Source organism: Streptomyces sp. NPDC005706, from assembly GCF_040631045.1.
Taxonomy (GTDB): Bacteria; Actinomycetota; Actinomycetes; order Streptomycetales; family Streptomycetaceae; genus Streptomyces.
This window is the reverse complement of record NZ_JBEXYS010000033.1, coordinates 1-56,947: the sequence shown is the minus strand read 5'-3', so window position 1 is coordinate 56,947 and position 56,947 is coordinate 1. Positions and strand designations below refer to the sequence as shown.

At 73.6% G+C, this 56,947-nt stretch carries 47 protein-coding genes, 1 tRNA gene and 3 pseudogenes (1 of these 51 cut by a window edge); 22 read left to right on the top strand and 29 right to left on the bottom strand.

The window, feature by feature from the left end:
• Positions 1–355: the 3' portion of an NrfD/PsrC family molybdoenzyme membrane anchor subunit gene (gene nrfD, locus ABZ478_RS33245; RefSeq protein ID WP_359555370.1), read on the top strand. 677 nt of this gene lie to the left of the window's left edge; the window shows 355 of its 1,032 coding nt (coding positions 678–1,032); its start codon lies beyond the left edge, outside the window; the stop codon is at positions 353–355.
• A 144-nt stretch (positions 356–499) separates the two neighbouring features.
• The gene (fdh, locus tag ABZ478_RS33240; RefSeq protein WP_359555369.1) at positions 500–3,781 is read left to right on the top strand and encodes a formate dehydrogenase; all 3,282 of its coding nucleotides are present in this window, start codon (positions 500–502) and stop codon (positions 3,779–3,781) included.
• 54 nt (positions 3,782–3,835) lie between these two features.
• On the opposite strand, the gene selD is transcribed toward fdh, so the two are convergent.
• A complete protein-coding gene (gene selD, locus ABZ478_RS33235; RefSeq protein WP_359555366.1) occupies positions 3,836–4,846 on the bottom strand; it encodes a selenide, water dikinase SelD in 1,011 nt (336 codons plus the stop codon).
• 35 nt (positions 4,847–4,881) lie between these two features.
• Here selD and ABZ478_RS33230 point away from each other — a divergent pair.
• Positions 4,882–4,974: transfer RNA gene (locus ABZ478_RS33230), tRNA-Sec, on the top strand.
• A gap of 35 nt (positions 4,975–5,009) precedes the next feature.
• On the opposite strand, the pseudogene selB reads toward ABZ478_RS33230, so the two are convergent.
• The 7 genes and pseudogenes from selB to ABZ478_RS33195 form a co-directional block, all read right to left on the bottom strand.
• Positions 5,010–6,749 (bottom strand): annotated as a pseudogene (selB, locus tag ABZ478_RS33225) (selenocysteine-specific translation elongation factor); the annotation flags it as partial.
• Between the two features lie 5 nt (positions 6,750–6,754).
• A complete protein-coding gene (gene selA / locus ABZ478_RS33220) occupies positions 6,755–8,239 on the bottom strand; it encodes an L-seryl-tRNA(Sec) selenium transferase (protein WP_359555364.1) in 1,485 nt (494 codons plus the stop codon).
• A 103-nt stretch (positions 8,240–8,342) separates the two neighbouring features.
• Positions 8,343–9,359: an MASE1 domain-containing protein gene (locus ABZ478_RS33215; protein WP_359555361.1), complete on the bottom strand. Its 1,017-nt coding sequence runs from the start codon at positions 9,357–9,359 to the stop codon at positions 8,343–8,345.
• Positions 9,360–9,409: 50 nt separating this feature from the next.
• Positions 9,410–10,288, bottom strand: coding sequence for a PP2C family protein-serine/threonine phosphatase (locus ABZ478_RS33210; protein ID WP_359555358.1), 879 nt, complete (start codon positions 10,286–10,288; stop codon positions 9,410–9,412).
• Between the two features lie 118 nt (positions 10,289–10,406).
• Positions 10,407–10,727 carry a hypothetical protein gene (locus ABZ478_RS33205; protein ID WP_359555357.1) on the bottom strand — a complete coding sequence of 107 codons (321 nt, stop codon included), beginning with the start codon at positions 10,725–10,727 and terminating at the stop codon, positions 10,407–10,409.
• A gap of 84 nt (positions 10,728–10,811) precedes the next feature.
• Complete coding sequence (locus ABZ478_RS33200; protein ID WP_359555354.1) at positions 10,812–11,504, bottom strand: alpha/beta hydrolase; 693 nt, start codon at positions 11,502–11,504, stop codon at positions 10,812–10,814.
• 127 nt (positions 11,505–11,631) lie between these two features.
• Positions 11,632–12,840: a hypothetical protein gene (locus tag ABZ478_RS33195; RefSeq protein WP_359555352.1), complete on the bottom strand. Its 1,209-nt coding sequence runs from the start codon at positions 12,838–12,840 to the stop codon at positions 11,632–11,634.
• 169 nt (positions 12,841–13,009) lie between these two features.
• Here ABZ478_RS33195 and ABZ478_RS33190 point away from each other — a divergent pair, with 169 nt between their 5' ends.
• Positions 13,010–14,464, top strand: a complete 1,455-nt coding sequence (locus tag ABZ478_RS33190) for a glyceraldehyde-3-phosphate dehydrogenase (protein ID WP_358932771.1) — start codon at positions 13,010–13,012, stop codon at positions 14,462–14,464.
• 73 nt (positions 14,465–14,537) lie between these two features.
• Here ABZ478_RS33190 and ABZ478_RS33185 read toward each other — a convergent pair whose 3' ends face one another.
• Complete coding sequence (locus tag ABZ478_RS33185; protein WP_359555349.1) at positions 14,538–16,463, bottom strand: collagenase; 1,926 nt, start codon at positions 16,461–16,463, stop codon at positions 14,538–14,540.
• A gap of 151 nt (positions 16,464–16,614) precedes the next feature.
• A complete protein-coding gene (locus tag ABZ478_RS33180) occupies positions 16,615–17,568 on the bottom strand; it encodes a LysR family transcriptional regulator (RefSeq protein ID WP_359555346.1) in 954 nt (317 codons plus the stop codon).
• A gap of 207 nt (positions 17,569–17,775) precedes the next feature.
• Here ABZ478_RS33180 and ABZ478_RS33175 point away from each other — a divergent pair, with 207 nt between their 5' ends.
• Both ABZ478_RS33175 and ABZ478_RS33170 read left to right on the top strand, forming a co-directional pair.
• Complete coding sequence (locus ABZ478_RS33175) at positions 17,776–18,345, top strand: WHG domain-containing protein (RefSeq protein WP_359555344.1); 570 nt, start codon at positions 17,776–17,778, stop codon at positions 18,343–18,345.
• 34 nt (positions 18,346–18,379) lie between these two features.
• The gene (locus ABZ478_RS33170; RefSeq protein WP_359555343.1) at positions 18,380–19,567 is read left to right on the top strand and encodes a GDSL-type esterase/lipase family protein; all 1,188 of its coding nucleotides are present in this window, start codon (positions 18,380–18,382) and stop codon (positions 19,565–19,567) included.
• A 22-nt stretch (positions 19,568–19,589) separates the two neighbouring features.
• On the opposite strand, the gene ABZ478_RS33165 is transcribed toward ABZ478_RS33170, so the two are convergent.
• Together ABZ478_RS33165 and ABZ478_RS33160 are read right to left on the bottom strand one after the other, a co-directional pair.
• Positions 19,590–20,321 (bottom strand): class F sortase, encoded by a 732-nt coding sequence (locus ABZ478_RS33165; RefSeq protein WP_359555340.1) that lies wholly within the window; start codon positions 20,319–20,321, stop codon positions 19,590–19,592.
• Between the two features lie 114 nt (positions 20,322–20,435).
• Complete coding sequence (locus ABZ478_RS33160) at positions 20,436–21,116, bottom strand: hypothetical protein (RefSeq protein WP_359555337.1); 681 nt, start codon at positions 21,114–21,116, stop codon at positions 20,436–20,438.
• Positions 21,117–21,460: 344 nt separating this feature from the next.
• Between ABZ478_RS33160 and ABZ478_RS33155 the strand changes: the two genes are divergently transcribed.
• The 7 genes from ABZ478_RS33155 (at position 21,461) to ABZ478_RS33125 (ending at position 27,954) form a co-directional block, all read left to right on the top strand.
• Positions 21,461–22,510 carry a hypothetical protein gene (locus ABZ478_RS33155; protein ID WP_359555335.1) on the top strand — a complete coding sequence of 350 codons (1,050 nt, stop codon included), beginning with the start codon at positions 21,461–21,463 and terminating at the stop codon, positions 22,508–22,510.
• Between the two features lie 86 nt (positions 22,511–22,596).
• A complete protein-coding gene (locus ABZ478_RS33150) occupies positions 22,597–23,472 on the top strand; it encodes a hypothetical protein (RefSeq protein WP_359555334.1) in 876 nt (291 codons plus the stop codon).
• A 95-nt stretch (positions 23,473–23,567) separates the two neighbouring features.
• Positions 23,568–24,434 carry a fructosamine kinase family protein gene (locus ABZ478_RS33145; RefSeq protein ID WP_359555331.1) on the top strand — a complete coding sequence of 289 codons (867 nt, stop codon included), beginning with the start codon at positions 23,568–23,570 and terminating at the stop codon, positions 24,432–24,434.
• 156 nt (positions 24,435–24,590) lie between these two features.
• Positions 24,591–24,782 carry a putative ATP-grasp-modified RiPP gene (gene tgmA, locus ABZ478_RS33140; RefSeq protein WP_020938095.1) on the top strand — a complete coding sequence of 64 codons (192 nt, stop codon included), beginning with the start codon at positions 24,591–24,593 and terminating at the stop codon, positions 24,780–24,782.
• Positions 24,783–24,799: 17 nt separating this feature from the next.
• A complete protein-coding gene (gene tgmB / locus ABZ478_RS33135; RefSeq protein ID WP_359555330.1) occupies positions 24,800–25,783 on the top strand; it encodes an ATP-grasp ribosomal peptide maturase in 984 nt (327 codons plus the stop codon).
• A gap of 35 nt (positions 25,784–25,818) precedes the next feature.
• Entirely contained in the window at positions 25,819–26,709 is an 891-nt protein-coding gene (locus tag ABZ478_RS33130) for a Gfo/Idh/MocA family oxidoreductase (protein WP_359555327.1), read from the top strand.
• A gap of 144 nt (positions 26,710–26,853) precedes the next feature.
• Entirely contained in the window at positions 26,854–27,954 is a 1,101-nt protein-coding gene (locus ABZ478_RS33125) for a PP2C family protein-serine/threonine phosphatase (RefSeq protein ID WP_359555324.1), read from the top strand.
• A gap of 36 nt (positions 27,955–27,990) precedes the next feature.
• On the opposite strand, the gene ABZ478_RS33120 is transcribed toward ABZ478_RS33125, so the two are convergent.
• Both ABZ478_RS33120 and ABZ478_RS33115 read right to left on the bottom strand, forming a co-directional pair.
• Positions 27,991–28,431: an Lrp/AsnC family transcriptional regulator gene (locus tag ABZ478_RS33120; RefSeq protein ID WP_359555321.1), complete on the bottom strand. Its 441-nt coding sequence runs from the start codon at positions 28,429–28,431 to the stop codon at positions 27,991–27,993.
• A 17-nt stretch (positions 28,432–28,448) separates the two neighbouring features.
• A complete protein-coding gene (locus ABZ478_RS33115; protein WP_359555319.1) occupies positions 28,449–29,798 on the bottom strand; it encodes a transaminase in 1,350 nt (449 codons plus the stop codon).
• A 297-nt stretch (positions 29,799–30,095) separates the two neighbouring features.
• Here ABZ478_RS33115 and ABZ478_RS33110 point away from each other — a divergent pair, with 297 nt between their 5' ends.
• Together ABZ478_RS33110 and ABZ478_RS33105 are read left to right on the top strand one after the other, a co-directional pair.
• Positions 30,096–30,563 (top strand): hypothetical protein, encoded by a 468-nt coding sequence (locus ABZ478_RS33110; RefSeq protein WP_359555316.1) that lies wholly within the window; start codon positions 30,096–30,098, stop codon positions 30,561–30,563.
• 189 nt (positions 30,564–30,752) lie between these two features.
• Positions 30,753–32,006: a serine hydrolase domain-containing protein gene (locus ABZ478_RS33105; protein WP_359555315.1), complete on the top strand. Its 1,254-nt coding sequence runs from the start codon at positions 30,753–30,755 to the stop codon at positions 32,004–32,006.
• A gap of 132 nt (positions 32,007–32,138) precedes the next feature.
• On the opposite strand, the gene ABZ478_RS33100 is transcribed toward ABZ478_RS33105, so the two are convergent.
• From ABZ478_RS33100 to ABZ478_RS33090, 3 genes are all read right to left on the bottom strand, one after another.
• Positions 32,139–33,668, bottom strand: coding sequence for a helix-turn-helix domain-containing protein (locus ABZ478_RS33100; RefSeq protein WP_359555313.1), 1,530 nt, complete (start codon positions 33,666–33,668; stop codon positions 32,139–32,141).
• Positions 33,669–33,916: 248 nt separating this feature from the next.
• Complete coding sequence (locus ABZ478_RS33095) at positions 33,917–35,527, bottom strand: MFS transporter (protein ID WP_359555311.1); 1,611 nt, start codon at positions 35,525–35,527, stop codon at positions 33,917–33,919.
• Positions 35,528–35,700: 173 nt separating this feature from the next.
• Positions 35,701–36,174 (bottom strand): MarR family winged helix-turn-helix transcriptional regulator, encoded by a 474-nt coding sequence (locus ABZ478_RS33090; protein WP_359555308.1) that lies wholly within the window; start codon positions 36,172–36,174, stop codon positions 35,701–35,703.
• 120 nt (positions 36,175–36,294) lie between these two features.
• Here ABZ478_RS33090 and ABZ478_RS33085 point away from each other — a divergent pair, with 120 nt between their 5' ends.
• The 3 genes from ABZ478_RS33085 to ABZ478_RS33075 all read left to right on the top strand — a co-directional run bounded on the left by ABZ478_RS33085 (position 36,295) and on the right by ABZ478_RS33075 (position 39,133).
• Positions 36,295–36,915: an L-threonylcarbamoyladenylate synthase gene (locus ABZ478_RS33085; protein WP_359555305.1), complete on the top strand. Its 621-nt coding sequence runs from the start codon at positions 36,295–36,297 to the stop codon at positions 36,913–36,915.
• A gap of 112 nt (positions 36,916–37,027) precedes the next feature.
• The gene (locus ABZ478_RS33080; RefSeq protein ID WP_359555302.1) at positions 37,028–37,783 is read left to right on the top strand and encodes a dienelactone hydrolase family protein; all 756 of its coding nucleotides are present in this window, start codon (positions 37,028–37,030) and stop codon (positions 37,781–37,783) included.
• 150 nt (positions 37,784–37,933) lie between these two features.
• On the top strand, positions 37,934–39,133 hold the full coding sequence (locus tag ABZ478_RS33075; RefSeq protein WP_359555300.1) for a glycoside hydrolase family 64 protein: 1,200 nt from the start codon (positions 37,934–37,936) through the stop codon (positions 39,131–39,133).
• Between the two features lie 61 nt (positions 39,134–39,194).
• On the opposite strand, the gene ABZ478_RS33070 is transcribed toward ABZ478_RS33075, so the two are convergent.
• Positions 39,195–41,558, bottom strand: coding sequence for a M4 family metallopeptidase (locus ABZ478_RS33070; protein ID WP_359555298.1), 2,364 nt, complete (start codon positions 41,556–41,558; stop codon positions 39,195–39,197).
• Positions 41,559–41,966: 408 nt separating this feature from the next.
• Here ABZ478_RS33070 and ABZ478_RS33065 point away from each other — a divergent pair, with 408 nt between their 5' ends.
• A complete protein-coding gene (locus ABZ478_RS33065) occupies positions 41,967–43,469 on the top strand; it encodes a metallophosphoesterase (RefSeq protein ID WP_359555296.1) in 1,503 nt (500 codons plus the stop codon).
• Positions 43,470–43,511: 42 nt separating this feature from the next.
• Here ABZ478_RS33065 and ABZ478_RS33060 read toward each other — a convergent pair whose 3' ends face one another.
• The gene (locus ABZ478_RS33060; protein ID WP_359555294.1) at positions 43,512–44,495 is read right to left on the bottom strand and encodes a TauD/TfdA family dioxygenase; all 984 of its coding nucleotides are present in this window, start codon (positions 44,493–44,495) and stop codon (positions 43,512–43,514) included.
• Between the two features lie 351 nt (positions 44,496–44,846).
• On the opposite strand from ABZ478_RS33060, the gene ABZ478_RS33055 reads away from it, so the two are divergent.
• A complete protein-coding gene (locus ABZ478_RS33055; protein ID WP_359555291.1) occupies positions 44,847–45,281 on the top strand; it encodes a cupin domain-containing protein in 435 nt (144 codons plus the stop codon).
• Here ABZ478_RS33055 and ABZ478_RS33050 read toward each other — a convergent pair whose 3' ends face one another.
• From ABZ478_RS33050 to ABZ478_RS33005, 10 genes and pseudogenes are all read right to left on the bottom strand, one after another.
• Positions 45,282–47,612 (bottom strand): SpoIIE family protein phosphatase, encoded by a 2,331-nt coding sequence (locus tag ABZ478_RS33050; RefSeq protein ID WP_359555289.1) that lies wholly within the window; start codon positions 47,610–47,612, stop codon positions 45,282–45,284.
• Positions 47,613–47,666: 54 nt separating this feature from the next.
• On the bottom strand, positions 47,667–48,134 hold the full coding sequence (locus tag ABZ478_RS33045) for a peroxiredoxin (RefSeq protein WP_359555287.1): 468 nt from the start codon (positions 48,132–48,134) through the stop codon (positions 47,667–47,669).
• Positions 48,131–48,511, bottom strand: coding sequence for a hypothetical protein (locus tag ABZ478_RS33040; RefSeq protein WP_359555285.1), 381 nt, complete (start codon positions 48,509–48,511; stop codon positions 48,131–48,133). Before ABZ478_RS33040 ends, ABZ478_RS33045 begins: the two co-directional genes overlap by 4 nt.
• A gap of 145 nt (positions 48,512–48,656) precedes the next feature.
• Entirely contained in the window at positions 48,657–49,985 is a 1,329-nt protein-coding gene (locus ABZ478_RS33035; RefSeq protein WP_359555283.1) for an aromatic acid/H+ symport family MFS transporter, read from the bottom strand.
• A gap of 287 nt (positions 49,986–50,272) precedes the next feature.
• Positions 50,273–51,223, bottom strand: coding sequence for a VOC family protein (locus ABZ478_RS33030; RefSeq protein WP_359555281.1), 951 nt, complete (start codon positions 51,221–51,223; stop codon positions 50,273–50,275).
• Positions 51,204–52,319: a 4-oxalomesaconate tautomerase gene (locus ABZ478_RS33025; RefSeq protein WP_359555279.1), complete on the bottom strand. Its 1,116-nt coding sequence runs from the start codon at positions 52,317–52,319 to the stop codon at positions 51,204–51,206. The genes ABZ478_RS33030 and ABZ478_RS33025 overlap by 20 nt, the downstream gene beginning before the upstream one ends.
• The gene (locus ABZ478_RS33020) at positions 52,316–53,026 is read right to left on the bottom strand and encodes a 4-carboxy-4-hydroxy-2-oxoadipate aldolase/oxaloacetate decarboxylase (RefSeq protein ID WP_359555276.1); all 711 of its coding nucleotides are present in this window, start codon (positions 53,024–53,026) and stop codon (positions 52,316–52,318) included. The genes ABZ478_RS33025 and ABZ478_RS33020 overlap by 4 nt, the downstream gene beginning before the upstream one ends.
• Positions 53,023–53,775, bottom strand: a complete 753-nt coding sequence (locus ABZ478_RS33015) for a PIG-L deacetylase family protein (protein WP_359555273.1) — start codon at positions 53,773–53,775, stop codon at positions 53,023–53,025. Before ABZ478_RS33015 ends, ABZ478_RS33020 begins: the two co-directional genes overlap by 4 nt.
• Positions 53,776–53,881: 106 nt before the next feature.
• Positions 53,882–54,532 (bottom strand): GntR family transcriptional regulator, encoded by a 651-nt coding sequence (locus ABZ478_RS33010; protein WP_358932845.1) that lies wholly within the window; start codon positions 54,530–54,532, stop codon positions 53,882–53,884.
• A 115-nt stretch (positions 54,533–54,647) separates the two neighbouring features.
• Positions 54,648–54,791: pseudogene (locus ABZ478_RS33005) on the bottom strand (TetR/AcrR family transcriptional regulator); the annotation flags it as partial.
• A gap of 3 nt (positions 54,792–54,794) precedes the next feature.
• Between ABZ478_RS33005 and ABZ478_RS33000 the strand changes: the two are divergent.
• Both ABZ478_RS33000 and ABZ478_RS32995 read left to right on the top strand, forming a co-directional pair.
• A pseudogene (locus tag ABZ478_RS33000) lies at positions 54,795–55,781 on the top strand (MFS transporter); the annotation flags it as partial.
• Positions 55,782–55,878: 97 nt separating this feature from the next.
• A complete protein-coding gene (locus ABZ478_RS32995) occupies positions 55,879–56,856 on the top strand; it encodes an ATP-dependent DNA ligase (RefSeq protein WP_359555409.1) in 978 nt (325 codons plus the stop codon).
• Positions 56,857–56,947 lie beyond the last annotated feature (91 nt).

Genomic DNA, 56,947 nt, shown 5'->3' with positions numbered 1-56,947 from the left:
CCCGGCCGGCGAGGCGGGCCCGGCCCGCCGGATGGCGGTCTTGGGCGCCGCGCTGGAGCTGGGCGCCTTCCGGCTGATGAAGGGGCGTCTGGGACTTGCCGCCGAGCCCTACGAGCAGGGCCGGCCGCACCGGTTGCTGCGCGCCGCCGAGGCGCTGACGGCGGGCGGGGCCGCCCTGGCGCTGCTGTCCGGACGCGTGCGCGACCGGCGGCTGGCCCTGGCGGCCGGTGCCGCGCTGCTCTCCGGCTCGGCGGCACTGCGCTTCGGCGTGTTCCAGGCCGGGGTGGACTCCGCCGAGGACCCGAAGTACACGGTCGTGCCGCAGCGCGAGCGGCTGGCGGCGCGCGGCCGGTGAGCCGGTCCCCCGGGCGTGCGCGGCCCGGCGGTGACGCCGGTTTGGCCGTTCGGGGCCGGGGGTACCCCGCCGCACACCGGGGCCGGGGTGCCGCGGTCGCGCGGTTGCGTGAGAATCGAGGAACGCCGACGGGAGGAGCGAGTCGTGGGCGTACGCACCTGGATCGACTCCTGGCCGGTCTACCGCCAGCTCACGGGTACGGACCCGCTGGGCCGGGGGGCCGCCGCCAAGAGCGGCCGCAGCGCGCGGCTGGAGCCCCGGGTGGCCTCGGCGGACCGGGTGGTGAAGTCCGTCTGCCCGTACTGCGCGGTGGGCTGCGGGCAGAACGTGTACGTCCAGGACGGGAAGGTCACCCAGATCGAGGGCGACCCGGACTCCCCCATCTCGCGCGGGCGGCTCTGCCCCAAGGGCTCCGCCAGTCTGCAGCTGACCACCGGGAGCGCGCGCGAGCACCACGTGCTGTACCGGCGGCCGCACGGCACCGAGTGGGAGCGGCTGGACCTGGACACCGCGATGGACATGATCGCCGACCGGGTCGTCGAGGCGCGGCGGGCCGGCTGGCAGTGGGAGGCCGACGGGCAGCGCACCCGGCGCACCCTCGGCATCGCGAGCCTCGGCGGAGCGACTCTCGACAACGAAGAGAACTACCTGATCAAGAAGCTGTTCACCGCGCTGGGAGCGATCCAGATCGAGAACCAGGCGCGTGTTTGACACTCCTCCACCGTTCCCAGTCTGGGAACCTCGTTCGGACGCGGCGGCGCGACCACCTTCCAGCAGGACCTGCAGAACTCTGACTGCATCGTCATCCAGGGCTCGAACATGGCCGAGTGCCATCCGGTCGGGTTCCAGTGGGTGATGGAGGCGAAGGCGCGCGGCGCGAAGGTGATCCACGTCGATCCGCGGTTCACCCGGACCAGCGCGCTGGCCGATGTGCACGTGCCGCTGCGCGCGGGCTCGGACATCGCGTTCCTCGGCGGGATCATCAACCACGTCCTGCGCGAGGAGAAGTACTTCCGGGACTACGTGCTGGCGTACAGCAACGCCTCGGTGCTCCTGCGGGAGGACTTCCGGGACACCGAGGATCTGGACGGCGTCTTCTCGGGTCTGGACACCGACAGCCGCTCCTACGACAACACCAGCTGGCAGTACGAGGGCGCCGAGGTGCAGGCGGCCTCGGGCCAGCGCGACCAGGAGTACGACAAGCGCACCGGCGGCAAGGGCTCAGGCCAGAACTCCGTCACCGAGGCGGCGAGCGGTGAGGCCCACGGCGCCGGCGGGGCGGTGATCCCCGAGGGCGAGCCCGAGCGGGACGAGACGCTCACCCATCCGCGCTGTGTCCTGCAGGTGCTCAAGCGGCACTACGCCCGCTACACGCCGGAGCTGGTCGAGGAGGTCTGCGGGGTGCCGCGGGACCTGTTCCGGCAGGTGTGCGAGCTGGTCACGGAGAACTCCGGACGGGACCGCACCACGGCGTTCGCCTACGCGGTCGGCTGGACCCAGCACACGGTCGGCGTGCAGTACATCCGGGCGGCCGCCGTGCTGCAGACGCTGCTCGGCAACATCGGACGCCCGGGCGGCGGCATCCTCGCGCTGCGCGGACACGCCTCCATCCAGGGCTCCACGGACATCCCGACCCTGTACAACCTGCTGCCCGGCTACATCCCGATGCCGCACGCCCACGAGAACCAGGACCTGGACACGTTCGCGGAGGCCGAGGCGGCGCACAAGGGCTACTGGGCCAACATGCGGTCCTACCTGGTGAGCCTGCTCAAGTCCTACTGGGGCGACGCGGCGACGCGGGAGAACGACTTCTGCTTCGACTACCTGCCGCGGCTGACCGGCGACCACTCCGCCTACCAGACGGCCATGGCGCAGATCGACGGTGTGTGCAAGGGCTACTTCCTGGTCGGGGAGAACCCGGCGGTCGGCAACGCCAACGCCAAGGTGATGCGCATGGGCATGGCCAACCTGGACTGGCTGGTGGTGCGGGACTTCTCCCTCATCGAGTCGGCCACCTGGTGGAAGGACGGCCCGGAGATCGAGACCGGGGAACTGCGCACCGAGGACATCGGCACCGAGGTGTTCTTCCTGCCGGCCGCCGCGCACACCGAGAAGGCGGGCAGCTTCACCAACACCCAGCGGCTGCTGCAGTGGCACCACCTGGCCGTGGAGCCGCCCGGCGAGGCGCGCAGCGACCTGTGGTTCACGTACCACCTGGGGCGGCTCGTCCGGCAGAAGCTGGCCGGGTCCACCGACGAGATGGACCGGCCCGTGCTCGACCTGGCCTGGGACTACCCGACGAAGGGCCCCGTCGCCGAGCCGGACGCGGAGACCGTGCTGGCCGAGATCAACGGCTTCGACGCCGACGGAGATCCGCTCTCCTCCTACGAGCAGCTGAAGGACGACGGCTCCACCTCCTGCGGCTGCTGGATCTACTGCGGGGTGTACGCCGACGGCGTCAACCAGGCCGCGCGCCGCAAGCCGGGCCGGGAGCAGGACTGGGTGGCGGCCGAGTGGGCGTGGGCCTGGCCGGCCAACCGGCGCATCCTGTACAACCGCGCCTCGGCGGACCCGGAGGGCAGGCCGTGGAGCGAGCGGAAGGCGCTGGTGTGGTGGGACCCGGACAAGGGTGAGGGAGGCGAGTGGTCCGGCCACGACGTCCCCGACTTCAAGAAGGACAAGGCACCCGATCACGTGCCGCCCGAGGGCGCGACCGGACCCGAGGCGCTGTCCGGCCAGGACGCGTTCATCATGCAGGCCGACGGCAAGGCGTGGCTGTACGTGCCGTCGGGGCTCACCGACGGCCCCCTGCCCGCGCACTACGAGCCGCAGGACTCCCCGTTCCCGAACCTGCTGTACGGACAGCAGCGCAATCCGGTGCGGCAGTTGATGCCGACGCTGCCGGACAACCGCTACCAGCCGAGCGGCACCGAGCCGGGCTCGCAGGTGTTCCCGTACGTGGCCACCACCTACCGGCTCACCGAGCACCACACCGCGGGCGGCATGTCACGCTGGCAGCCGTATCTCGCGGAACTCCAGCCGGAGTTCTTCTGCGAGGTGTCCCCGGAGCTGGCCGCCGAGCGGGGTCTCGGGCACACCGGCTGGGCGACGATCGTCAGCGCGCGCGGGGTGATCGAGGCCCGGGTGCTGGTGACCGACCGGATGGCGCCGCTGCGGGTGCAGGGCCGGACCCTGCACCAGGTGGGCCTGCCCTACCACTGGGGCCCGAACGGCTACAGCACCGGGGACGCGGCCAACGAGCTGCTGCACCTGTCCCTGGACCCGAACACGCACATCCAGGAGGCGAAGGCGTTCGCCGTGGACATCCGTCCGGGGCGCCGTCCGCGGGGTCCGGCGTCGCTGGAGCTGGTGCGGTCCTACCGGGCCCGGGCGGGGATCGACGAGCACACCGGAACGGAGCCGTAGCGGCGGCTCACCCGGGGCCGCGGAAGCGGCTCGGCCGGGGCCGCGGAAGGCGGCTCACCGGAGCACGATCGAGTGGTCCCCGCGGGGCACCAGCTCCCCCACGACCGGGGCTCCGGGCACCTCGCCGGCGACGAGCAGCCCGCCCGAGGTCTGCGCGTCCGCCAGCAGCAGCCGGGTGTCCGCGTCCGTGGCACCGAAGTCGGTGTACGGCGCGACCCAGTCCAGGTTGCGCCGGGTGCCGCCGCTGACGTAGCCGTCCCGGACGGCCTCCCGGGCGCCGTCCAGGTACGGCACCGCGGCGGTGTCGAGCACGGCGGTGACGTCCGAGGCCCGGGCGAGCTTGTGCAGATGGCCGAGGAGCCCGAAGCCGGTGACGTCGGTGGCGCAGGTGGCGCCGGCGGCCAGGGCGGCGGCGGAGGCGTCCCGGTTGAGGGCCGTCATCGTGGCGATCGCCTGCTCGAACCGCTCCCCCGTGGCCTTGTGCCGGTTGTTCAGCACGCCAAGGCCGAGCGGCTTGGTGAGCGACAGCGGCAGGCCGGGGCGGCCCGCGTCGTTGCGGAGCAGCCGCGCGGGGTCGGCGAGTCCGGTGACGGCCATGCCGTACTTGGGTTCCGGGTCGTCCACGCTGTGCCCGCCGCCGATGTGGCAGCCCGCCTCGGTGGCGATGTCCAGGCCGCCGCGCAGCACCTCGCGGGCCAGCTCGAAGGGGAGCCGGTCGCGGGGCCAGGCGAGCAGGTTGACGGCGAGGACGGGCCGGCCGCCCATGGCGTAGACGTCGGACAGCGCGTTGGCGGCGGCGATGCGCCCCCAGTCGTAGGGGTCGTCGACGACCGGGGTGAAGAAGTCGGCGGTGCACACCATGGCGGTGTCCTGCCCGGGAAGCGTGACGACGGCCGCGTCGTCCCCGGTGGCGAGGCCGACCAGCAGCGGGCTGTCGCCGCCGGTCAGCGGTGCGCCGAGGCCGCTGACCACCTCCTCCAGCTCGCCGGGCGGGATCTTGCAGGCGCAGCCGCCGCCGTGGGCGAACTGCGTGAGGCGTACGGACGCTTGGCGGGTCGGTGTCATGCGTGTCTCCCGGGGCACTAGCCTGGCCGAGCGGTGGAGGCGTGTGGGTGCCTGGTGGCCCTCCCGGTCTTCAAAACCGAGGTGCCCGAGGATCTCGGGCAGGCGGGTTCGATTCCCGTCCGCCTCCGCTCCCCGGCCCGGGCCGGCAGCGCCGTCGCTGGTCGTCGACGCGTTCCGTGTACCCCTGGGCGTCCAGGTACTCCAGCAGCGGCACGGCCACCCGGCGCGTGGTGTCCAGGGCCCGCCGGGCCTCGCTCAGCGTGAACGGCTGCGGCAGCCGGTGCAGTACGGCCGCGGCCTCGGTGTCCGCGCCGGGCAGTAGCACGATGCCCTCGGCGATCCGCAGCAGGGCGCCCGCGGCCGCGGCGGCGGCCAACGGCTTTCCGGTCAGGCCGAGTCGGGCCAGCCGGTCGGCCTCGGGCGCGCGGAAGGGCGCCCGGTTCAGATCCCCGCGCACGGCGTCCACGGCCGCCCGTACGGGCGGCGGCAGGGCGGGCCGGGCGGCGTCGACGTCGTACAACCGGCCCTGCCGGTCCTGGAGCCGGGGTGCGGCCCGGACGAGGGCGTCCACCAGGGCGCGGTCGGGCAGGCCCAGCAGCCGGCGGGCAGCCTCGGCGGGGAGGCCGGGTTCCAGCGGGTGCGCCTCGGCGTACCGGCCGACCTCGGCGGCCAGCCGCTCCCCGAGGTCCGTCCAGTACGCCTCGTCGGCCAGCCAGTCCCCGGCCACGGGTCCGGCCGGCGGCGGGGCGCCCATGGCGAGCAGGTCGGGGCGCCGGATCAGACCCCGGCGGCGCAGTTCCGCGGCGCCGTCCGGCTGCCCGGTCATGCCGGCGAGTTCGGCGGCGCGGGTACGGCCGGCGCCGCGCCGGGTCAGCCGTGGCGGGCGTATGTCGAGGACGGTGACGCCGCAGGGGGTGCGGCTGCCGCCGGGTTCGCGGAGCACCGCCCGGTCGCCGATCCGCAGGGGCAGTTCACGGTGCAGGGTGAGCCGGGCGGTGTCCTCGCCCAGGGGGCGGACGGTCACCGGGACGGCGGCCGTGCCGATGTGCAGGGTGACCGTCCGGGGCAGGTCGCGGACGGGCTCGCCGGTGACCCGGACGTCGGCGGTGCCGGTCGTCAGCCAGCGGTCCGGGGTCAGCAGCGTCCGGCCGCGCCGCAGTGCGCCGGCCGCCGGGCCGTGCACGTTGACGGCGACCCGGGCCACCGCCCCGGCCTCCGTCCGCTCCTGGTGCAGGGTCTGCAGGCCGCGCACCCGCAGAACGTGACCGTCCCCGGTGACGAGCCGGTCGCCGACGCGCAGGGTGCCCGCGCCGAGCGTGCCGGTGACCACGGTGCCGTGGCCGCGCACGGTGAACGCCCGGTCCAGCCACAGGCGTACGTCGGCCCCGGTGTCGGGCACGGGCAACCTTGCGGTCAGCCGGCCGAGTTCGGCGCGCAGATCGTCCAGTCCGGCGCCGGTGACCGCGCTGACCGCCACGGACGGCACCTTGCCGAGGGAGGTGGCGGCGAGCCGTTCGACGGCGTCCGCGCGCACCGGTTCGGGGTCGGCGAGGTCGCAGCGGGTCACCGCGAGGACCGCGTGCCGGACGCCGAGCGCGTCGAGGATCGCCAGGTGCTCCTGCGACTGGGGCTGCCAGCCCTGGTCGGCGGCGACGACGAACAGCACGGCGGGCACCGGGCCGGCACCGGCGAGCATGGTCGCGACGAAGCGCTCGTGCCCGGGTACGTCGACGAAGGCGAGGTGCTCCCCGTCCGGTTCGAGCCGCGTCCACACGAAGCCGAGGTCGAGGGTCAGGCCCCGGCGGCGCTCCTCCTCGTAGCGGTCCGGTTCCATGCCGGTGAGCGCCCGCAGCAGGGTGGACTTGCCGTGGTCGACGTGGCCGGCGGTGGCGAGGACGTGCATGCCGCCTACCTCTGCGCGGCCGGACGGGCCGCCCGTACGGCCCCGGCCAGCCGGTCGTCGTCCTCCGGCGGCACGGCCCGCAGGTCGAGCAGGCAGCGCCCGGCCTCCAGCCGGCCGACCACCGGGACGCGGCCGGTGCGCAGTGCCACGGCGTACGGCTCGGGCAGCGACAGCGCGGCGCTGGGCAGGGTGACGCCGGGCGCCCCTCCCCCGCCGACGGTGGCGGCGCCGGCGACGGCCCGGGCGTCGATCCCGTCGGCGCCCAGGGCCGCGGCGAGCCGGTCGGCGCGGTCCCGCAGGCCGGCCGGGTCGACGGTGAGGGCGGTGGCGGTCGGGGTGGGCGGTCCGGTGAGCGTGGCCTCCAGGGCGGCCAGGGTGAGCTTGTCGACCCGCAGGGCACGGGCCAGCGGGTGCCTGGCCAGGGTGCGCACGAGGTCGGCCCGGCCCAGCAGCAGCCCGCACTGGGGGCCGCCGAGCAGCTTGTCGCCGCTGGCGGTGACGAGGGCGGCTCCGGCGCGCAGGGCCGTGGCGGCGTCCGGTTCCTCGGGCAGGTCCGGGTGCGGGGCGAGCAGTCCGGAGCCGATGTCGACGACGACGGGCGCCTTGAGCGCGGCCAGTTCACCGATCTCCGCGCCACGGGTGAACCCGGTGATGCGGAAGTTGGAGGGGTGCACCTTGAGGATGAAGCCGGTCCCGGGTCCGACGGCGGCGGCGTAGTCGGCGGCGGTGGTGCGGTTGGTGGTGCCGACCTCGCGGAGCCGGGCACCGGTGGAGACGAGCAGGTCGGGCAGGCGGAAGCCGTCGCCGATCTCCACCATCTCGCCCCGGCTGATGACGATCTCCCGGCCGGCCGCGAGGGCGGTGGCGGCCAGCACGAGCGCGGCGGCCCCGTTGTTGACGACATGCACGCCGCCGGCGGCGGGGACGCGGGCGGCGAGCGCGGCCAGGGCGGAGCGGCCGCGCCGGGCCCGTACCCCCGTCGCCAGGTCGAGTTCGACGTCCGTGGGCCCGGCGGCCGCCGCCACCGCCTGCCGGGCCGCCGCCGACAGCGGTGCCCGGCCGAGGTTGGTGTGCAGCAGGACTCCGGTCGCGTTGATCACCGGCCGGAGCCCGCCGGCCGTGCCGGGGAGCAGGGCGACGGCGGTGTCACGGACCTGTTCCGGGGTGATGCCGCCCGCACGCGCCCGGTCCTGCGCCCGCCGGACCGCCCCCTTGACCACGTCCTCCCCGAGCCGCCGCGCGGCCTCGGCCAGCCGGGGGTCGCGCAGCAGCGCGTCGGTCCGGGGAATCCGGCGCCGCGCGTCACCGCCGTCGTCGCCGCCGTCGCTGGGACGTGTGGCCGCCGGCTCCGACGGCCCGGGGGCGCCTGCCGTGTCCGGAGGGCTGCCCGGAGTACCGGAGCCTGGTCCGGGGCCCGCCGTGCCGCCGGGGCCGTCTCCGGTGGTTCCCGGGTTCCGGTCGTCCCTGCCGGGTGCCACCCGCTGTTCCATGCCGCCCCTGTTCCTCCGGCCCTGTCGTGCCCGCGCGGGCATCGCTCATCGTCTCTCAGTGCCCTGGCCCGGCCGTTCGACACGCCGGGCGCGACCGGCCCTGTCACGGGCCGCCGCCGGGTTCCCGCGGCCGGTCGCCGGATCGCGGGGGCGGCCGGGGCGGGGGTGCCTCGCCCGCGGTGAGGTGCGCCAGCACCTCCACCAGTTCCTTGCAGGCCTGTTCGACGGAGCGCCGGGTGTTGCGCTGCTCGGTGATCACGGCGGACAGCAGCAGCGCGGTGAGCGCCATCGCCCCGTTGAAGGCCTGGAGTTTCGCCATGACCTCGATCCGGTTCAGCCCGGCGAAGGCGCCGACGGCGTCCGTCGCCGCGACCGTGGCCAGCACGGAGGTCAGCAGAGCGCAGAGCATGCTGCCCGCGAGCTGGAAGCGCAGCGCGGCCCAGATGATCAGTGGATAGACGAGGAAGAGCAGGCTGATCGAGCTGTAGGCGGCCAGCGGCACGATGGCGCAGGCGACGACGGCCAGCGCGGTGGCCTCCTTCCAGCGTCTCAGCGGCGGGGGCCAGCGAGTGCGGCGCAGCAACAGCAGGACCGGGGTGACGAGCAGGACGCCCATGGCGTCGCCCACCCACCAGGCCAGCCAGACGGTCCAGAAGGAGTGCGGCGCCAGTTTGTCGGTGAGGACGAGGACGCCGACACCGAAGGTCGCGCTGATCGTCGTGGCGGCCAGCGCGCCGAGGAACACCAGGGCGAGCCCGTCGCGCAGCCGGCTGATGTCGGGGCGGAAGCCGGACCGGCGCAGCAGCAGTACCGCGACCACCGGTGCCACCGTCTGCCCGAAGAGGATGCCGACCACGTCGGGGCCGGGGGTGCCGAGGGACCAGGTGGCGAGCAGCGCGCCGACCGTGATGGCGGGCCAGCAGGCGAGGCCGAAGAACATCAGGGCGGCCACGGCCACTCCGGTGGGCGGCCAGATCGGTGTGACGACGGCGCCCTCGACGGCCAGTTCGCGCATGAGTCCGAGGCGCGCCGCCCCGTAGTAGCAGGCGGCGACGGCCACAAGCTGGACGGCGTAGCCGCCCGGCCGGCGCAGATCCTGGTAAGGCACCACAGCAGCCATCTCACACCGGTGGCCCTCCGTGTGCGAGGCGAGAGGCGTCCGGTCCCGCTCTATGGCTGAACGCCGGGCCGCTGCCGGGACCCCCCGGCCACCGCGTCCCGCCAGTGCGGGCCGGGCCCGTCGAGGCCCACGACCAGTACGGCGGCGTCGTCCTCGTGCCCCACGCTCTCGGCACCCTTGATCACCGCGGCGGCCAGCGCGTACGCCTCCAGGCCGGCGACGGCGGCGATGCCGGCGAGCCGGACCACCTGGTCGAGGCCGTCCTCGATGTTCAGTGAGGGTCCTTCCACCACGCCGTCGGTGAGCAGTACGAACACGCCGCCGGTGGTGAGCCGGTGCGTGGTCACGGGGTACGTCGCGCCCTGCTGGATGCCGAGCGGCGGGCCTCCCTCGTCGTCCGCGACGCCGGATTTGCCGTCCGCGGTGGCCCAGACGAAGGGTATGTGCCCGGCCCGTGCGCTCTCCATGGCTCCCGTGGCGGGGTCGAGCCGCATGAAGGTGCAGGTGGCGAACAGTTCGATGCCCAGCGAGAGCAGCAGCTCGTTGGTCCGGGCGAGGACCTCGCGCGGCTCGGTGCTGACGGAGGCGAGCGCCCGCAGCGCGGTCCGCACCTGGCCCATGAAGGCGGCGGCCTCGATGTTGTGGCCCTGCACGTCCCCGATGGACATCCCGATGCGGCCGTCGGGCAGGGTGAAGGCGTCGTACCAGTCGCCGCCCACGTTGAGGCCGTGGCAGGCGGGTGTGTAGCGCACCGCCAGGTGCAGGCCGGGCGCGGTGGGGAGGTCCGGCGGGAGCATGCCGCGCTGCAGGGCGATGGCCAGTTCGACCTGGGCGCGCTGCAGCTCGGCGCGCTCGCGTGCCTGGGCGGTGAGCATCCCGAGCCGGACCAGCAGCTCGTCGCCATCGTCCGTGGTGCGCTTGCGGGGCATCGATCACATCCGGCTGGGCGGAAGCCTTTCAGGCTAAACGCCTAGATTTTACCCATTCGCAGCGATTCTCCACAGCACAAGGGCCGCACGATCCGTGCGTCCCCCGCGATCCGCGCGGTCAGCGGACCTCCGAGTCGATACCCGTCACGAAGGCGGGGCCCAGCGGCGCCGTCCGCTCGTCCAGCCCGGCGTCGCGCAGCGCGGAGTCCGCGAGCCGGCGGGCCTCCTCCTCGGCGTGCGGGCCGGTGTCCGCCTCGACGGTCAGACGGAGGGTGAAGGTGTTGTCCTCGTTGACGTTGAGGACGTCCAGGTCCTCGGTGCTGCCCATCCGCGTGATGTGCGGATCGGCGGGCCGCAGCGCCCGGCTCAGCCGCGCACGGGCCTCGCCCCCGACTCCCGTCGTGAAGGTACCGGGCACGGTGATGACGTAGGTCGTCATGACGATCCTTTCCTCGGGCTTTCCCCGCCTACCCCGTTTACCGGCCTTCGCACGGGCGCGCCACGGCACCCCCGCCGTTCCGGGTCAGACCCATCCGTCCAGCGCGGTCATGAACCCCTCGAAGTCGTCCCGGTAGAGGGTGTGACCGGCGTCCGGCACCCTGCGCACCTCGAAGCCCCGCCGCGCCAGCTCGTCGGCCATGGCGGGTGGCACGAGACTGTTCGCGCCGGGCAGCACCACCAGTGACGGCACCACCGGGCGCGCCGGGGTCCGGCTGACCGCGTAGGTGTCGGCGAGGGCCAGGGCGGTCGCCGCGTCCCAGTCGGCGATGGTCGCCAGCTCCACGTCCACGTCGGCCTCCTCCCAGCGCGGGTTGAAGCCCCGGATCACGGTGCGGGTGACGTGCTTGAAGTCGGCGAAGCCGGCGGCGGCCGACACCGCGCGCCCGGGCAGCTCCCACGCCGGGTCGCAGTAGACGGCCCGCTTCGGCGCCAGCCGCTCCACGGCGAGGGCGAGGGCCATGCCGCCGAGCGAGTGGCCGATCGCCAGCTCGGGGCCGTCCGGCACGCTCTCCACGAGATCGTCCGCCCAGCTGTCGGCACCGTACTCGCCCCGGCCGCTCGCGCCGTGGCCGCGCAGGTCGACGCCGATGACCCGGTAGCCCCGGTCGGCGAGCACCGGCGCGACCCGGCGCCAGGTCCGGTGGTCGGACATGATCCCGTGGATCAGCACCGCGACCCGCTCTCCGGTCCCCCACTCTCGGGTGTGCAGCTTCATCGGCTCGCCTTCCTCGTCCGGGCGCCGAAGAATCCTGCCACCGAACCGGCGGCCGATCCACCGGGAATCCACCGGTCCACGGGGCACCGGGGCATCCATCGGGTGCGGCCGGTGCGGCCGGTACGGCTCACAGCGGGGAGTGCGCCACCACCGTCACGTAGGCGCCGTAGAGCAGGGACACGACGGCCAGGGCACCACCGACGAGCAGGGCCTGGGCCGGCCGCACCCGCCAGGTGCGGGCGAGTGCGCGGGCCGGCGGGATCAGCAGCGGGAAGACCGGCAGCAGGAAGCGGGGCTTGGACGAGAAGGATCCCGAGCCGCCCAGCACCAGCAGCACCAGCACCCCCGCGAACACCACCAGGGCCAGCGGGGCGCGGTCCAGGCAGAGCAGCCCGAACAGGACCACGCCGACCAGGACGAGCAGCAGCGCGGCGGGGTAGACGACTCCACCGCCGTACAGGAACAGCAGCCGGAGGAAGCGCACGGCGCCGGCGCCGAAGTCGAAGCGCGACTCCCAGGCGCTCTGGACCGTGAAGTAGCCCCGGAACAGGTCACCGGTCCGGGCGCCCACCCACAGCACATAGCCGAGCCAGCCCAATGGGGCCAGGAGGACACCGGCCCATAGGGCGGCGGGCGCCCGGCCGCGCCGGCGCAGCAGCTCGTGCGCGGCGGCCACCCCGAGGGCCGCGGCCACGGCGAACCCGGTCGGCCGGGACAGCCCGGCCAGCGCGGCGAGCGAACCGGCCCACAGCCAGCGGCCCTTGAGCAGGCAGTACAGGGACCAGACCGCGAGCGCGGCGAACAGGGACTCGGTGTAGGCGATGGTCAGCTCGACGGAGTGCGGCAGGACGGCCCACAGGGCGACCAGGGCGGTGGCGGCGGCCCGGCCGTACAGGTGGTGGCCGATGAGGTAGAGGCCGTACGCGGCCACGCCCGCGGCGGCCCAGGCGACCAGCAGCCCGGCCTGCCCGGGAGTGCACGGGAGCACCGTCAGCACGACCCGGACGAGCCCGGGATACAGGGGGAAGAAGGCCCAGTCGGTCTGCACCGCGCCGGACGGGGTGATCCAGATGAGGTGCCCGTAGCCGTGGGTGGCGATGTGCAGGTACCAGCGGGAGTCCCAGGAGTGGGCGAGGCTCCTGGTCAGGGCGTGCCCGGCGAGGTGATCGGCGGTGACCGCGACGAGGATCCCGGCGAGCCGGACCGCCGCGAACAGCGCGAGGGCCGCCAGGGCGCCCTCGGGCATCCGGTGCCGGGCCACCAGGGGCGTTCCCGGACGGCGCAGGGGACCGGACGGGGCGGCCGGATCGGGCCGGGGTACGGAAGACGTGCTCACGCCGTCGACCTTGGCCACAGCGGTGCGGGCGTGCAATGCGCGACCCGCGTGTCCCGGCCTCTTCCACCCTGATTCAGGAACGGAGGGGGGCCCTGCCGAGGGACCCCCGAAAAGATCAAAGTAGGGTGTGGTTACCATATGAGCGCTGCCTAGCTCGAAAGATAGATCTGTGACTGTCAACGACGACTCGTTCACCAACTGGATGCACCGCGAGGAAACCGCGGAGTCCATGATCCCGATCATCGGAAAGCTGCACCGCGAGCGGGACGTGACCGTCCTGCTGCACAGCCGCTCCCTGGTGAACAAGTCGGTGGTCAGCATCCTGAAGACGCACCGCTTCGCCCGGCAGATCGCCGGTGAGGAGCTGTCGGTCACCGAGACCATGCCGTTCCTCCAGGCCCTGACCACCCTCGACCTCGGGCCCTCCCAGATCGACCTCGGCATGCTGGCCGCCACCTACAAGGCCGACGACCGCGGTCTGAGCGTGGCGGAGTTCACCGCGGAGGCCGTCGCCGGCGCCACCGGCGCCAACAAGATCGAGCGCCGCGAGCCGCGCGACGTCGTCCTGTACGGCTTCGGCCGCATCGGCCGCCTCGTCGCCCGGCTGCTGATCGAGAAGGCAGGCTCGGGCAACGGCCTGCGGCTGCGCGCCGTCGTCGTCCGCGGCGGCGGGGGCCGTGCCGCCGAGGACCTCGTCAAGCGCGCCTCGCTGCTGCGCCGCGACTCCATCCACGGCCAGTTCCAGGGCACCATCACGGTGGACGAGGACAGCAGCACGATCGTGGCCAACGGCAACGCGATCAAGGTCATCTACGCCGACGACCCGTCGCAGATCGACTACACCGAGTACGGCATCCGGGACGCCATCCTCATCGACAACACCGGCAAGTGGCGCGACCGCGAGGGCCTGTCCGAGCACCTGCGCCCCGGCATCGACAAGGTCGTGCTGACCGCGCCCGGCAAGGGCGACGTCCCGAACATCGTGCACGGCGTCAACCACGACACGATCAAGCCCGACGAGCGGATCCTGTCCTGCGCGTCCTGCACCACCAACGCGATCGTCCCGCCGCTGAAGGCCATGGACGACGAGTACGGCGTGCTGCGCGGCCACGTGGAGACCGTCCACTCGTTCACCAACGACCAGAACCTGCTGGACAACTACCACAAGGCCGAGCGCCGCGGCCGCTCCGCGCCGCTCAACATGGTGATCACCGAGACCGGTGCCGCCTCGGCCGTGGCGAAGGCGCTGCCCGACCTCAAGGCGCCGATCACCGGCAGCTCGATCCGCGTTCCGGTGCCGGACGTCTCGATCGCGATCCTCAACCTCCAGCTGGCCCGCGAGACCACCCGCGAGGACGTCCACGACTACCTGCGGAACGTGTCGCTGACCTCGCCGCTCAAGCGCCAGATCGACTTCACCACGGCGCCCGACGCGGTCTCCAGCGACTTCATCGGCTCGCGCCACGCCTCGATCGTGGACGCCGGCGCCCTCAAGGTGGAGGGGGACAACGCGATCCTCTACCTCTGGTACGACAACGAGTTCGGCTACTCCTGCCAGGTCGTCCGGGTCGTCCAGCACGTCTCGGGCGTGGAGTACCCGACGTACCCGGCGACGGCGGTCTGACGCCGGCGCGCCTTGCGCATGAAGGCCGCCGACCGGGTTCCCGGTCGGCGGCCTTCATGCTCGAAGCTCCCGGTCAGGCCTTCGGCGGCCGGGCGCAGGCGCCCGCGGCGCACGCGGTGAGCCACTGGTCGAAGTCGGCGTCGTAGCGGGTGCCGATGCCGTCGTGGTAGACGGCGTATCCGCCGGCGTAGTCACCGGCGCGGAAGCGGGCGAGCACGCGCTGGACGTCGTCCGGGTGCCGCTCGGCCATGTAGCGCACGGCGAGGTAGCCCCACGGGTAGGTGCGGGTCACGTCACTGTTGCCGTAGGTGCTCTCGAAGAGAGTGCTCAGGCGGTACGTGTGCTTCGCCGCCTCCTGGACCGCCTGGCCGTAGTCCAGTCCCCGGTAGCCGTAGGAGACGTACTCGGCGAGGCCCTCGATCCACCACACGTCCGGCACCGAGATCTGCTCGCCGAAGTCGCCCGGCATGTCGTCGCGGGCGTCGAGGAAGTGCGTGTACTCGTGGTTGAGGTTCCAGACGCGGGCGGCGAAGCCGTCGTCCACGTCCTTCTGGTACATGATCGAGGTCGGCCGGTTGGCCGGGTCGGACGGGTCTCCGCCGAGGGTGATGCCGCCGTTGTCGGTGCTGACGCCGTAGATCGCGCCCGCGTACGTCCGGTAGTCGGCGCGGCTCGCGAACACGACGAGCTGGATGGTCGACGCGTACTGGCCGGGTATCGGGCCGTCGGCCTTGACGATGCCGCGGAAGTAGGCGCCCTGGTTCAGCACGCTCGCGCACACGGCGTCCAGCTCTCGTGCGGTGAGGGCCTGGGCGCGGACGGTGTGGGCCGCGTCGCAGCTGTGGGTGACCGGCAGGGCGGCCTCGGTCAGCCTGCCGGGCAGGTCGCAGACGCCGTAGTAGGAACAGCCCGCGCCGTCGTAGGAGCCGGCCTGTGTGGCGACGGCCACCCAGAGCCCGGCCGTCGGGCCGGTGATCCGCGACCGGTCGAGCAGGTCCCTGGTCAACGGCCGCACAGTGGACCGCAGTTCCGGGTGCTCGACGTAACGGGCCAGGTTCATCCCGGCGTTGGTGTCCAGGAAGGCCAGATCGGTGCCGAGCAGGTCCATGTGGCCCAGCGCGAAGTCGTGCAGGGCACCGGTGACGCGCGGGTCGGCGGCGACCGCGGTCACGTACCGGGGGTTCCAGTTGCCGCGCCACAGCGGTGTGTGGACGTCGTTGACGGCCCTGACCATGCTGTCGACCGCGTCGTACGAGCCGTCGTAGGCGTCCAGCAGCCGCCGGTACACGTACAGATAGCGGTCCTGCTGATCGGCGCTGTCGGTGAGGATCACACTCTCGCCGAGGATGTCGCCGTTGACCGCCGTGACGTCCCGCGAGTGGCGGCGCGCGAAGAAGGCGTCCAGGCCCGCGGTGGCGGCGGCGGTGAGGCGGGACGTGTACGGGCCCACGTCACCGGGGTGGTTGAACTGCACGTAGTAGCCGGCACGCAGGAAGAGGACGAGCTGCAGCAGACCCGCGGAGTTGTCGCCCTGGTACCGCCCCGCCGCGCGCGTGAAGGCCCGGGCGACGCTCAGCATCTGCGGCTGGCGGAAGACGTCGCGGGCGTCGGCGCCGGTGACGGAGAACAGGGTGTTGACGCAGTCCGCGGAGGAGGCCGTCACGAACGCGACGAGTGCCGCGCCGGTGCGGCCGCCGAAGTCGCCGGGCGCGCAGGAGGCGGCCTTTGCCCCTGGGTGCGGGAGGGATTCCGCTTCGCGGGTGATAGGCGTTGCCTGCGGCGGCAGTTGGGCCGGGCTGAGCGGCCGCGCCCGGCCGGGAGCGGGACGTTCGGTGGCGCCGGGGGCCGGTCCGGTGGGCGGCGGCGCGGTGACGTGTCCGGCGGGCGCGGCCGGGGGTCCGGGTAAGGCCTGGGCCGGGGCCGAAAGCAGGCCGGCCACGGTGGCGCAGACGGCGGCGGCACAGGCCAGCCGTCCGGGCAGCGCGAAGCGAGGGCGCATCGGGATTCCTCCACGAAGGGGTGCGCCTCTGTGGGGTGTCGAGGCGTGGGAGGAATGTCTCAGCGCACCGCCCCGGTAACAATGGCGTGTGACATAGCACATGGCACCACGCGCTCATAACATCCCGGTGCCGCCCGACGACAGCGGCCCACTACGTCCCGGCGATGCTCCAGGTCCGCGCGGCCCACGCCCTCAAGTGCGGTGCTCCGGCGACCAGTTCGCGGTAGGCGCCGGTGGCCGACTGCATCAGCGCCTCCACGAGGTCGTCGCCGACCGCGTCGGGCCGCCAGGCCAGCACATAGCGGCACCACAGCGGTGATCCGGCCAGGGGCTTCACCGCGACGTGCGGGATCGGGCGCAGGGTGGGCTGGACCAGGGACACCCCGAGCCCGTCGGCGATCATGCTCTGGAGCTGCGCCTGGTCGCCGAGGAACTCGTGCACGGTGACGGGGGTGAACCCGGCGGCGGCGCAGGCGTCGTAGAACACCCCGGGCCAGCCGGCCCCGTCGTCCGGCGTGACGAACCACGGGTCCCCGGCCAGGTCGGCGAGCTGCACCTGGGCGCTCTGGCGCAGGCGGTGGCGGGCGGGCAGGGCGACGAACGTCGGCTCGGTGACGATGCCGCGGTGGCGCACGGCGGGCGAGTGCACCAGTTCCCGGCCCGGGTAGTCGGCGGCTATGGCCGCGTCCACCGCCCCCTCCTCCAGCAGTTCCACGATCCTCGAGGAGGCGTAGACGCTGGTCACGGCGACGGACAGGTCCGGCAGCCGGGTACGGGCACGGGACACCGTGCCCGAGAGCATCGGTGAGTTGGTCGCGGCCACGCGCAGGGTGCGGGCCGGGCGGGCGGCGGGCGGCCGGTGGCCGATGGCGTCGGCGCGGGCCAGCACGTCCCGGGCCTGGGCGACGACCTCGGCGCCGTACGGGGTGGGCCGCACTCCGCTCGCACCGCGCTCGAAGAGCGGTTCGCCCAGGTGCCGCTCGATGCGCCGGAGCTGGGTGCTGACGGCGGGCTGCGAGTAGCCGAGCTGCGTGGCGGCGCGGCCCACGCCTCCGGCGTCCGCGATCGCGCACAGCACCCGCAGGTGCCGAAGCTCCAGCTCCATCGATCCGCTCCCCGTCCCGGCCGTCCGCGTCCACAGTCGGCGCCGGTCCACGGCCGGCCCCGCTCGATTGTCCACCCTCGGAACACGGGCGCTCACCGCCTCCACCGGCGCCTGTTCGAGAGCCGTCGCCCCGTCTACAGCACCTTTCTGTTTGCCTATAGCTATTAGGCAGGCGCATAATGGCTTCAGGCCAAGAGGAGGAAACTGATGGCGCGCGCAGGTCTGACCACGGAACGTCTGGTCCGGGCGGGGGCGGAGCTGGCCGACGAGGCCGGCTTCGAGCAGGTGACGGTGTCGGCGCTGGCCCGGCGCTTCGACGTCAAGGTGGCCAGCCTGTACTCGCACCTGAAGAGCTCCCAGGACCTGAAGACCCGTATCGCCCTGCTCGCGCTGGAGGAGCTCGCCGACCGCGCCGCCGAGGCGCTGGCCGGCCGGGCCGGCGAGGACGCCCTCCGCGCCTTCGCGGACGCCTACCGCGACTACGCCCGGGAGCACCCCGGCCGTTACCAGGCGGCGCGGTTCCGGCTCGACCCGGAGACGGCCGCCGCGAGCGCCGGCGGCCGGCACGCGCAGATGACCCGGGCGATCCTGCGCGGCTACGACCTGGCCGAGCCCGACCAGACCCACGCCGTCCGGCTGCTCGGCAGCGTGTTCCACGGCTACGTCGATCTGGAGGCGGCCGGCGGCTTCAGCCACAGCGCCCCCGACTCCCAGGAGTCATGGACCCGGATCCTGGACGCCCTCGACGCGCTGCTGCGCGAGTGGCCGGCCCCCTGAACCCCCGAACTCCCCGGCAAGACAGGCGCATACGATGACTTCCACCCCGTCCGACTGGATCACCACCCCGCTGACCGCCGGCCTCGTGCGCGGCGCCCTCGACCTGGAGCGCACCGAGCACGGACTGCTGCCGCACCGGCTGCCCGCCCGGGCCCGGGCCCAGTGCGCCGATCCGCAGCTGCGGATGGCGGAGTCCCAGCCCTCCGGCGTGCGGCTGGCGCTGCGCACCCGCGCCACCGTCGTCGAGCTCGACACCCTGCCCACCAAACGCGTCTACACCGGCGCGCCGGCGCGCCCGGACGGCGTGTACGACCTGCTCGTGGACGGGCGCCCGGCGGGCCGCGCCATCGCCGCCGGCGGGAACACCCTGACGATCGACATGACGGCCGGCACCGCCGAGCAGCGGCCCGGCCCGGTCGCCACCGTGCGTTTCACCGGCCTTCCGGAGCGGGTGAAGGACGTCGAGATCTGGCTGCCGCACAACGAGACCACCGAGCTGGTCGCGCTGCGCACCGACGCGCCCGTCGAACCGGCGCCCGGCCGGGGCCGCCCGGTGTGGCTGCATCACGGCAGCTCGATCAGCCACGGCTCCGACGCCGCGAGCCCCACCACCACCTGGCCGGCGCTGGCCGCCTCGCTCGGCGGGGTGGAGCTGACCAACCTGGGCCTCGGCGGCAGCGCCCTGCTCGATCCCTTCACCGCACGCGCACTGCGCGACACGCCCGCCGACCTGATCAGCGTCAAGCTCGGCATCAACCTGGTCAACACGGACCTGATGCGGCTGCGCGCGTTCGGGCCGGCCGTCCACGGTTTCCTCGACACCGTTCGTGAGGGTCACCCCGGCACACCGCTGCTCGTGGTCTCGCCGGTCCTGTGCCCCATCCACGAGGACACGCCGGGGCCGAGCGTGCCGGACCTTTCCGCCCTGAGCTCCGGGCGGCTGCGGTTCCGGGCCGCCGGGGACCCGGCGGAGGTCGCGCAGGGCAAACTCACCCTGCGCGTCGTCCGGGAGGAGCTGGCCCGGATCGTGCGGGAGCGGGCCGCCGAGGACCCGTGGCTGCACCACCTCGACGGCCGTGAGCTCTACGGAGAGGCCGACTTCGCCGAACTGCCGCTGCCCGACGGTCTCCACCCGGACGCCGCCGCGCACCGCCGGATCGGCGAACGCTTCGCCTCGCTCGCCCTCGCCCCGGGCGGCCCGCTCGGGCGCCGGGACCGCTGACCGGCGCCGCCGGGCCGCTGCCTCACACCAGGTGGGCGAAGACGACCAGGTTGTCGGTGTAGTCCCGCACCGTGTGGTCGTAGTCCCCCGCGCAGGTGATGAGCCGGACCTCGGGGCGGTCGGTGTCGGCGTACACGCGGTCGCTGGGGAAGGCGTCCTTGGCGAAGGTCTCCGTGTCGTCCACGACGAACTCCGCCTTCCGCCCGTCGGCGCGGTCCACGGTGAACCGGTCGCCGCGCCCGAGTTCGTAGAGGTTGGCGAAGACGGCCGCCGACGTCACCGTGTCCACGTGGCCGGCGATGATCGCGGTGCCCTTCTCGCCGGGTGTGACGCCGTCGACGTACCAGCCGACGAGGTTGGTGTCGGCCGCCGGCGGCGGCTGGAGCTGCCCGGTGGAGGCGAGGGAGAGGGGGGTGAAGGGGGCGTCCACGGAGATCTTCGGGATGACCAGACGGGTCGGCGTGGCCCGGGGCAGCGACCGCTCGGCCTGATCCGTGCCGGGCGGTTCCGCACCGGGCTGTTCGGTGCCGGCCGGTGTGCCGGCGCTCACCGTCGTGCCGCCGGGGGCCTGCGGGACGTCGCCGTCACCGCGGTGGCCGCCGAACACGCTGACGGCGATGAAGACGATCGCCACGCCCCACAGGGTCAGCCGCCCGCCGCGGCCGGCGTTCTGCGTCGCCCCGTCCCGCTCCGTGGAGGCCGGTGCCGAGGGGTCGGGCGGGGAGGGGTCCGGGGAAGAGGGGTCTGCTGCCATCGGACATCACCTCACTCGGGCACGGCAGCACAGGCGTCGGGCTCCTCCGGGGCGCGGGCCGCCGGCGCGGGGGCGCCGGCGGCGTACGCGGGCCCTGAGAGGAGAGGGGGCCGGTCAGGACGCCGGCTCGCCGGCCTTCTTGCGGCGCAGCGCGTACATGCCGGTGGCGCCTACGGCGAGCACGGCCAGACCGCCCGCGGTGACACCGGGAGAGGCGAGGGCGCCGCCTCCGGTGTGCATGCCGCCGCGCGGCTTGTCGCGGTCGCCGCCGCCCCAGTCGTCCTTGCCTCCTCCGCTGTCCTTGCCGCCCCAGTCGTCCTTGCCGCCGCCGTCCTCCTTGCCGCCGTCCTCCTTGCCGCCGCCGTCCTCCTTGCCGCCGTCCTCCTTGCCGCCGCCTTCCTTGCCGCCGCCCTTGCCCTTGTCCCGGTAGGTCTCGGGGTCGAACCTGCTGTCGTCGCCGGAGCCCCAGTCGTCGCCACCGCGGACCGTGGCGAGCGCACCGCCGCCCGTGTGCATTCCGCCGCGCGGCCCGTCGTGGCTGCGGCCGCCGTCGTCCTCGCTGCTGTAGTCGTTGTCGTGGTCCTTGCCGGAACCCTTGCCGGATCCCCTGTCGTGGTCCCGGCCGGAACCCTTGTCATAACCGCTGTCGGAGTCGCTGTCGTGCTCCTTGCTGTACGAGGAGTCGTCCCGGCCTCCGCCGTCCGCGGCCGGGGTGGCGAAAGCCGCACCGGGCGTGGCGAAGGCCAGGGCGGCGGAGGCGGCCGCCGTGGCGAGAAGAATGCGGGCAGAGCGCATATCGGTGTCCTTCCGCCGTGGCCGGGCAGCGGATACGTCATCAGCTGTATGGACCCGGTCTCGACATGAACCACCGTCAGCCAGGGCGTGACGGCGCACCATCCGGGCGGCCCAGCCGGGTCATCGCGCCACCCGTCTGTCCCAGCGACACGCCGGAGCACCCCCCGTCCGGGGCACCTCTCGTCACCCGGCCGCGCGCCGGCCGGCCCGCGGCACCGCCACGGGGTCCCCCGTACGGGCCGATCCGGCCGCGGTGCGGCGGTGGCATGCATGACGGGAATCCGACGACGCATCACATGACGGCGGCGCACCCGTTCCCCGGCCCGCCGAGAAGGGGGCGCGCCATGCCCCGCGCCACGCCGACCGGAGGGCGCCCGGTCCGCCGTCTCCTCGCGGCCTCGCTGAGCGCGCTGATCGGGGCCGTCGCGGCACCGGCCCGGGCGGACGTGGGCGATGTGACGGTGCATCCGATCACCACCACGGCCGGCACGCTTCCCGCCGGCATCACCACCGGGCCCGACGGGGCACTGTGGTTCGCGGGGCCGGGCGCCGGCCGCATCGGGCGGATCAGCGCCGCGGGCGACGTCACCGACTTCCCCACCTCCGGACCCGACAGCCTCCCCCTCGACATCACGGCCGGCCCCGACCGGGCGCTGTGGTTCACCGAGGCGCAGGCGAACCGGATCGGCCGGCTCACCACCTCCGGCCGGCGCACGGAGTTCCGGGTGCCGACGCCGGACGGCTTCCCGGCCGGGATCGCGACCGGGCCGGACGGCGCCCTGTGGTTCACCGAGCAGCACGGCAACAGGATCGGCCGGATCACCACCTCCGGCCGCGTCACCGAGTATCCGGTGCCGACCCGGGACGCCGCCGTCCACTCCATCGCGGCGGGCACCGACGGCGCGCTGTGGTTCACGGAGCCGGCCGGCGGCCGGATCGGGCGGATCGGCGTCACCGGGCGGATCACCGAGTTCACGCTGCCCCGCGGCGCCGCTTTCCCCGACGCGATCGTCGCCGGACCGGGCGGCATGTGGTTCACCATGTCCGGCCCGGACCCGGTCGGCCGGATCGACTCCTCGGGGAAGGTCACCGGGTTCCGGCCGCCCGATCCGGACAGCGTCCCGGCCGGCATCACGCGCGGGCCCGACGGCCTGGTGTGGTACGCCGACCAGGCCGGCCGGATCGGGCGGATCGACGCGGACGGCGCGATCACCTCCTTCCCGGTGCCGGGCGGCGCCGACGGGGTGCCGTTCCGCGTGACCGCGGGCCCCGACGGGGGCGTGTGGTTCACCGAACTGCTCGGCAACGCCGTGGGACGGGTCCGGGCCCTGCCGCGCCGGCCCCGCTACGTCGGGACCCGATCCGTCCGGGCGCCCGGGAGCCGCTTGTCGTGACCGGCGTCATGGAGCAGGCTGTGCGACGGTTCGGCGCGGGCCGGGGGACCGGTGGATTCGGCGGGGCGACGTGGCGGGGAGACGCGGTGGTGGACACGACGGCACGGGACATGTGGGAACGGTTCGAGCCGGTGCACGATCTGGTGTACTTCGCGCCCGAGGCGCGGCGGGCGGCGGACGCGCTCGGGCTGCGCGGGTACTGGATGGGGTACTTCGCGTTGCGCGCCGCCCCGTTGGGCCCGGTGGCCCCGTGCGTGGTGACGAGTTCCTTCTACGTCTTCCACCCCGGCCGGGTCGCCCGCGCGCTGCCCGACGCCTGGAAGTACGCGGCTCCGGCGGAGGTGTTGGCAGCCCGCGGGGAGGCCATGGACGCGGCGATGACCCGTCTGTTCGGTTCGCGGGCCGCACGGTCCGCGGAACTCGCGGAGGCGGCCGACCTGGCGTGGGAGGCGGCGTCGGCGGCGGACACCACGGGCCGGGTGCTGGCCGCGGCGAACCAGGCCCTGGAGCGGCCCGGGCGGGCGACCGCGCGGCTGTGGCAGGCGGTGACGACGCTGCGGGAGCACCGGGGCGACGGGCATGTCGCGGTGCTGGTGAGCCTGGGGATCGGTCCGCTGGAGGCCATGGTGCTCAAGGCGGCCGCCGGTGAGTCGGACGGGCCGTTCCTGCGGGAGACCCGGAAGTGGGAGCCGACGGACTGGACGGCGGCCGAGGACGCCCTGCGCGAGCGCGGGTTCCTGGCCGCGGACGGTTCGCTGACCCGGGCGGGCGTCGCGGGCCGGGCGCTCGTCGAGCGGCGGACCGACGAGGCGGCCGGGCGTCCGTGGCGCGCGCTGGGCGCGGAGCGCACGGCACGCCTCGCCGGGCTGCTGGAGCCGCTCGCCCGCGCCGTCGGGGAGTCGGGGCTGCTGCCGCCCGGCAACCCGGTGGGGGTGACCCTGCGGGAGTCCGCGGGGCGGTGACAGCCGCCGGCCTGCCCGAATACGGCTGAAACCGGCCGGGGCAATGGCCGAAGCGTCCTCAGAAAGGGCTCATACACGGGTCGTACGCTGAGCCCGTGGTCAACCGAGACGAGGAACCAGGACGGGTGGCGTCCCGGCTCACCGGACGCCGGGTCACGGCCGCGCGGACGCCGTCCGGGTCGCCGGCCGAGGTGACGCTCGAGGGCGGCACGGTGGTGATGGTCAAGCGCGGTGACGCCCCGGGCGCGGTGCGCGCCGAGGTGGCCGGGCTGCGCTGGCTGGGCGAGGCGGACGCGGTGCGGGTGCCGGCGGTGCTCGGCCATGACGAGCGGTGGATGGTCACCGAGCGGGTGCCGACCGGGCAGCCGGGCGACACGGCGGCGCTGCGTTTCGGCCGCGCCCTGGCCGCCCTGCACGCCGCCGGAGCACCCGCGTTCGGCGCGCCGCCGCCCGGCGGGCCGGCGGACGCGTACATCGGCGCCGCGCCCATGCGCAACGAGCCGGCGGCCGGCTGGCCCGAGTGGTACGCCGAACAGCGGGTGCTGCCGTATCTGCGGGCCGCGGTCGACGCCGGCACCCTGGGGCACGAGGAGGCCGCCCCGTTCGAGCGGGTGTGCGCGCGGCTGCCGGACCTCGCGGGGCCGGCCGAGCCGCCCGCCCGGCTGCACGGCGACCTGTGGAACGGCAACGTGCTGTGGGGCGCGGACGGGGAGGTACGGCTCATCGACCCGGCCGCGCACGGCGGGCACCGCGAGACCGACCTGGCGATGCTCCGGCTCTTCGGCTGCCCACGGCTGGACCGGGTGCTGGCCGGCTACACGGAGGCCGCGCCGCCGGCCGACGGCTGGCGGAACCGGGTCGCTCTGCACCAGCTCTTCCCGCTGCTGGTGCACGTGGTGCTGTTCGGACGCGGATACGCGGATCGGGCCGTCGCGGCGGCACACGGGGCCCTGGCCGGATGAATCCACGGCGACAGCGCGCAGCCTCGCGGCCGCCGCCGGCGTCCTAGTAGCTGACGCCCGAACGGCCCTGCTCCCGACCATGGTTACGGAGCGTAAGGAAACCAATCACCCGTTCGATTCGTATAAGGACGTGAAAGCCGAATCAGGGAGAGACCAATGCAACCGTTCACGCTCAACTACGCGCGCCCCGCTGTGCAGTTGGACGTCACCACTCCGTACGCGTACGACTCCGGACTGCAGTTGAACGTCCTCCCGGACGGGCGGATCGCCGCCACCGACCACGCCACGCTGAGAGCATTGGGGACAACGACCTCGACCGCCGGGTCCAAGACGCACTTCGACGACTGACCGCGGGCCCACGGAAGATGACCGTGCTCATCCTGACCAGTGAAGAGGACGTGACGGCGGACATGGTGGTGCTCCGGCTGCGCCAGGCCGGTGTGCCCGTGGTCCGACTGGATCCCGCCGATCTCACCAACGGGGTCGCCCTGTCGGGCGAGTTCGTGCACGGCGCGTGTCGCGGGCATCTGTCCGTCGGCGGGCGTCTGGTGAGCATGAGCGGTCTGCGCTCCGTCTGGGTGCGCAGGCCGGGGGAAGCGGCCGCCCGCGCCGTCCAGCCGTCCGCCTGGCTGACGGAGGAGTCCGCCCAGGCGCTGTACGGCATGCTGCGCTCCACCGGCGCACGCTGGATGAACCATCCGGACGCGGCCCGCCGCGCCCGGCACAAGCCCTGGCAGCTGCGGCTCGCGCAGGACAGCGGCCTCGCCGTGCCTGCGACGCTGATCACGACGTTCCCGCAGGCGGCCCGGGAGTTCGCCGAGCGCTTCCCGGACCTGGTGGTCAAGCCGGTCTCCGGCGCGCATCCGCAGGAGCCGCCGCGGGCGGTGCCCACCAGCCGGGTCGCGCCGGACACGGACTTCGCGGCCGTCGCCTTCGGCCCGACCCTGCTGCAGCGGCGGATACCGAAGCGGGCCGACATCCGGCTCACCGTCGTCGGCGGCAGACTGCTGGCCGCGCGCAAGCCGGCCGACCCGGACGGCCATCCCGACGACGTGGACGTGCGCTTCGCGCCGTCGGTCTCGCCCTGGCTCCCGGCGGAGGTGCCGCCGCGGGTCGCGGAAGCCGTCCACCGCTATATGAAGGACGCCGAACTCGCCTATGGTGCCTTCGACTTCGCGGAGGACACGGACGGGATCTGGTGGTTCCTGGAGTGCAACCAGTCGGGCCAGTTCGGCTTCGTGGAGATGGACACCGGCCAGCCGATCGCCGAGACCATCGCACGGTGGCTGGCGGGCGACGGCGAGCCGGCGGTGCCGGACGCGGGCGACGACCGGGACGCGGCGTCGTGACGCCGTCGGGTCCGGTCCGAAGGAAGGAAGACGACATGCGCATCGGACTGCTGGGAACGGGCCCGTGGGCCCAGGCGGCCCACGCCCCCGCCCTCGCCGGGCACCCCGGCCTGGACTTCACCGGTGTGTGGGGCCGCCGCCCGGAGGCGGCCGCCGAGCTGGCGGCGCGGTACGGGGTGCGGGCGTACGACGACGTGGACGCGCTGCTCGCCGACGTGGACGCGGTCGCGATGGCGGTGCCGCCTTCCGTGCAGGCGGAGCTGGCGGTCCGGGCCGCGCGGGCGGGCCGTCATCTGCTGCTCGACAAGCCGCTGGCGGCGGGGGTGCCCGAGGGGCGGGCCGTCGTCGAGGCGGTGGACCGGGCCCAGGTGGCCTCCGTGGTGTTCCTCACCACCCGCTTCCAGAAGGAGCCGGACGCCTGGATCGAGGAACAGGCCGCCACGGCGGGCTGGTTCACGGCGCGGGCGCAGTGGCTGGGGGCGGTGTTCACCAGTGACAGTCCTTTCGCCCACTCCCCCTGGCGGCGGGAGAAGGGCGCGCTGTGGGACGTGGGGCCGCACGCGCTCTCCCTGCTGCTGCCGGTGCTCGGCGATGTCCGGCAGGTGGCGGCCGCGGCGCACGGCCCCGCCGACACCGTGCACCTGGTCCTCGACCACGCCACCGGCGCGTCGAGCACCCTCACCCTGAGCCTGACGGCCCCGCCGGCGGCGGCCGGGGCCGATCTCGAGCTGCGCGGCGAGGCCGGGACGGCGGTGCTGCCGAGGAGCTCCGAGGGCGCGGTCCCCGCCCTCACCCGCGCCGCCGACGCCCTCCTGGCCGCGGCCCGCACCGGCCGCCCCCACCCCTGCGACGCCGCCTTCGGTCTCCGCGTCACCGAGATCCTCGCCGCGGCCGAGGCCCGCCTGGCCGGCCACACGGCCGACTAGTCCGACCGCTCACCGCGCCCGGCGGCCCGCCGATCGCGGGGGCGGGCTCGCCGGGAGCGGGCAGCGAATCGCCCCCCCGGGCTGCCCGGCCGGGCGGCGCCGCGGAGGGAGGTGAGGGGCTCGGGGGCGGCGTAGCGTGGGAGTGTGACTTGGGTGCGCGGCGGGGCGTCGCGTCGGGATGCGGAGGATCGCGGCTGGCTGCGGGGAGCGCCGCCGCCGTGGTGGGTGCGGGTGCTGCCGGTGGTGCTGCTCGTGGCGGTGACCGCGGCCACCCTCGTCACCCCGGAGGCACGTGATCTCGGGTTCCTGCTGGGCGCGATCCCGCCGCTCGCGGTCCTGTCGTACGGGCCCTGGGCGACGGCCGCGCTCGGCGGCGCGGTCGTCGTGGTGCTGAACGTGCCGGCCACTCATCTGAACCGCCCCGGCAGCACCGACCTGCTCACCATCGTGTTCGTCGCCGTGCTGAGCGTGTTCGTGTCCTACGTGCGCAGTCACCGGGACGCCCAGCTGGCCGTGGAGCGGGCGATCGGGGAGGCCGTGCAGCGGGCGGTGATGCCGCCGCTGCCGGAGCGGGTCGGGCGGATCGGCTGCTCCGGCTTCTACCGGGCCGCGCAGGACGGGACCCTGGTGGGCGGCGACTTCTTCGACGTGCGGGACGGGCCCGGCGGTGTCCGCGCGGTGATGGGTGACGTGCGGGGGCACGGTCTGGCGGCGATGGCGACGGTGGTTTCGCTGCTGGGCGCGTTCCGCGAGGCGGCCCTGGACCAGCCGGACCTCGAGGCGGTCGCGGCCCGGATGGACCGAAGACTCGGGGTGGACGCGGCCGGCGACGGGCAGACGGAGCTGTTCGCCACCGCCGTGCTGCTGGAGTTCACCCGCGACACCGGCGCGGTGCGGGTGGTGGCCTGCGGTCATCCGCCGCCCGTGCTGCTGCACGACGGGCAGACCCGGGAGGCGGCCGTGGCCCCGGGTCCGCCGCTGGGCATCGGGCTGGTCGGTCTCGATCCGCCGAAGGAGGTCACCCTCGGCCTTGCCCCGGGCGACCGGCTGCTGCTGGCCTCGGACGGGGTCTGGGAGGCGCGGAACGCCGACGGCGCCTTCTATCCGCTGCCCGAGCGGCTCGCCCACCTGGCCGCGGCCGCCCCCGCCGAGCTGCCCGGGGCGGTGTGGGCGGATCTGGCGCGGATCGGTTACGAGGTCCGCGACGACGCCACCATGCTGGTGCTCGCGCCCCGGGCCGCCTGACCGGGGCCCGGTTTCTCACGCGACGTGCCGCACCGCTCAGCCCACGTCCCAGAGGAACCGGTGGGTGTGGATCCCGAAGTACGGGAAGGACTGGATCTCGCGGACGCCCTCGACGGGCCGGACCACGTCGTTGACGAAGTCCAGCAGATCCCTGGGGCCCGGCGCGACCACCTCCACGAACAGGTCGAAGCCGCCGGCGGTGAGCACCGAGTAGACCACCTCGGGGCGTGCGGCGAGCGCGTCGGCGACGGTCCGCGGGTCGCCGTCGACGCCGATGCCGAGCAGGGCCATCGCCTGCCCGCCCATCGCCATCGGGTCGGTGACGCCGACGACCTGGACGGCCCTTGAGTCCAGCAGGCGCTGCAGCCGCTGCCGGGCCGCGGAGGCGGAGAGGCCGACTTTGGGACCGAGGTCGGCGTAGGCGATACGGCCGTCGGTCTGCAGCTCGCGCAGGATGGCGCGGTCGATGTCGTCCATCTGGTCCGGCCGTCCTCTCATTGCGCCAGTTCGGCCAGGGCCGCGGCGAAGACCTCGGTGTGGGTGTCGACGTCCTGCCCGGTGGTGGCGGGGCACATGAGCGCCATGTTGTGGAACGGGGTCAGCAGGATGCCCCGGTTGGCGAGGTAGAGGTGCAGGAAGTCCTCCAGCTCCGGGTCGGCGGCGACCGCGGACTCGGTGCCGGTGCGGGGCGCGGGGGAGGTGAAACGGTACTCGGTGCGGGCGCCGAGCCGGCTGACGGACCAGGGCAGCCGGTGGGCCTCGATGCCGGCCCGGACGCCCGCCTCGAAGCGTTCGGAGAGCCCCGCCATGCGGGCGAAGGCCTCGTCGGTGAGCACGTGCTCCAGGGTGGCGCGGGTCGCGGCGACCGACAGGGCGTTTCCGGCGAGGGTGCCGCCGACGCCGCCCATGTCCACGAGGTCCAGGTCGTCGCGGCCCAGCAGCCGCTCGGCCAGTTCGGCGGACAGGCCGTACGCCCCGGCCGGGATGCCGCCGCCGATCGCCTTGCCTATGGTCAGCAGGTCGGGGTCGAGGTCCCAGGCGGCAGTGCAGCCGCCCGGTCCGGCGGAGAAGGTGTGGGTCTCGTCGTTGATCAGCAGCACGCCGTACCGCCTGGTCAGTTCGCGGACGCCGGCGAGGTAGCCGGGCTCGGGCAGCACGATGCCGATGTTGGTGAGCGCGGGTTCCATGAGCACGGCGGCGACGTCGCCGTGGGCCAGTTCGCGTTCCAGCCCGTCGAGGTCGTTGAACTCGGCGACCCGGCTGGTCAGGGTCACGTCGCACGGGGCGCCGACATTGCCGGGGCGGTCCGTGCCCCGGCCGTCGGGACCGACGACGATCAGCGACTCGTCGACGCTGCCGTGGTAGCAGTAGCTGTTGACCAGGATCTTCGGGCGGCCGGTGACGGCCCGGGCGAGCCGGATCGCCCACCGGTTGGCGTCGGTCGCGGTCAGCGAGAAGCTCCAGCGGGCCAGGCCGAAGCGCCGGGTCAGCTCGGCGCCGACCCACTCGGCGTCCTCGGTGGGCAGCATGGCGGTGGCCCCGCCCAGCGTCCCGTACCGGTGCTGGACCGCCTCGGCGACCGGGGCCGGCGAGTGACCGGCCATCGCTCCCGTGTCACCGAGGCAGAAGTCGATGTACTCGTGGCCGTCCACGTCGGTGACCCGGGCACCGCGTGCCCCGGCGAGGTAGCGGGGGAAGGCGCCGGCGGTCTTGTTCATCCAGGTCATCGGCACCCGGCCGAAGAGGTGGTCGGCCCGGGCGTAGGCCGCCCGGGAGCGCGGGTTGCGGCGTTCGGCCTCGGCGCTCTCGCGGGCCAGGAGGGCGTGCAGACGCGTGCGGTCCATGGAGTACCTCGTACGTGCTGGGCGACTGAACAGCGGGAGCGTACGGCTGAAATGATGATCTGAACAAGATCTGACGCTTGAATCGCTCGCCGCCGCGCTCGATTCCGCCGCCGCTCGGCGAGCGGGCACAGGGGTGCCGCGCGCGCCCCGTAAACGCCAGGCTGCGCCACCCCTTCCGCCAGATAGAAATATCTACCAGCATGCATATGCCGGGTTGGCGTGCGCGCGCACCGAGTGCCCGGTCATGACCGTTTCCCGCGCCGCGGGCGGACGAGCGCGAATCACCCGGAGCAGTGCATGACGAACGCGATGTGGATGCGGGGCGTGGAGTGGCTCGCCGCGGCGGCGGCCGACCCGCGGGCCTGCAAATGGGCGTGGGATCACGGCGACGGCATCTCGGTCCTGGAGGCGGGCCGTTTCTGGGACGTGCTGAGCGTGCCCGACCGGCTCGGTCTGCTCACCCTGGACCTTTTGTGGCGGCCCGCGCTGCCCGTGCCCGGCCCCACCCTGGTGGACACCGCCGCGGGGCGGGTCGGATTCTTCCTGCCGCCCGACCCGGCCGGCGGCTGGGTCGGCGCCGGTCTGCGGTACGCCACCAAGGGGTCCTGGGTCGCCGTGCCGCCGCCGTACCGGTCCGCCCGCTCGCTGGAGTGGCTGATCCCACCGGACGGCACCGGCGCGCTGCACACGCCCGGCACCCTGGAGACGGCGCTGCGGCAGGCCAACGGCATGCTGGCGGTGACCGCTCCCCTGTGCGGGCGTTAGCGGACCTGTGCCGGCGATGGCGGACCGCCCCGAAGGCCGCCGCTCCACCGCGAGTTGGGCGGGGCCGGGCGTACGCGACGCCGCCGTCCGGCCGACGGGCGGGGTGCGGCCGGCGCCCCTATGCTGAGCAGGCAGGGCTCCGACGTCTCGCCCACCGCACGTCCGGCTCTCATGTGGTTGGAGTCGCCCATGTCGCATTCGCTCGCACGCCTGCGCAGGGGGGCCGCGGCCGCCGTGGCGGTGGGGGCATTGACGGTAGCGCTCACCGGTGCTCCGGCCGGGGCGGCGCAGGCCGCCGTGCCCGCCGCGTCCGTCACCGGATCGCCCAGCCCCTCCCCCTCGGGACCGGACGCCGTCCGCGCCCTCACCCCCGATGTGACCCGTCGACTCGACGCCGCCGTGCGGCAGGTGATGCGCACGGCGAACGTGCCCGGCGTGACCGTCGGCATCTGGACGCCGGACCGCGGCAGTTACGTCCGCTCCTTCGGTGTGGCCGACAAGAGCGACGGCCGGAGGATGGCGCCGGACATGTACGTCCGGATCGGCAGCGAGACCAAGACGTTCACCGTGACGGCGCTGCTGCAGTTGGTGGACGAGGGGAAGGCCGGCCTCGACGACCCGATCGGCAAGTACGTCGACGGGGTGCCGAACGGGGACCGGATCACCCTGCGCGAGCTGGCCGGGATGCGCAGCGGGCTGTTCAACTACTCCGAGGACGACGGCTTCTTCAAGGCCCTCACGTCCGATCCGCAACGCCCCTTCACACCACGGCAGTTGCTCGGCTACGCCTTCAAGCACCCGGTGATGTTCCCGCCCGGGCAGAAGTTCTACTACAGCAACACCAACCTCATCCTGCTCGGTCTGGTCGTCGAGAAGCAGAGCGGCCTGAGTCTCGGGGACTACATCCGCCGGCACATCCTCGTACCTGCCGGGATGAAGGACACCTCGTTCCCGTCCGGCGCGGAGTTCCCCTCCCCGCACCCGCAGGGCTACACGGACCAGACGGCCGACGGCAAGGTGCAGGGCACGGCCGACTGGAACCCGTCGTGGGGGTGGGCGGCGGGCGCCATGATCTCCACCCTGGGGGATCTGCGGACCTGGGCGCCCACGGTGGCGACCGGCCGCTTCCCGGACGGCCGGCGGATGATCAGCCCGGCCGCGCAGGCGCAGCGGCTCGTCACACCGCCCACCCCGATCCCGGGCGCCGGATACGGGCTGGGGATCTTCGACGTGCAGGGGTGGATCGGCCACAACGGCTCGCTGCCGGGCTACGAGACCCTGACCGTCTACCTGCCCGAGGCGCGGACGACCCTCGTGGTGGCCCTCAACACCGACATCGGCCACGACAACCAGGAACCGAGCACCCTGTTCGGGCAGGCGATCACGGAGATCGTCTCCCCGGGTCATGTCTTCGACCTGCCGGCCGAACCCGCCGCACGGTGAGACCGGGCGGCGCGGAAGAGGGCGGGGCCCCGACCGGTCCCCCGTGCCGGTCGTGCCCCGCGGACCCCCGACGTTACGCGCGGGACGCTGCGACGGGTACCGCGCCCGTGCCCTTCCGGCGGCGCCGGGGACTCACTCGTGCACAGCCGAGTCCGGTTGGCCCCGGTTCGCCCCGCCGAGGCCGGGGACGGTGAGGGCGCCGGCGGCCAGGTGGGCCAGGACGACCTCGTACAGATCGCTCCCACCGGCCAGCAACTGGCGTTCCAGCACGGGTTCGGCGGCCCGGACGTGCTCGCGCACGGTCTGGGCGTGGACGCGCAGTTCCCGTGCCGCGCGTTCGGCGTTGGCGTCGGCGGCGAGCCAGGCGCACAGGGTGCGGCGCAGATCGCGGCCGTCGGCGTCCAGACGGCCGAGGAGATCCACGGCCCAGCCGCGCAGCGCGGGCGGGGCGAGCAGGTCGCCGAGCCGGACGCCGGCCGGCGGGCCGGATGCCGTGCCGCCGGGGTCGTACGCGCCGCCCGCCGCCTCGGAGTTGAGTGCGAGCCGGACGACGGCTCGGGTGGTGAGGCCGGCGAAGTCCGTGCCGATCAACGTCTCGACGCGATCCATGCGGGCGCGGACGGTGTTGCGGCTGACGCCGAGCACCTTCGCCGCGCTCACGGCGGTGAAGTCCAGGCCGAGACGGGTGGTGGCGAGGAGTTCGGCGCGGGTGTGGTGGGGCAGGGTGTCGAGCGGACGCAGCACTCCGGCGGACCAGGCGCGCAGCCCGGCCGGGTCCATGAGCCGCTCGGGGCGGGTGCGTTCGGCGTAGACGGCCGTCCGGTCCGGGCGGAAGCGGGCGACGGCGAGGGCGCTGACGGCCTGGCCGTAGGCGCCGGCGGTGCGGGCGAGGCGCTGGCGCAGGCTGCCGCCGAGGAAGATGCCGGACCGGCCGTCGATCAGGGACCGCAGCCGCTGACCCGCCGCGGGTTCGGGGCTGACGACGATGACATGGCCGTCCATCGCGGGGCAGCGCACCACGAGTGCCTGGCCGTCGGTGGCGTCGGCACAGGCGTCGGCGAGCGCGTCCCGCTCGGCCGGGGCGCTCTCGACCACGTACACCCGGGCGGTGTCCCCTTCGAGCAGGCCCGGCCACAGGCCCGCGGCGACCCTGCGGGCGGAGACGATGTCCTCCACCATCAGCAGCTGCAGGATGGCGAGCCGCAGGTCGGCCGTGGCCCGGCGCAGCCGGCGCCCGGCGTGGGCCAGCTCCCGGTGGCGCAGCAGGAGTTCGAGCACGCCGGCGGCGCGGTTGACGAGGTCGGCGGCGCGCGGGTCGAAGGGTCCGCCGCGGACCACGGCCAGCACGGCGCCCGCGCCCTGGTCACGGTGGCGTACCGCGACCATGCGGACGTGGCGCCCGCCGTCGTCCAGGGCGGCGGAGGAGACCCGGCCGCCGCCCATGTCGGCGAGCACGGCGGCGTCGAGCGGTACCGCCTCGCCCGCGAGGAGGCCGCCGTGCGCGTCCTGGAGGCACACGGTCGCCCGCAGGGTCTGTCCCAGCCAGGTGGCCAGCCGGTGCGGGTCGCGGGCCGCGGGGCGCAGATGGTCGAGCAGTTGCCCGGCCCAGTCGGCGGCGTACGGCTCCTCGGCGTGGAGGCCCTCTTCGGCTCGGCCGGCCACGTCGCGCCCCTCCTCGTTCTCGCGTCCTGCCTCGGGTTTCGGACGTGGACGTTACCCGATGCGCCGCTTCGCGCCGCCGGCGGTGCCCGTGGACATGGCTCCGCCGGCGGTCCGGGGGGGGGAGTGGACCGCCGGCGGAGGCGCCGCAGCCCGGTGGCGGGGGGAGGCCCCGGGCGGCTCTTCCCTCGCATGCCCCCTGATTGCCGTCCTACACCTGGCTTTTTCCGGGGACTTCCGGTGCGGGCCCGTCAGCCGCCCGCGGAGGTCCGGTCGCCGGTGTCCGCGCCGGGCGCGGGGCGCATTCCGGCCGCCGCGAGAAGCGCGCCCAGCATGCAGAGCACACCGGTGACCACGGCGGACGTGTGCAGCCCGGTCATGAAGGCCCGCTCGCTGCCCGCCGCCACGGCCGCCCGCAACGAGTCCGGCATGCCGCCGGAGACGGGGGCGACACCCATCGCCACCGCGTCCTTGGCCTCGGCCAGCTTCCCGGCCAGGGCTCCCGGAACGCCCGCGCCGGTCAGCTCCGTACGGAGCGTGGTGCCCACCCGGGCGCTGATGACGGAGACCAGCACGGAGGTGCCGAGCGCGCCGCCGATCTGCAGGGTGGTGGCCTGGAGTCCGCCGGCCACTCCGGCGTCGCTGACGGGCGCGTTGCCGACGATGGCGTCGGAGGAGGCGGACATCACCATGCCCACCCCGAGGCCGAGAGCGACGAACGGCGGCCACATGGTGGCGTACGAGGAGTCGCCGGACCAGGTGAGCATGCCGAAGCAGGCGGCGCCCTGGAGCAGCATGCCGAGCGGCATGCACACGCGGGCGCCGAAGCGCTGGGTCAGGGCGGCTCCGAGCGGGGAGGCGACGAGCGAGGCGAGACTCAGCGGCAGCGTGCGCACGCCCGCCTGCACGGGCGTCAGTCCCCGAACGTTCTGCAGGTACAGCATGATGAAGAAGATGCCGCCCAGCATGACGAAGAAGTTGAGGGCGGTGACGACGGTGCCGACGGCCAGCGGACGGCTGCGGAACAGCCGCATGGGCAGCAGCGGATGCGCGGTGCGCGTCTCGACGCGGACGAAGACGGCGAGCACCAGCGCTCCGGCGAGGACCGCTCCCCAGGTGCCGGCGGACGTCCAGCCCCATGTCTCGCCCTTGACGACGCCGAAGACGACGGCGATCAGGCCGAGCGCCAGCAGGATCACCCCGGTGACGTCGAACCGGTGCCGGCCGGTGGGGTTCTTCGACCGGGGCAGCACGAACGCACCGAACGCGCAGGCGAGGACGCCGATCGGCAGGTTGATCCAGAAGACGGACTGCCAGCTCACGTGCTCCACCAGCAGTCCGCCGACGATCGGGCCGAGCGCCGTGGAGACGGCGGAGACCATCGCCCAGATGCCCACCGCCATGGCGAACCTGCGCGGCGGGAACACCGCGCGCAGCAGTCCGAGGGTGTTGGGCATGAGCAGCCCGCCGAAGACGCCCTGCAGCGCGCGGAAGGCGACGACGCCCGCGATGGAGCCGGACAGGCCGATGGCGACGGAGGCCACGGCGAACCCGGCGACGCCGGCGAGGTAGAAGGTGCGCCGGCCGAACCGGTCGCCGAGCTTGCCGCCGAGGATGAGGGTGGCGGCGAGGGCCAGCAGGTAGGAGTTGGTCACCCACTGCAGCTCGGCGGTGGAGGCCTGCAGCCGGCGGCCGATCTCGGGGTTGGCGATGGCGACGACGGATCCGTCGAGCTGGACCATGAACAGGCCGAAGGCCACCGCGCACAGGGTGAGCCAGGGATTGGACCGGCGCCGGGCGGCGGTGGGCGGCGCCTCGCTGGACGCGGGCAGGGCGGAGTGATCCACGGAGGTGGACGGCATGCGGAAGCCTTGTCTGGTACGGGGAAGGACAGCGGAGGAAGGGCGGCGCAGAAGGCGCCCACGACCGCACGCCCCGGGTGCGCCGGGCACGAGCGCGGCGCGGGTACGGGCCGCCCCGGCGGGATCCCGACGCGGGGACGGGACGCGTACGGGGCCGGCGGGACGCGTACGGGTCAGTGGGCGGCGGAGTGCAGCCGGTGCGTCAGTGAGACGAGCGAACCCAGGGCGGAGCCGAGGGCGTCCAGTTCGCCCTCGGTCAGCGACAGCAGCCCCTCGGTGAGATGGGAGACCTGCAGCGCGCGCACCTCTGCCAGCCGCCGGCGGGCGAGCGGCCTGAGGTGCAGGCGGGCGACCCGCTTGTCGGCGCCGTCCTGCCGGCGTTCCAGCAGACCCTGGCCGGTGAGCTGGGAGACGAGGGCACTGAGGTTGTTGGGCTTCATCAGCAGGGCGCCGGCCGCCTCGCGGACCGTGGCTCCCTCGTGCTCGGCGACGTACCGCAGCAGATTGAGCTGCCCCTCGGGGGGCTTGGGGTGCGCGTAGTCACGGGCGACCAGCCGGTCCAGTGCCCGGTGCAGCGAGGGCAGGCGGTCGGCGAGCGCCGAGGCGACGCGTTCGACGTCCCGCTGGGATGCGCTGGATCCGGGCATGACGGAGAGAATAGATATGACTTCATACCTATGTCAAAAAGCGCGTGCGGGTGCGTCCGCCACGGCGGTCGCGGCCGGGCCGCGCCCGCGGCACCCCGGGAAGGGCATTAAGCTCGGCGGATGGCGAAGTACTTCGACGTGCACCCCGAGAACCCGCAGCCGCGCAGCATCGGCCAGATCGTCGACGCGGTGCGTTCGGGGGCGCTCATCGCATACCCGACCGACTCCTGCTACGCGCTGGGCTGCCAGATCGGCAGCCGGGACGGCATGGACCGGATCCGTTCGATCCGCCGCCTGGACGACCGGCACCACTTCACGCTCATGTGCCGGGACTTCGCGCAGCTCGGCCAGTTCGTGCGCGTCGACAACGACGTGTTCCGGGCCGTCAAGGCGTCGACCCCGGGCAGCTACACCTTCATCCTCCCGGCCACCCGCGAGGTGCCGCGCAAGCTGCTGCACCCGAAGAAGAAGACGGTGGGCGTGCGCATCCCCGACCATGTGGTCACCCAGACCCTGCTGGCCGAACTGGGCGAGCCGCTGCTGTCCAGCACGCTGCTGCTGCCGGACGAGGCGGAGCCGATGACCCAGGGCTGGGAGATCAAGGACCGGCTCGACCACGTGGTGGACGCCGTGGTCGACTCCGGGGACTGCGGCACCGAGCCGACCACGGTGGTGGACTTCTCCGGCGGGGAGGCCGAGATCGTCCGGCGGGGCGCCGGGGACACGGCACGCTTCGAGTGACGGGCCGGCCCTCCCGGCCTTGTGGATCTTGCGTGGCAGCATGGGGCGTGCACGCGAGGCCGACGGGCACCTGTGTCCCTCTCGGCCGATCCACCCCGGGAGGCTCCACATCATGACCGGCGTACAGGGAACCGACGTCGACATTCCGACCGCGGACGGCGTGGCCGACGCCTACCTCGCCCATCCCGCCGACGGGCGGCCGCGGCCGGGAGTCCTCTTCTACCAGGACGCGTACGGGCTGCGCCCGCAGCTGCGCTCGATGGCGGACCGGCTCGCAGGCGCCGGCTACACGGTGCTGGTGCCCAACGTCTTCTACCGGCACGGCCGCACCCCGATCGGGGAGGTCCCGGAGTTCATCGACACCGCGGCCGACCCGACCATCTGGCAGCGGATCGGCCCGGTCATGGCCTCCCTCACCCCGGACCGGACCCGGCGCGACGCGGACGCCTACCTGGACTGGCTGGCGGGCAGCCCCCTGGTCGCCGACGGCCCGGTGGCGCTGACGGGCTACTGCATGGGCGCCCGGCTGGTCCTGCGGACGGCGGCTACCCATCCGGACCGGGTCGTGGCCGCGGCCGGCTTCCACGGCGGACGGCTCGCCACCGACGCCCCCGACAGCCCCCACCTGGGCGCCGGAGACATCACCGCCGAGCTGTACTTCGGCCACGCCGACCAGGACCGGTCCATGCCCGAGGAGCAGATCCGGCGCCTGACGGACGCGCTCAGCGCCGCCGGCGTACGGCACACCTCCGAGGTCTATCCGGGGGCCGGGCACGGGTACACGCAGGCGGACACCACCGCCTACGACCGGGAGGCCGACGAGCGGCACCGGGCCGCCCTGCTCGCCCTGCTGGAACGCGCGTTCTGAGGTCCGCCGCGGCGTCCGCCCCGGCGCGGACGCCACCCGGATCCTGTCCAAATCATTGACATGCACGTGATCGGCCGTAACGCTGAGAGCGCTCTCAGAACAGGTACGGACCAAGCTACGTACCACCCCGACCCCACACGGAGGTGGAGAGTGCTCCCCAGTCATACGCGTCCTGTGCTGCCCCTGGCGGCCGCGGCGGCCCTGGTGGGCGGTGTGCTCGCGCTCGGCACACCGGACCGCGCCGGCGCCGCCGTCGCGGACACCATCCCACTGAAGATCACCAACAACTCGGGCCGTTCCGGACCCGTGTACGTGTACGACCTCGGCACCCAGCTGTCCTCGGGACGGCAGGGCTGGGCCGACGAGAGCGGCGCCTTCCACGCCTGGCCCGCGGGCGGCAATCCGCCGACCCCGGCACCGGACGCGGCGATCACCGGCCCGGCCCCCGGACAGTCGAAGACGATCCGGATACCCAAGTTCTCCGGCCGGATCTACTTCTCCTACGGCCAGAAGCTCGACTTCCGGCTGACCACCGGCGGCCTGGTGCAGCCGGCCGTGCAGAACCCCTCCGACCCCAACCGCAACATCCTGTTCAACTGGTCGGAGTACACGCTGAACGACTCGGGTCTGTGGCTCAACAGCACCCAGGTGGACATGTTCTCGGCGCCGTACGCGGTCGGAGTGCAGCGCTCGGACGGCAGCGTGAGCACCACCGGCCACCTGAAGTCCGGTGGCTACAACGCGGTGTTCAACACCCTGCGCGGTCAGTCGGGCGGCTGGTCCGGCCTGGTCCAGACGCGTTCCGACGGCACCGTGCTGCGCGCGCTCTCCCCGCTGTACGGGGTGGAGACCGGGGCCCTGCCGGCGAACGTCATGGACGACTACGTCAACCGGGTGTGGCAGAAGTACTCGACGTCGACCCTGACCGTCACGCCGTTCACCGACCAGCCGAACACCAAGTACTTCGGCCGGGTGTCGGGGAACGTCATGAACTTCACCAACTCCTCCGGCGCGGTGGTCACCAGCTTCCAGAAGCCGGACGCCTCCAGCATCTTCGGCTGCCACAAGCTGCTGGACGCGCCCAACGACAACGTGCGCGGCCCCATCTCCCGTACGCTGTGCGCCGGTTTCAACCGGTCCACGCTGCTGAGCAACCCCAACCAGCCCGACACCTCGGCGGCGAACTTCTACAAGGACGGCGTGACCAACCACTACGCGCGTGCCGTCCACTCCCAGATGGCCGACGGCAAGGCGTACGCCTTCGCCTTCGACGACGTCGGCAACCAGGAGTCGCTGGTGCACGACGGCGGCCCGCAGCAGGCGTACCTGACGCTGGATCCGCTGAGCTGAGACATGGGACGGTCCCGCACCCCGGAGAAGCTCCGGGGTGCGGGACCGCTTCGTGCGCTGATCAGCCGGTCGTCAGGGCGGTGTCGTCCACGACGAAGCTGGTCTGCAGGGAGGAGTCCTCCACGCCGTTGAACTTCAGCGAGACCGTCTGGCCCGCCAGCGAGGACAGGTCGAAGGACTTCTGGCTGTAGCCGGAGGCCGCGTTGACGTTCGAGTAGGTGGCCAGGGTCTTCGAACCGGCGGTCACCGTCAGCTTGTCGTACGCGGTGCTGCCGCTCTCCGAGGTGTCGATGTGCAGGTAGAAGGTCAGGGTCGCCTTGCAGCCCGCGGGGATCGTCACCGACTGGGACACGGTGTCGGTGTGCGAGGTGCCGTAGCCGTCGAGCCAGGCCTTGTAGGAACCGCTGTGCGAGGCCTCACCGGTGTCGGTGGTGATGGCGCCGCTCGTCGCGGTCCAGCCGGTGCTGCCCGACTCGAAGCCCGGGTTGGCCAGCAGCTGGGACGAGGAGCAGCCGCCGCCGGTGGTGCTGACCGTCCAGCCGAAGGTCGCGGTGCCGGTCGCGCCGGTGGAGTCCTTCACCGTCACCGTGGTGCTGGAGGAGCCGGCGGTGGTGGGCGTACCGGAGATCAGACCGGTCGAGCTGTTGATCGACAGGCCGGCCGGCAGACCGGTGGCGCTGTAGGTGAGGGCACCGCTGTTGGTGCTGCTCGCCTGGACCTGCAGGCTGACCGCCGTGCCGACGGTGGCGCTCTGGCTGCCCGGGTTGGTCACCGTCACACCGCTGCTCGGCGGGTTGATGTGGCTGCCGACGTTGATGCCGGCGAAGGCGTTGCCCACCCCGGCGTACTCGGCGGAGTTGGTGCCGTACAGCGAGGCGGCCGCGTTCAGGGCGGCGGTGCGGGCACCGGCGTAGTTGGTGCTCGACGTCATGTAGGTCGTCAGCGCCTTGTACCAGATCTGCAGCGCCTTGGCGCGGCCGATGCCGGCGACGGCGACGCCGTCCGAGGTCGGGCTGTTGTAGGTGACCCCGTTGATGACCTTGCTGCCGCTGCCCTCGGAGAGCAGGTAGAACATGTGGTTCGCGGGGCCCGAGGAGTAGTGGACGTCCAGGTTGCCGACGCCGGAGTACCAGCTGTCGGCGGAGCCGCCGTCCTTGCTGGGCTTGTCCATGTAGCGCAGCGGGCTGCCGTCGCCGTTGATGTTGATCTTCTCGCCGATGAGGTAGTCACCGACGTCCGAGGAGTTGTTGGCGTAGAACTCCACACCCGTGCCGAAGATGTCGGAGGTCGCCTCGTTCAGACCGCCGGACTCACCGCTGTAGTCGAGGCCCGCGGTGTTCGAGGTGACACCGTGGCTCATCTCGTGGCCGGCCACGTCGAGCGACGTCAGCGCGTGGGTGTTGGACGTGCCGTCGCCGTAGGTCATGCAGAAGCAGCTGTCGTCCCAGAACGCGTTGACGTAGCCGCTGCTGTAGTGGACCCGGCTGTACGCGGCGACACCGTCGTTGCGGATGCCGCTGCGGCCGAAGGTGTTCTTGTAGAAGTCCCAGGTCTCCTGGGCGCCGTAGGCGGCGTCGGCGCCGGCGGTCTGGGTGTTGGAGCCCGACCCGGTGCCCCAGACGTCGTCCGAGTCCGTCATCAGCGAGCCGGTGCCGGAGGTGCTCCCGTTGAGGGAGTACGTCTTGTGGCCGCCGCGCGTGGTGTCGTAGAGCTGGTACGTCGAGCCGGACAGCGTGGTGCTGAGGCTGACCGAGCCGCTGTACTGGGTGTTGCCGGTACCCGTCTGGATGGCCTGGTAGCGGTGCAGCTCCTTGCCGGTGGTGGCGTCGGTGATGACGTGCAGCGCGCTGGGCGTGCCGTCGTCCTGGAGGCCGCCGATCACCGTCTCCCAGGCGAGCTTCGGGGTTCCGTCGCCGGCCCAGATCACCTTGCGGGCGCTGTCGGTGGTGGCCTTCTTGGCGTCGAGGGCCTTCGCGGCCTTCAGGGCCTTGTTCTCGGCGGCGCCCTTGGTGAAGGTCGCGGTGGTGGAGGCGACCTTCACGGTGTGCTTGTTGTTGAAGGTCGTGCTCACCGTGCCCTTGGCCACGGAGGCCGGCGGGGTGTGCACCACGACGTCGCCGCCGAGGACGGGGATCCCGGCGTAGGTGCGCTCGTAACGGGTGTGCAGGGTACCGTCGTTGTCCTTGACGACGTCCTTGACGACCAGCTTCTCCTTGGCGCCGAGACCGAGGGAGCGGGCGGTCGCGGCGGTCTTCTGCTGGGCGCTCTTGACCAGCTTGGCGTGCTGGGCCGGAGAGAGCTTGGCCTCCAGGCCGCCGGTGCGCAGGTGGCCGGCGTGGGGGGCGGAGGGCTTGGCGGCGGCCGGCACCGACTGGATACCGACGGCGAGGAAGGCCGCGGTGGAGACCAGTGCGGCTCCGGCCATGGCCCGTCTGTGGGGAAGACGACGACTCACTCGATTTCCTCCTGCTGCGGCCACCGGGTAGCGGCCGGTGAAGACCCGGGCAGACGGGTGTGCTGTCCGGGACGAGCTGAACTGTGTGGGGAGCATGGTGCTTGCACGCGAAACCGACTGCGTGCTGGGGGAGAATGACAGTCTTGACTCGCGCATGTCAGCAACGTCAGAGGCAATTCGAGGGTTTTCCCTACCCTGCCCCGGCGGCGGCCGGGCGGGCCCGAACGCTCTCGCCGCGCCGGATCGGCGCATCGTGCGGCGCGGGGCGCGGTGAACACGGCATCGGTGACACCGACCGCGAAGTAGCCTGATTTTACCAGCACTTGACACCAGGTCCCACCCTTCAGGCGTTCACAGGACCGTTGTTACCGTGCTCGCGTGTCTGAATCCTCACGCGATACCGCCCGGGGCGCCGGCTGGGGCCCCTCCGAACCCGGTCTCTACCAGCGGCTGATGCCCGTTCACGTGGAAAGGCTGTCCTGGCTGAATCCGAGGGTCCTGTGGGCCGCCCGCAACGGGGTGCTCGCGTCATGGTTCGGCGACCCGACCGGCCGTACCCGCGCCCGCCTGGTGGCCGGGCAGACGGCTGCCGGGGCGCCGGCGGACAAGGTGGTGCGGCGAGACGTGCCGGACCGCTTCTCCTTCATGGTCGTCGGGGACACCGGCGAGGGCGGCGCCTCCCAGTACGCCACCGTGCCCGGTTTCCTGGAGGTGGGCCGGGACACGGAGTTCGCGGTGATCGCGAGCGATGTCATATACCCCGTCGGCAGCGCGGACGACTACGGCACCAAGTTCTTCCGGCCGTACCAGGACTATCCCGCCCCCGTCTTCGCGGTACCGGGCAACCACGACTGGTACGAGGACCTCGGCGCGTTCATGCGGGTCTTCTGCGCCGACGCTCCCCCGCCCGCCCCCGAGCCGCGGCCCCGCCCGCTCACCCGTGCCTGGTGGCGCACCCTGCTGTGGCACCGGGCACGCCCGTCGGACGGTCAACGCCTCTCCGAGGCACGGGAGTTGCGCTCGGCGCCGGAGCAGCGGGCCGTGCAGCCGGGGCCCTACTGGGCGATCGACGCCGGACCGGTGCGGATCGTCGGCATCGACACCGGACTGCTCGGCACGCTCGACGCCGAGCAGGGCGCGTGGCTGCGGGAGGTGTCCCGGGGTCCTAAGCCCAAGATCCTGATCACCGGCTCACCGCTGTACGTGGACGGCGAGCACCACCCGTGCGCCATCGAGGGCGGCGGCACGGTCGACGACGTCGTGCGCGCCCCGGAGCACCACTACGTGGCCGCGATCGGCGGCGACATCCACAACTACCAGCGCTATCCGGTCGACGTGGACGGCCGCACCCTGCAGTACGTGGTCTCGGGCGGCGGTGGCGCGTTCATGCACGCCACGCACACCATCCCCCGGGTGTCCGTCGCGAACGTCACGGAGCGGGAGTTCCGCTGCTACCCGCTGCGCGGCGACTCACTGGCCTTCTACAGCCGGGTGTACGCCCGGCGGCTGCGGCTGCGCCGCTTCTTCACCCTCACCGAGGACGAGGCGACGGCGGTCGTGGCCGAACGACTCGGAATCGAGCCCGGCCGGGCGCCCGGTCCGCAGGTCCGGATCACCCGGCGGGTCCGGCTGGTCGCGAGCCTGCTGGGCGCGGGCCGCCGCCCCGGCCGGGCCCCGCGGTTCCGGCTGCCCGTCCGCAAGCTCTACACCCAGCTCTTCTCGCCGGGTTCGGTCACGTACAGTCCGCCGTTCTTCAAGTCCTTCCTGCGCCTGGACGTCACCCCGGAGGCGGTGCGCCTGCGCTGCTTCGCGGCGACCGGCAACCGCGCCCAGGAACTGGATCCGCCGGTCGAGGACGAGGTCACGATCCCGCTGACGTGAGCCACGGGGGGCGGGCGCCGGGCCGGCGGCCGGCCCCCCGGCTCACCAGCGGCCCGCCTCCGTGCCGGTGACCGGCTCGGACCGCCTGCCGTCCACGCCCACCGGGACGTCGCCCGCGAGCATCACCCGGTGCATGATCCGGGGGAACTCCAGGTGGGCGTTGTCGCTGGGGGCCAGGTGGATGGTGGCCCGGTTGTCCCAGAAGGCGACGCTCCCGGGCTCCCAGCGGAAGCGGACGGTGTACTCGGGGCGCACCGCCTGCTCGAGCAGCATCTCCAGCAGGGCCGCGCTCTCGGGGCGCGAGACCCCGGTGATCTGCTCCAGGTAGTAGCCGTTGACGTACAGCACGCGCTCGCCCGTCTCCGGGTGCACGCGCACCAGGGGGTGCACCGAGGCGACCTGATGGTCCAGCAGGTGGCGGAGGTAGGCGTCGTCGCCGGGGCGCGGCTGGTAGCCCACGCCGAGCCGGTGCTCGGCGCGCAGCCCGTCCACGAAGGCACGGACCGGCGCCGAGAGCCCGGCGTAGGCGGCGGCCAGATTGGCCCAGGTGGTGTCGCCGCCGTACGGCGGCACGGTCTCGGCGCGCAGGACCGTCGCGGCCGGCGGGTCGACGCGGGCGCCGTGGTCGCAGTGCCAGCCGCGCAGCAGGGTGTGCCGGCGCCGGCGCAGCCACTCCTCCTGCTCCATGCCGAACCGGCCGCCCAGCTCCAGCCGGTCGGCGGTGGTCTCCACCTCGGGGAAGTCCTCCGGCGAGGCGCCGCCCCGCCGGCCGAGGACTACCGGCTCGCCGAACCGGCGGGCGAAGGCGACGTGTCCGGCGTGGTCCAGCTCCTGCCCCCGGAAGAACACCACCTTCCAGCGCAGCACCGCCTCCCTGATCAGGGCCGCCACCGCGTCGTCCAGCGGGCCGGCGAGATCGACGCCGGTGATCTCGGCGCCGATGTGCCCGGCGACCGGGCGCACCTCGACACCCGCGGCCCGTGCCGCCCGCCCGGTGTGCTCCGCCGTGGCCCTGTGCGTCGTCATGCGCGCTCCGTTGCTCGTCCGAACCGGCTCCACGACCGATCGTGACACCGGGGCCCGTGCCGCGCGAACTTCCCGCGTCCGCGCCGCCCGCTTCCGTCGGCACGGCCGCCCGGCCCTCCCCGCCAGGCCGCCGACGACTTTGGCGAGGAGTGACCGGCGGGACCCCGCACCCGGCTCGGGGACACCGGCCGGTGACGCCGTGCGCGGACCACCGGGCGCCGCGTCGGGAACACCGTGCGCCGCGAACGGCACGCCGGGCGCCGTAACCGGATCACCTGGTTCCGCCCCCAACTCCCGCCTTGTGCCTCTATGTTCGCGGCGGTAACCGCTCGCGACCCTGGAGGCTCCCGCATGCGCACAGCACTCCGCACCGCCCTCATCGGCGTGGTGACCGCCACCGCGTTCCTCGCCTGCCCCGCCGCGGGGGCCACCCCGCCGGGCTCCGGGGTGACGGCCCGGACCCTCGTCCAGAGGACGGTGGGCGGCACCGACTACACCCTGCGCGAGATCACCATCCCGCCCGGCCAGGGCACCGGCTGGCACTACCACGACGGTCCGCTGTACGGCGTGGTGAAGCAGGGCACCCTCAGCCACTTCGACTCCGGCTGCGCCTCGGACGGCGTGTACCGCGCGGGCGCGACGATCCAGGAGCCGGCCGGCCCGGACCGTGTGCACATAGGCCGCAACCTGGGCAGCACCCCGGTCGTCCTGGAGGTGCTCTACGTACTGCCGCACGGCGCCCCGTTCTCCGAGGACGCGCCGAACCCGGGGTGCTCCTTCGAGTGATCAGGTACCGGGCAGCGGCTGCTGGGCCCAGATCGTCTTGCCGCTGCCCGTCTGCCGGCTGCCCCAGCGCTGGGTGAGCTGGGCGACCAGCAGCAGTCCGCGGCCGCCCTCGTCGTAGGCGTGCGCCCGGCGCAGATGCGGTGAGGTGGAACTGGCGTCGGAGACTTCGCAGATGAGCGCGCCGTCGCGGATCAGGCGGAGCTGGACGGGCGGTTCGCCGTAGCGGATGGCGTTGGTGACCAGCTCGCTGACGACGAGTTCGGTGACGAACGCGATCTCCTCGAGGCCCCAGTCGGTCAGCCGTTCGGTGGCCGCCTGCCGGAAGGCGGCCACAGCGGCCGGGTCCGGCGGGACGTCCCAGGTGGCCACCCGGTCGGCGCCCAGGGCGCGGGTGCGGACCAGGAGCAGGGCGACGTCGTCGGTGGGCTGCTCGGGCATGACGGCCTTGAGGACGTCGTCGCTGAGGGCTTCGAGGGAGGCCGCGGGTGCGCCGATGGCTCGGCGCAGTTCCTCGGTGGCGCGGTCGACGTCCCGGTCGCGGTCCTCGACCAGGCCGTCGGTGTAGAGGGCGACGACCGAGCCCGCGGGCAGTTCGAGTTCCGTCGCCTCGAAGGGCAGGCCGCCGACGCCGAGGGGCGGCCCGGCGCTCATGGGTACGAACTCGGCGGTGCCGCCGGGCAGCACGACGGCCGGGGCCGGGTGGCCGGCCGCGGCCAGGCTGAGCCGGCGGGAGACGGGGTCGTAGACGGCGTAGAGGCAGGTGGCGCCGAGTTCGGCGACCTCCTCGCCGGTCCCGCCGGAGGTCAGATGGATGACCAGGTCGTCCAGGTGGGTGAGGAGCTCGTCCGGAGGCAGGTCGACGTCGGCGAGGGTGCGCACCGCCGTGCGCAGCCGGCCCATCGTCGCCGAGGACTGGATGCCGTGGCCGACGACGTCCCCGACGACCAGCCCGACCCGGCTGCCGGAGAGCGGGATCACGTCGAACCAGTCGCCGCCGATGCCCGCCAGCGAGCCGCACGGCAGGTACCGGTGGGCCACCTCGACCGCGGCCTGCCCCGGCAGACCGCTCGGCAGCAGGCTGTGCTGGAGGGCGTGGGCGGTGTCGCGCTCGCGGGCGAAGCGGCGGGCGTTGTCGACGCAGACGGCGGCGCGGCTGGCGAGTTCCTCGGCGAAGACGGCGTCGTCGGGGCCGTAGGCGTCCGAGTGGTACTTGCGCACGCACACCGCGGCGCCGAGGGTGATGCCCCGGGCGCGCAGCGGCACCGCGATCATCGAGTGGACGCCCTCACGGTGGGGCCGGCCCTCCGGGGAGCGCGCGTTGCGGTCCGCGAGCCAGCGGTCGAACGCCGGCTCACCGGCCTGGGCCAGCACCGCCCGGCCCTCGCGGAGGGCGACGGCCGGCGGAGTGGACGGCCGGTACTCCTCCGACTCCCCCGGCATCAGTGCCGCGCCCCGGTTGCCGGCCACGACGGAGCGGTGGGCGACGCGCCGCAGCTCGGTGCCGCTCTCGGGGGCCTGCGGCGGCTCGTGCGCGCCGAGCACCCAGTCCAGCAGGTCGATGGTGGCGAAGTCGGCGTACTGCGGGACGAGGAGTTCGATCAGCTCCTCGGCCGTGCGCACCACGTCCAGGGTGGTGCCGATGCGGGTGGCGGCCTCGTTCAGCAGGGCGAGGCGGCGCCGGGCCCAGTACTGCTCGCTGCTGTCGAAGGCGGCCAGAGCCACCGCGGTGGGCTCCCCGGAGCCGTCGCACAGGGGCCACATCTCGATGCTCCAGGCGTGCGCCCGGTACAGTGCGGGGGCGCCGGTGAAGCTCTCGTAGCGGACGGGCCGGCCGGTCTCGGCCACCTCGCGCAGATGGCGCACGAACCCCCGGCTGTGCTCGCTCTCCGCCACGGTGTCCGCGTAGAAGCGGCCGACCAGCGCCTCCTCGGGCATCCCCATCAGCCGGCAGGCGATGCCGTTGACGTACAGGTAGCGCTGTTCGAGGTCGAGGACCGACATGGCCATGGAGGCCTGCTGGAAGGCCTCGCCGACCAGGACCGGGCCGGTCGGGTCGGCGGTGATCACGTGCCCGGCCGGCGCGCCGTCCGCGCCGAGCACCGGGCAGACGCTCACGGCCACCCGGACCGGGTGTCCCTCGCGGTGGCGCAGGGTGAGGGTGCCGGTCCCGGCGGCCAGGACGCCGCCGGGCGGCTCCCCGGCGAGCAGCTCGGCCGCGGGCCGGCCGACGACCTCGTCCGCCGCGCGGCCCGTGAGCAGCCGCGCGCCCTGGCTCCACCCGGTCACCCTGCCCTGGGCGTCGATGACCACAGCGGCCGCGGCTCGCTCCATATGCCCCAGGATGATCCGAATACTCCGGTCCATCAACCGCGGCAGCGGACCGCATCAGTCCCGGGGGGCGCGCAGCGCGGCCAGGGCACGGTCGGCGTGGGTGTTCATACGCAGTTCGCTGCGCACCACCTCCAGGATCGTGCGGTCCTGGCCGATGACGAAGGTGACCCGCTTGGTCGGGGCGAGGGTGAAGCCCCGCCTGACCCCGAACCGGTCACGCACCGCGCCGTCGGCGTCCGACAGCAGCGGCATGCCGAGGGTGTGCCGTCCGGCGAACTCCTGCTGGCGTTCGACGCTGTCGCCGCTGATCCCGACCGGGCGGGCGCCGACGGCCGCGAACTCGGCGGCGAGGTCCCGGAAGTGGCAGGCCTCGGCGGTGCAGCCGGGGGTCAGGGCGGCGGGGTAGAAGAACAGCACGACCGGGCCGTCGGCCAGCAGCCCGGTGAGGCTGCGGACCGTGCCGGTCTCGTCCGGCAGCGCGAAGTCCTCCGCCTTGGCGCCCACTTGCGCACGTTCGGTCACGACCGTCCCTCCCCGCTGCGGGCCACGCCGCGGGCCCACAGCACCAGGGGCACCTGGAGCGGCAGCCGGGCCAGGGCGGCGTTGCGCTGGGGGGCGGGCCGGTGGCGCCAGTCGACGGCCATCTTCACGTTGGCGGGGAACACCCCGACGAAGAAGGCGGCGGCCGCCCTGGCGGCCAGGGGGCGCGTCCGGCGCGCGGCGACACCGGCCGCCAGGGCCAGCTCCACGGCTCCGCTGCCGTACGTCCAGGCCCGGGGCGAGCCCGGCAGCGCTCGCGGGACGAGGTGGTCGAACTGGCGGGGTACGGCGAAATGGGCGGCCCCCGCGGCGGCCAGCAGGCCGGCGAGCAGCAGGGGTGAGCGTTCGGACCGGGGCACGGTTCCTCCTCTGGTGACCTGCCGCCGGATATTACTCGACAGTAGTCGCGGCCAGGGCCGCTTCGGGCGGGCGGGGGCGGGAAAACGCGCGGTGCCGCACCCGGAGCGTGGGTGCGGCACCGTACCGGCCGGTACCCGGCGCGGGTCAGCCCGCGGCGATCAGCCGCTGCTCGGTGCCGGCGCGCTCCGGCCGCCGAGCCGAGCGCAGGGCCGCGACGCCGATGAACACCGTCGAGGAGACACCGGCCAGGGCGAAGGCGGTGAAGCCCCGGTCGCCGTTGCCCGCGGCCAGCAGCTGGCCGCCGAGCCAGGGCCCGAAGACGGCGCCGAAGCGGCCCATGCCGGAGGTCCAGCCGACGGCGGTGGCGCGGCTGTCCGGGGTGGAGCGAATGGAGACGGTCGCGTAGATCATGGTCTGGGCGCTGTTGAGGAAGACACCGGTGAGGAAGACGACCAGGAAGGTCACGCCCAGCGGCATGCGGACGCTGAGCAGGAAGACGCCGGCCGCGGTGAGCGCGAACCAGATCGCGGAGACACGCGGGGCGCCGAACCGGTCGGAGGCGCGGCCCGCGATCAGCATGCCGACGATGCCGCCGAGGTTGAACAGGACCACGAAGGTCAGGGCGGAGCCAAGGTTGTAGCCCTCGCCGCGCATCAGGGTGGGCAGCCAGGTGGCGACGCCGTAGACGAGGAGGAGTCCGCCGAAGGAGGCCGTCCAGTACAGCAGGGTCTGGATCCACTCGCCGCCGCGGAACAGGTCGAGCAGGGCGCCGAAGCGGTCGGCGGGGGCCGCCCTGCGGGCCTTCGCGGCGGGGAGTTCGACCTCGTAGCGGGTGGCCAGGTCGCGGGCCTCCTTGTCGCGGCCCTTGGCGACCAGGAAGCTCAGCGACTCGGGCATGACCTTGATCAGCACCGGGACGTACAGCAGCGGCACGACGCAGACCCAGAACGCCGCGCGCCAGCCGGCGGGCTCGACGAGCCACTTGGCGACGTAGGCGGAGAGGATGCCGCCGGCGTGGTGGGCGGTCATCAGCACGCCGATGGTCAGGGCACCGCGGCCGCCGCGGGCGTAGTCGGAGACCAGGGAGATCGCGGTGGGCAGCAGGCCGCCGAGACCGACGCCGGCCAGGGTGCGGCCGAGGCCGAAGACGGCGACGGAGCCGGAGAGCGCGCATATCCCGGAGGCCAGCGAGAAGAGCGCGACGCAGGCGACCATGAGCTTCTTGCGGCCGACCCGGTCCGCGACCGTGCCCGCCGTCAGGGCTCCGATCAGCATGCCGAAGGTGGCGTAGCTGCCGAGGTCGCCGGCCTGGCCCGGGGTGATCCCGAGCGCCCCGCTCTCCAGCATGTGCGGCAGCACCGAGCCGTAGATGAACATGTCGAGGCCGTCGAAGAGCACGGCGAGCCAGCACAGACCGACGACCAGCAGGGCCAGTCTGCCGCCGCGAGCGGACGGGGCGAGGGAGGAGGACATCGTTGTTTTCCTCTCGTCCAGGAGGCGTTCCCTGGAGGGGATCAGTGATGGGGCCCCTGTCCGGGCGGAGCGGGGGACTCGCCGGAGACGCGGGGAGGGCCGACGCGGCTCGTCGCGGCCGACCCGTGATGCGCTAGACGGTAGGGACCCGCCCCAAGAGTGTCAACGCTTTTGTCAACAATCTCCTTGGACGGCCGGGTATTCGGCATCTGACCAGCGGTTATAAGCGCAGGGGTGAGTCGCGCACGGTGTCGTGCGCGACTCACCCCCCTGTGGCGCGGCCCTGGCTAGGCGACCGGCGGCGTGCCGTGGGTGTGGAAGGACGCGATGGTCCTGAGCCCCCACGCCTGCCCCTTGGCCCGCTCGGCCTCGGTCCAGGTGACGAGCGGCCAGTCCGGCGCCAGGACCAGACGGGTCAGCGGGTTGCACAGTTCGACGCGGTTGCCGCCCGGCTCGTAGACGTACAGGAAGAACGTCTGCTGGATGGCGTGCTTGTGCGGGCCGGTCTCGATGAACACGCCGGTGTCGATGGCGAGGTCGGCGGCGCGCAGGATGTCCTCGCGAGTGTCGGTGGCGAAGGCGATGTGGTGCAGCCGGCCGCTCGACCCCGTCCAGTCCTCCGTGTAGACGACGTCGTACGACTTGTTCGTGAAGGTGAGCCAGCGGGCCGCGATCCGGCCGGTGTCCAGCCGGATCTGCTCGGTCGGCCGGGCGCCGAGCACATGTTCCTGGAACTCCGCGCTTGCCCGCACGTCGGCGGCGAGGAAGTTGACGTGGTCCAGGCGGCGCACGCCCACACCCCGGTTGGGTTTGGCCTGCGGCTGGTTCTTCAGCGCCGGCCTCAGCTCGTCGGGGGCCCGGTAGTGCTCGCTCTCCCAGTACAGGGCGTGCTCGTGGCCGTCCGGGTCGGTGGTGACGTACAGCTTGCCGAGGCCGGGTTCGTCCTCCGTCCAGTGGCCGGTGCCGCCCGCCGCCTCGACGGCCGCGACCCGGCGCCGCAGGGCCTCCTCGCTGGAGGTGCGCAGCGCGAGCCGGCCGAGGCCGGGCTGCTCGCGGGCGGTGAGGACCAGGCTGTGGTGCTCGTAGTCGTCGAAGGTGCGCAGGTAGACGGTGTCGCCCTGCCGGCCGTTGACGGTGAGTCCGAGGTAGTCGGTGAAGAAGGCGACACTGGCGTCCAGGTCCGGGGTGAAGAGCTGGGCGTGGCCGATATGGGCGATGTCACCGAGGGGCGGAGCCATCGTTGCCTCCTTGAGGTTGTGCGGGGACGGTGCCGGACGGCCGGGGGAAGACCGTGCCGTCGAAGATCTTGCGGGCGGTGCGGACGACGGCGGTGCGGCGCACCGCCGGCGGCCGGGCGCCGGTGTCGACGTCCGTGTCGATGTCCAGGAAGCCCGTGGGGTGTTCGATGCGGAGCCGCTCACCGGACGCGGGCGGCCGGGCGATCCCCTCCCCCACCCCGCCGGGCAGCCGGAGCCCGGCGGCCACGCTCGCGGCGCCGAGGACGCCGATGGAGGTGTGGCAGCGGACGGGGATGAAGGTGCGGGTGGTGACCGCGCCGCCGGTGCGCGGCGGGGCCAGCAGGGTGAGCTTGGGAACGGTGGCGTTCTCGACGTCGCCGAGCCCCATGAGCCGCCCTGCCGCCAGCCGGATCTCCCTCAGGCGGTCGGCGAGCGCCAGGTCCTCCTCCAGGTCCTTGGGCTGTTCGTACCCGGTGACCTTCAGCGCGGCCGCCGGGACGAGCACGGCCGGCATCCCGTTGTCCACGCAGGTCACTTCGACACCGGCGACGGTGTCGCGGACCCGTCCGGTGGGCAGCAGCGGGCGGCCGGCGGCCGGGAACTCGATCACCACGGGCGCGGCGCCGCCGGGCACGCCGGAGATCTCGGCGGTACCGGTGTAGTCGACGCGGCCGCCCGGGGTGGGGAAGGTGGCGACGGCCCGCTCCCCCGTGTTGAGCATGCGGACGCGTACGGAGGTCTCGCCGTCGCCGGGGGCCACGAGCCCCCGCTCGACGGCGAACGGGCCCACGGCGGCGAGGATGTTGCCGCAGTTCTGACGGTCGCTCACCTCGGTCCGGTCGACGGCGACCTGGAGGAACAGGTAGTCGACGTCCGCGTCCGGGTCCTCGGAGGGCGAGACCACGGCCACCTTGCTGGTCAGCGGGTGCGCGCCGCCGAGCCCGTCGATCTGGCGCGGGTCCGGGCTGCCCATCACCCGCAGCAGCAGGTCGTCGCGTGCGGCGGGGTCTGCGGGCAGGTCCTCGGCCAGGAAGCAGGCGCCCTTGGAGGTGCCGCCGCGCATCAGCGTGCAGCGCACCTCCGCGGGCCCGGTCACGCGCCGGTCCCTTCGCGCGCGTGGTCCTCGTACGGCGTCCAGGTCACGCCGAGGCGCGCCAGTTCCTCCCGGAGCCCGTAGCGGTCCAGGCCCAGTTGGCCCTCGACGAAGGCGGCGCGGGAGGCGGCCTCCTTGGCCTCGCGGGCCTCGGACGCCTCGGCGGCCTCGCGGGCCCTCTCGCGCGGGACGACGACCACGCCGTCGTCGTCGGCGAGGATCACGTCGCCCGCGCGGATCACCTGGCCGCCGATGGCCACGGGGACGTTGACCGAGCCGCCGGTCGCCTTCACGGTGCCCTGCGCGGACACGGCCGCCGACCAGGCGGGGAAGCCGAGTTCGCGCAGTTCCTGGGTGTCGCGGATACCGGCGTCGATGACCAGGCCGCGCACGCCGCGCCGCTTCAGCGCGGTGGCGAACAGTTCCCCGAACATGCCGTCGGTGGAGGGCGAGGTGGTGGTGACGACGAGGATGTCGCCCTCGCCGCACTGCTCCACGGCCGCGTGGATCATGAGGTTGTCGCCGGGCCACGACAGCACGGTGACCGCCGTGCCCGCGACACGGGCGCCCTGCTGGATCGGGCGCAGGTGCGCGGGGAGCAGCCCGGTGCGGCCCATGGCCTCGTGCACGGTGGCCACGCCGTGGCCGGCCAGCGCAGCCACGTCCTCGGCGTCCGCCTTCGGCGGGCCGGTCACGATCACGCCGCTCATGCCAGCTCCTTCGCGATCTGCGGGTAGGGGCGCATGAAGGCCTCGGCCAGGGTCTTGTGCGGCAGGCCCAGGTTGGGTCCGGCGTTGCGCTTGAGCTGGACGCCGCGGCGCACGGCGAGGTCGGTGTAGTAGTCCCACAGGTGCCGCTGGGCGCCGAGGCATTCCATCGCCTTGCGCTTGGTCTCCCACACCTCGGTGATGTCGAGCAGCACTTCGGGCCGGAAGCCGCTCATCTCGGGCTGGTGGGGCTCGAAGTAGAAGACGGGCGGGGCGCCGATGATCTCGCCGGGGCCGGGGTAGCCGATGGCCTGGGCGAGGACCCTGGCCTCGAGCGCCATGCGGTTGGCGGCCGGGTGGTCGCCGTTGTACGGATCCTCGACCGGGTGGGTGAGGACGACGTCGGGCTGGGTCTCCCGGTAGACGGCGACGAGCCGGTCGGTCAGCTCGGCGCCGGCGACGAGGGGATAGTCGCCCGCGTCGAAGAAGCGGACCTCGGCGCCGAGGGCGGCGGCGGCCCGCTCCGCCTCCTCCCGGCGTATCGCCTTGATCTCCTCGAGGGTCTTCCCCTCGCGCCACGCCTTGGCGGACTCGCCGCGTTCGCCGAAGGTCAGACAGGCGATGGTGACCTTCTCGCCGCGGGAGGCGGCGAGGGCGATGGCGCCGCCCGCACGCCACACGAAGTCCCCGGCGTGCGCGGTGACGACGAGTGTCGAACGTGGTGACGGTGTGGGCGCGTTGGAGTGCGTCATTGCGGAACGTCTTCCTCTTCGGGGCCGGGCACCGCAGGGCTTGCCCTGCGGTGCCCTCGCCTCGTGGACAGGTGCGCGCCCGCCCCCGTGTCCCGCGCGCGGCGCGTCAGTCGGTGAGCGCGCCGATCACACTGGCGAGGTGGGCGCGGACGGCCGCTTCGGCCGCCTGCGGGTCCCTGGCCCTGATCGCCTCGATCATCGCCAGGTGCTCGTTCAGGGATTGCTGCGGACGCCCCGGTCGGAGCGCCAACTGGAAGCGGTGTCGGACCAGTTGGGCGTTCAGCCGCTCCAGCAGCTCGACGGCGGTCTGCTGCCCGGAGATCTCCCGGATCCGGTCGTGGAGCCGGTGGTTGAGATCGGAGTACGTCACCGGCTCCCCGTCGGCGACGGCCTTCTCCATCGCCGCGCCGAGGTCGGCCAGTTCGGTGAGCTGCCCGTCACTGGCGGCGACGGCGGCCTTGGCCGCGCACAGTCCTTCCAGGACCATGCGGCACTCCGTGATCGCGACCGCTTCCTCCACGGTCACCACCCGCACCCGTGATCCGCGGTTGCGGATCCGCTCGACCAGTCCCTGGGCCTCCAGATCGATCAGCGCCGCCCGGATGCTGGCCCGCGTCACACCGAACTGCTCGGCGAGTTCGTTCTCCACCAGCCGCTGGGCCGGTGCCATCTCGCCGTGCAGGATCGCCTGCCGCAGCTGCGCGAGCGCATGCTGTTTGGCCTGCTCCCCGGTGGTCGGACGGGCTTCCTTCGGCATCGTTGCCCTCCCTGAGTGAGTGCCTGTCGAACCTAAAACTAGCCCAACAAGATTGTCAACAATTTTGTTCGCGTCTCCGGGTCGCACCACTCCCCCGGTGCGTCTCCACGGGGGTTCAGCGGACCCGGGTGACCGGGGCGAGCCAGAGGCCGACGATGGCGTCGGCAAGGCCGGTGGCGACGTCGCTCCAGGTGGCGCGGGGCGTCGGGGCGCCCTCGGCGACGGCGCGCTCCTGTTCGGCACAGGTGTGCAGGAGCAGGACGCCGCCTTCATCGCGGACCACTTCGACTGGCACGTGCTGTTCTGGACCTCGGCCACCCTCGGTGTCCTCGCCCTCGCGCTGGTGGTGGCCCTGGTGCCCGAGTCGCGGGTGCGCGGCGGCGGCCGCTTCGACCTGCCCGGCTCCCTCGGCATGGCGGTCGGCCTCGTCTCGCTGCTGCTCGCGGTCTCCAAGGGCGCCGACTGGGGCTGGGGCAGCGGGACCACGCTGGGCCTGTTCGCGCTCTCGGTCGTCGTGCTCGCCGCCTGGGGCTTCTTCGAGCTGCGCACCGCCGAGCCGCTGGTCGACCTGCGCACCACCGCCCGCCGCCAGGTGCTGTTCACCAACCTCGCGTCCATCGCGTTCGGCTTCTCGATGTTCGCGATGGCGCTGGTCCTGCCGCAGCTTCTGCAGCTGCCCGCGCAGACCGGCTACGGCCTGGGCAAGTCCATGATGACCGCGGGGCTCGTGATGGCCCCGCAGGGTCTGGTGATGATGGCGACGGCCCCCGTCTCCGCCCTGATCACCCGGTCCCGCGGCCCGAAGATCACGCTGATGACCGGCGCGGTCGTCGTGGCCGCCGGCTACGGCCTCGACATCGTGCTGATGAGCGAGGTCTGGCACCTGGTCCTGGTGTCCTGCGTCATCGGCGCCGGCGTCGGCTTCGCCTACGGCGCCATGCCCGCGCTGATCATGGGCGCCGTGCCGGCGTCCGAGACGGCCGCCGCCAACAGCCTCAACACCCTGATGCGGTCCATCGGCACCTCGGTGGCCGGCGCGGTCGCGGGCGTGGTCCTCGCCCAGATGACGACCAGCCTCGGCGGCCACGCCCTGCCGTCCGAGAACGGCTTCAAGGTCGTCCTGGCGCTCGGCGCGGGCTCCGCCGTCCTGGCCTTCCTGCTCGCCTCCTTCCTGCCCCGCCACCGCCCGGCCGACCCGGTCGCGGCACCGTCGGCCGCCGGCGCGCCGTCGGCCGAGCCGGTGGGCTGAGGACGGCCGGACCGGCCCCGGGGCCCGTTCAGGGGAACCGGGGCCGAAAGGCGCGTGAGGGCGGCGGGAGCGGTCGACACCTTCAGCCGTGAACGCCCTGACCCTGCCGCTCGTCGCGCCCATGCTCGCCACCCCCGGCCCGCTGCCGCCCGCCGCCCAGGACGAGCGGTGGGCGTACGAGACCAAGCAGGACGGCCAGCGGGTGATGGTCTATCTGCCCGGCGACGGCAGCGTCCTGCTGCGCGCCCGCTCCGGCGAGGACATCACCGGCGCCTACCCCGAACTCCGGCCGCTCGGCACCGCCCTCGGCGCCACGCCCGCCGTCCTGGACGGCGAGGTACTGGCCCTGGACGAACTGGGGCGCTCCGACTTCCAGTTGCTGCAGAGCCGGATGGGGCTCGCCCACTCCCCCGCCAGGGCGGCACGCCGCGCCGCCCAGGTGCCGGTCCACCTGGTGCTGTTCGACGTCCCGCACCTGGAACGCCCCCTGCTCCGGCTCCCCTACACGCGGCGGCGGGCGCGGCTGACGGAGCTGGGCCTGACCGGACCGCACTGGTCGACGCCGGCCGCGGTGACCGGTCACGGCGCCCAGGCCCTCCGGGCGACCAGGGAACACGGCCTCGAGGGCCTGGTGTGCAAGCGGCTGGACTCGGTGTACGAGCCGGGAGTGCGCTCCCGCTCCTGGATCAAGATCCGGAACATGCGCAGCGAGGACGTGATCATCGGCGGCTGGCTGCCCGGCAAGGGGCGGCTGACCGGACTGCCCGGCGCCGTTCTGGTCGGCCAGCGCGCCGGTGGCCGGCTGCGCTACGTCGGCGGGGTGGGCACCGGCTGGAGCGAGGCGGAACGGACGGAACTGGCCCGGCTGCTGCGGGCCGCGGCCAGCAGCCGGTGCCCCTTCGACCCGGTGCCACGCGTCGCGGGCGCCCAGTGGGTGCTGCCCCGGCTGGTCGGCGAGGTCAGCTACAGCACCCGCACCCGGGCCGGGATGCTGCGCCAGCCCTCGTGGCAGCGACTGCGCCCCGACCTGGCCGCCGAGGAGTCGTCGGCGGACCTGCCGGAGGACCTCGGCTAGGCCCAATACCGGTGACTTTGTTGGGGCCTGGTCGTTGGATGGGTTGTGCCAAGGCCGGGTCAGGTGAAGTCGTCGGAGGTTGGTCGGTTCT

Bases quoted from the DNA above. Each gene is read 5' to 3' on its own strand.
- ABZ478_RS33010 (WP_358932845.1), bottom strand. From the start codon at position 54,532: ATGCCGAAGGAAGCCCGTCCGACCACCGGGGAGCAGGCCAAACAGCAT.
- ABZ478_RS33155 (WP_359555335.1), top strand. From the start codon at position 21,461: ATGCCCCGCGCCACGCCGACCGGAGGGCGCCCGGTCCGCCGTCTCCTC.
- ABZ478_RS33085 (WP_359555305.1), top strand. From the start codon at position 36,295: ATGGCGAAGTACTTCGACGTGCACCCCGAGAACCCGCAGCCGCGCAGC.
- ABZ478_RS33080 (WP_359555302.1), top strand. From the start codon at position 37,028: ATGACCGGCGTACAGGGAACCGACGTCGACATTCCGACCGCGGACGGC.
- ABZ478_RS33205 (WP_359555357.1), bottom strand. From the start codon at position 10,727: ATGACGACCTACGTCATCACCGTGCCCGGTACCTTCACGACGGGAGTC.
- ABZ478_RS33015 (WP_359555273.1), bottom strand. From the start codon at position 53,775: ATGACGCACTCCAACGCGCCCACACCGTCACCACGTTCGACACTCGTC.
- ABZ478_RS33185 (WP_359555349.1), bottom strand. From the start codon at position 16,463: ATGCGCCCTCGCTTCGCGCTGCCCGGACGGCTGGCCTGTGCCGCCGCC.
- ABZ478_RS33180 (WP_359555346.1), bottom strand. From the start codon at position 17,568: ATGGAGCTGGAGCTTCGGCACCTGCGGGTGCTGTGCGCGATCGCGGAC.
- ABZ478_RS33120 (WP_359555321.1), bottom strand. From the start codon at position 28,431: ATGGACGACATCGACCGCGCCATCCTGCGCGAGCTGCAGACCGACGGC.
- ABZ478_RS33130 (WP_359555327.1), top strand. From the start codon at position 25,819: ATGCGCATCGGACTGCTGGGAACGGGCCCGTGGGCCCAGGCGGCCCAC.
- ABZ478_RS33060 (WP_359555294.1), bottom strand. From the start codon at position 44,495: ATGACGACGCACAGGGCCACGGCGGAGCACACCGGGCGGGCGGCACGG.
- ABZ478_RS33170 (WP_359555343.1), top strand. From the start codon at position 18,380: ATGACTTCCACCCCGTCCGACTGGATCACCACCCCGCTGACCGCCGGC.
- ABZ478_RS33030 (WP_359555281.1), bottom strand. From the start codon at position 51,223: ATGGCTCCGCCCCTCGGTGACATCGCCCATATCGGCCACGCCCAGCTC.
- ABZ478_RS33215 (WP_359555361.1), bottom strand. From the start codon at position 9,359: ATGGCTGCTGTGGTGCCTTACCAGGATCTGCGCCGGCCGGGCGGCTAC.
- ABZ478_RS33160 (WP_359555337.1), bottom strand. From the start codon at position 21,116: ATGCGCTCTGCCCGCATTCTTCTCGCCACGGCGGCCGCCTCCGCCGCC.
- ABZ478_RS33050 (WP_359555289.1), bottom strand. From the start codon at position 47,612: ATGGAGCGAGCCGCGGCCGCTGTGGTCATCGACGCCCAGGGCAGGGTG.
- ABZ478_RS33020 (WP_359555276.1), bottom strand. From the start codon at position 53,026: ATGAGCGGCGTGATCGTGACCGGCCCGCCGAAGGCGGACGCCGAGGAC.
- ABZ478_RS33090 (WP_359555308.1), bottom strand. From the start codon at position 36,174: ATGCCCGGATCCAGCGCATCCCAGCGGGACGTCGAACGCGTCGCCTCG.
- ABZ478_RS33115 (WP_359555319.1), bottom strand. From the start codon at position 29,798: ATGGACCGCACGCGTCTGCACGCCCTCCTGGCCCGCGAGAGCGCCGAG.
- tgmB (WP_359555330.1), top strand. From the start codon at position 24,800: ATGACCGTGCTCATCCTGACCAGTGAAGAGGACGTGACGGCGGACATG.
- ABZ478_RS33095 (WP_359555311.1), bottom strand. From the start codon at position 35,527: ATGCCGTCCACCTCCGTGGATCACTCCGCCCTGCCCGCGTCCAGCGAG.
- ABZ478_RS33210 (WP_359555358.1), bottom strand. From the start codon at position 10,288: ATGCCCCGCAAGCGCACCACGGACGATGGCGACGAGCTGCTGGTCCGG.
- selD (WP_359555366.1), bottom strand. From the start codon at position 4,846: ATGACACCGACCCGCCAAGCGTCCGTACGCCTCACGCAGTTCGCCCAC.
- ABZ478_RS33110 (WP_359555316.1), top strand. From the start codon at position 30,096: ATGACGAACGCGATGTGGATGCGGGGCGTGGAGTGGCTCGCCGCGGCG.
- ABZ478_RS33200 (WP_359555354.1), bottom strand. From the start codon at position 11,504: ATGAAGCTGCACACCCGAGAGTGGGGGACCGGAGAGCGGGTCGCGGTG.
- selA (WP_359555364.1), bottom strand. From the start codon at position 8,239: ATGGAACAGCGGGTGGCACCCGGCAGGGACGACCGGAACCCGGGAACC.
- ABZ478_RS33105 (WP_359555315.1), top strand. From the start codon at position 30,753: ATGTCGCATTCGCTCGCACGCCTGCGCAGGGGGGCCGCGGCCGCCGTG.
- ABZ478_RS33035 (WP_359555283.1), bottom strand. From the start codon at position 49,985: ATGTCCTCCTCCCTCGCCCCGTCCGCTCGCGGCGGCAGACTGGCCCTG.
- ABZ478_RS33070 (WP_359555298.1), bottom strand. From the start codon at position 41,558: ATGGCCGGAGCCGCACTGGTCTCCACCGCGGCCTTCCTCGCCGTCGGT.
- tgmA (WP_020938095.1), top strand. From the start codon at position 24,591: ATGCAACCGTTCACGCTCAACTACGCGCGCCCCGCTGTGCAGTTGGAC.
- ABZ478_RS33165 (WP_359555340.1), bottom strand. From the start codon at position 20,321: ATGGCAGCAGACCCCTCTTCCCCGGACCCCTCCCCGCCCGACCCCTCG.
- ABZ478_RS33175 (WP_359555344.1), top strand. From the start codon at position 17,776: ATGGCGCGCGCAGGTCTGACCACGGAACGTCTGGTCCGGGCGGGGGCG.
- ABZ478_RS33055 (WP_359555291.1), top strand. From the start codon at position 44,847: ATGCGCACAGCACTCCGCACCGCCCTCATCGGCGTGGTGACCGCCACC.